Genomic DNA, 54,112 nt, shown 5'->3' with positions numbered 1-54,112 from the left:
GAAATAGCGGACGGCCGTGGCGAGGCCGAGAAACAGCGCATTCACCGCCAGCACCATGAACCACAGGTTCAGCTGCGCTCCGCCGTTCTCGAAACCGTTGTCGATCGCCCCGCGCGCGGTCACCGTCAGGGCCAGCGAGGCGGCCGTGGACAGGATCAGCCAGACCCCCGCCATGGCCATATGCCCCTTGTGCCGCAGGGCGTAGGGCAGCAGCCGGCCCAGGGGGCGGATGTCCCGCCGCTTCGCCCGCCGGGCGCCCGCCTCGCTCATCTGCTCGACCAGGAGCGCGCCCGCGCCGGGCCGCCCGTGAAGGTCGGCGACGTCGGGAGCAGGGGCGGTCGTGTCTGTCATGGCGCGCGCCTCTTGCCCCGGAACGGCCCCCGGTGTAAACGCCGCCGCTCATTCCCGCCCTCCTTGGCGGGATTTCTCATTTTCGCGCACCGACGGTCGGCATCGTCATCGCGCAGAGACCGGACAACGACCATGAAGGCCGATACGCACCCCGACTACCACTTCATCACCGTGACGATGACGGATGGTACGACCTACAAGACGCGCTCCACCTACCAGAAGGAAGGCGCCGTCCTGAACCTGGACATCGACCCGCTGACGCACCCGGCCTGGACCGGCGGCAACCAGCAGCTGATGGACCGCGGCGGCCGCGTCTCGCGCTTCAACAACAAGTTCGGCGGCTTCATCAAGAAGTAGGTCTGGTTTTCGGGTCACAGTCCCCGCCAGGACGTTCACGAAGGCGTCGGTCCCCGGACCGGCGCCTTTTTGTTTCCCCGGAACGCCGATAACATGGCCGCGTTGGACCATCGGGGCGTGGACGCAGGGTCCTGCGTGGAATCGGGCGAAGAGCAGCAGTGATGAATCGACGGCAACTGGGTCTGGGCGCGGCGGCGGCGGCCATCGCGTCGGCAAGCGGGTTCGCCGTGAGGGCGCAGACCCGTGATCCGGCGTCGGTCGCCTTTTACGACAGCTTCAATGACCAGCTGGCCCGGCTGCCGGCGACGGTCCAGCCCGACGTCCGCGCCTTCTACGAGCTGAACGGCTGGCGGCCGGTGTGGACTCCGGAACGCCTGCAGGCCCTCCGGGGCGCCGCCGGACGCGCCGAGCGCCACGGCCTGTCGCAGGGCGACTTCTTCGACTTCGACGCCCTGGCCGCCGTCCCTGCGGCGGCCGAGATGCGCACCACGGCGGCGGCCCTGGGCTACGGCCGTGTGCTGGCCGAAGGCCGGGTGCGGCCCGAGACGGTCGAAGATCTGTGGGAGATGCAGAAGAACCGCGTCGACCTGCCCGTCGGGCTCAACGACGCCCTCGCCCAGAATCGTCTGGTGGACTGGTTCGAGGCGCTGGCCCCGACCGACATCGGTTATTCGAACCTTTCGGCCGGCTATGTGCGCTATCGCCGGATGATCCGCGACGGCCGCGGCTGGCCGACCTTCCAGGTTGGGCCGACCATCGAACCGGGGACCAGCGACGCCCGCATCCCCATTCTGATCCAGCGCCTCGTCGCCGAGGGCGATCTGTCCGCGACCGACGGCGCCCGGCTGGCGTCGATGGGCACGCTCTACGGTCCCGAGCTCGAGGAAGCGGTAAAGGGTTTCCAGGTCCGGCACGGACTGGGTTCCGACGGCCGCATCGGCACGGGCACCCAGCGCTCCCTGTCAGCCTCGGCCGAGGATCGCGCCCGCCAGATCGCGCTCAACCTGGAACGCCGTCGCTGGCTGAAGCGCGACCTTGCGCCCGAGCGGATCGAGGTCAACACCGCTGCAGCGATCATGGTCTACTGGAAGGACGGCAAGCCGGTTCACTCGAACCGCGTCGTCTGCGGCTCGCCGACCAACCAGACGCCCAGCCTCGAAAAGCAGTTCGCCTCGGTCGTGGCCAACCCGCCCTGGTACGTGCCCGCCTCGATCGCCCGCAACGAGATCCTGCCGCGCGGCCCGGGCTATCTGGCCAGCCAGAACATGTTCATCACCGAGTCCGGAACCGTCGTGCAGCGCGCCGGGCCCACGGCGGCGCTCGGCTATGTGAAGTTCGAGCTGCGCGACAGCTACGCCATCTTCCTGCACGACACGCCGTCCAAGGCCGCCTTCAACCTGTCCATGCGCCAGCGCAGCCACGGCTGCGTGCGGGTCCAGGACGCGGTCGAGTTCGCCCGTCTGCTGCTGTCGCCCGATCCTGCCCTGCTGGCCCAGTTCGACGAAGCCCAGGACAGCCGCGAAACCAAGCGTATCCAGACCGGCCGCGAGATCACCGTCCGCCTGCTGTACTGGACCGCCTTCGTCGACGGTCAGGGCCGCGTCGCCTTCCGCGAGGACGTCTACGGGCGTGACGACAAGCTGGCCGAGGCCCTCGGCATCGCCGTCAGTCTGCCCAAGCCGGTCGACGACGGCCGCAACGTGGCGAACGACGTCGGGCCGTAGTCCCTACTGCCGGAACGCCGCCGTCAGCCGGTCCAGCTGGCTCTGCACCGGGTTGACGGCCTCTTCCTCCGGCGCATCCAGATACATGCGCCGGTCGAGATGGAGCACGCGGTCGTACAGTTTCTCGGCCCGGACCACGTATTCGATCAGCGCGATCGGCAGGTCGGGGTGCGTCGGGTCCGTTTCGATCTTGCGCTCGGCCAGCCGATAGCGGGGCTCGCACGCCGCGCTGGCGGTCATGTCGCCCTCTCGCACCGCCCGCTGGACCAGCAGCCATGAGGCGATCTGCATCAGCCGGGTGGTCAGCTTCATGCTCTCGCCAGCATAGGCCAGGGCCGTAGCCCGGGACAGCAGCTTGGATTCTCGCCGGCCATCCCCGTCCAGATAGGCCGCGGTCTCCTCGACCAGCTCCATCCCCTCCCGGAATGTGCGGTCGAACAACTCCGACCGGGCGAAGTCGTCGACGACGGCCGCGCGGTTGCGTCCGGCGGGCGTAGGGATGATCAGGTCGTCGCTGGGCATCAACTCGGTCAGACTCATGGGGCAGGCGCATCCGTATCACGACCGGCACGGTTTCGCGCGGTAGCCGAGGCGCTTGCAACGGCCATGCCAGCAGACCGGGTCAGGGGCGGAAATTGAACATGGCGTCGGCCGCGTTCCGCTGTGAGGACTTGCCTTCTATGGCCGCGTTCGAGCGGGCGATCTCCGCCTCGAGCCCGGCGATACGCTGCTTGAGGTCCTCGACCGAATAGCCGTCCAGATCCTCGCGCGTCAGGGCGATCAGGGGCGCTCCCCGCGCCGGACGGGGCTCCAGATCCTCGAACATCGCCGCCTCCTTCTTGGCCAACCGGCAACCAGACGCCTATCTGAACGCCCGGACACGGACGATTGCAAGAACGGGGAGCCGATGCGGGCTATCGAAATTACTGGCGGATCGGGTCCCGCGGAGGCGCTGGCGCTCGTCGGGAGGCCCGATCCGGTCGCCGGTCCCGGCCAGATTCGCATTCGGGTGCGCGCCGCCGGCGTGAACCGACCGGACCTCCTTCAGCGGCAGGGCCGTTACCCCGCTCCGCCCGGCGCCTCCGACATACTCGGCCTCGAAGTGGCCGGAGAGGTGGACCAGGTCGGCGAAGGCGTCAGCCGCTGGAGCGCAGGCGACCGCGTCTGCGCCCTGCTGGGCGGGGGCGGCTATGCGGAATACGCGGTCGTCGACGCCCGCCACGTCCTGCCCGTCCCCGACGGCCTCAATATGGTGCAGGCCGCGGCCCTTCCCGAGACGGTCTGCACCGTCTTCGCCAATGTTTTCGAGGCGGGGACGCTGAAGGCCGGCGAAACCCTGCTCATCCACGGGGCGACCAGCGGTATCGGCGTCACCGCCATCCAGATGGCCAGGGCGGCGGGCGCCCGGGTCGTCGCCACCTCGCGTGGCGCGGACAAGGCGAGGGCCGCCAGGGCGCTCGGCGCCGAGCTCAGCCTTGATGCCCGTACGGACGACCTCGAGGCCGCGATCACAGCCTTCGGCGGCGTCGACGTGGTGCTGGATATGGTCGGCGCGGACTACGCGGCGTTGAACCAGACCGTGCTGAAGCCCTTCGGCCGCTGGGTGGTCATCGCCACCCTGTCAGGTTCGCTGGCGCAGGTGGACCTGGCCCGGCTGATGATGAAGCGGATCGTGCTGACCGGTTCGACGCTTCGCGCCCGGCCAGCCGACGAGAAGGCCCGGCTGATCGCAGCGGTGGAGGCGGGCGCCTGGCCGTGGATCGCGGCGGGGGCGGTGCGACCGCCCGTCGAGGCGACCTTTCCGCTGGAACAGGCGTCGGCCGCCCACCTGAGGCTCGAGGCGGGCGACCACGTCGGCAAGATCGTGCTGACGGCCTGACTACCAGCGTCCGCCGCCGCGACCGGCGGGACGGAGCGACGAGATGCGGTCGTTCATGCCCCACCGCTGCAGGTTCGCCACGTCGTCGCGGAACGTCTGGCACTGACCGCGGAAATAGGCGTCGGTGCAGGCCACCCACTCGCCGCGGAACTCCATTGAGCTGATCACGTCGTTGAAACCGCTGTTCCGCAGGTTCGGCATCGCGCCGGTGAAGCGGGTGCTGGCGCCGCGGAAATTGGAATCGCGGTACACGGTGATCGAGTTGCGCCCGCCGCCCCAGCCGCCGTCGTCGTCGGGACGTCCGCCGCCCGGCCGGTCCTCATAGGTCCCGCGGAACGGCCCGCAGGCCAGCAAGCCGTTGTCATTGCGAATCTCATAGTCCGAGCAGCGGTTCAGCTCGATCGACGTGCCGCGGATGTTTCCGCGACGGTCGCGGCAATCGGCGTAAAGCCGCCCACGATTGACGTACTCGCCGCTGCAGGTGTCACGATAGTCGCCGCGCGGCGCGACGCGCTCCTGACCGCCCCCGTTCGGAGCGGCTTCCTGGCCGGCGCCGGACAACAGGGCCACGGCGGCAAGGGTTTCGATCAACATGGGTCCCTCCATCGGGTTTCATGGACGCACAACGCGTCTGTGGAACCACTGTTCAGCCGCCCGGATGAACCGTGGCTGTATGCGGATGTCGGCTTTCGTTTTCTTTTGTCGCGAATGAGCCTATATCGGTGGCTTCCGCGCCCGGCCGAAAGGTCGGGCGCCGTCGTATCCGGAACCCGCCGCGGCGGGCCAAAAACAGAAGCAAAGACGCTCATGACCGACATCCTGATGCCCAAGGCCACCGCGGTCTGGCTGGTCGACAACACCTCCCTCACCTTCGAGCAGATCGCCGATTTCTGCGGCCTGCACCCGCTGGAAGTACGCGGGATCGCCGACGGCGACGTGGCCCGCGACATCCGCGGCGCTGACCCGCTGGTCAACGGCCAGCTGACCCGCGAGGAGCTGGACAAGGCCCAGAACGACGAAAACTACCGCATGCAGGCCGTAGTCAGCCGCCACGCCGAGCTGATGAAGAGCCACAAGCCGGCGCCGAAATACACGCCGGTGTCACGCCGCCAGGACCGCCCGGACGCCATCGCCTGGTTCGTGCGCAACCATCCCGAGGTCACCGACGCCCAGATCGCCAAGCTGCTGGGCACGACCAAGTCGACCATCGAGAGCGTGCGCAACCGCACCCACTGGAACAGCCCCAACATCAAGCCGGTCGATCCGGTGACGCTGGGCCTCGTCGGCCAGCTTGCCCTGGACGAACTGGTTCGCAAGGCCGCCGACAAGAAGGCGAAGGACGACGCCAAGAAGGGCGGCGCCACCCTGCAGCCCGCCGACGCCGCCGAGCCCGCCGAGCCGGAATTCGTTCCGGAAGCCCGCGAACGCCGCGGCGCCGAACCGACCGCCGAATCGGTCTTCGGCAAGAAGGACTGACAAAAACGGCCCCGGATCGCTCCGGGGCCGTCTTTCCTTGTGCGGGAGACCGTCGCTAGTGCGCTCGGGCCTCCAGACTGGTGATCTCTTCCTTGAGCCGGAGCTTCTGTTGCTTGAGCTCCCTTACGCGAAGCGAGTCCGTGGCCGGGTGGATCATCTCCCGCCGGATGGTCTCATCCAGGTTGCGGTGACGGTTTCCCAGTTCGCGGATACGAGCTTCGATGGTCATGGCTTGCGCCTCCATGTCTAAGGGACCACTAGATTGAGCGCCCGGCTTGACCGGCTGTGGAATCACTTTCCGGTGAGGCCGCCGGCCGTCCGGACCCGACGCCCTGGACCCGAATATGGCCGATGATTTGAACGGAGCCGTACGGACCTCGCCTCCCCGCCTCGTCGTCGGAATTTCCGGAGCGTCCGGCGCGGCCTACGGCATACGGACGCTCGACGCGCTGCGTGAGATGGGGGTCGAGAGCCATCTCGTCGTCACCCGCGCCGCGCTGCTGACCCTGTCGCAGGAAACCGATCTGTCGGCCGACGATCTGATGGGCCGCGCCGACGTGACGCACCGGCTCAATGACGTCGGCGCCTCGATCGCCTCGGGTTCGTTCCGGACCATGGGCATGATCGTCGCCCCCTGTTCGGTGCGGACCATGAGCGAGATCGCCACCGGCGTGACCTCGACCCTGCTGACCCGCGCCGCCGATGTCGTGCTCAAGGAGCGGCGGCCGCTGGTGCTGATGGTGCGCGAGACGCCGCTGCACCTGGGTCACCTGCGCACCATGACGGCTCTGGCGGAGATGGGCGCGATCATCGCCCCGCCCCTGCCCGCCCTGTACGCCCGGCCGGCGTCGATCGAGGAGATGGTCGACCAGTCCGTCGGCCGGGCGCTGGACCTGTTCGGCCTCGAGTGGTCGGGCGTCAGGCGTTGGGCCGGCCTGAAGAGCGCGACAGCGGAATGAGTTCGGACGGCTCGCTGTGGGACTGGGCGGTGCGGGCCTATGCCTCCGAGGGCGTGGGCGAGGCCTGCCTGCATCTGCAGGATGCCGCCGGCCAGAACGTGCCCCTGCTGTTGTGGGCCGCCTGGGCCGCGCGTACGGGCCGGCGACCGGACGCCGACACGCTGGAGGCCGCCTGCGACGTCGCCCGGGCCTGGCAGGAGGCGGCCATCGCGCCACTGCGAGCCATCCGGCGCACGCTCAAGGGCCGAAATCCGGATCTGGAGGACGGCGACCGGGAGGTGGTGCGGGCTCAGGTCAAGGCCGTCGAACTGGAGGCGGAGCGCCGCCTTCTGGCCGCCCTGGAAGCCCTGTCTCCGCCGTCCGGAGGTGCGCCGGGGCCGGTGCTGGAAGCCTTGGTCGCGGCGGCCCGGCAGTGGTCGCCGATGACGCCGCGGGCGGGGCTGGTCCAACTCGCCGAACGACTTCCGGCCTGAGCCGACGCACGCTATAAGCCCGCCTCCGGGGCCGACCATGAACGACGACGATCCGTTTCTGAGCGAGGAAGAGCTGGCGCTTCACGCCCGGCTCAAGGAACTGCGTCAGGAGCATTCCGACCTCGACGTCTCCATAGACGCGCTGTCGCGGATGCCTCTGCCGGATCAGCTGACCATCGCCCGGCTCAAGCGCAAGAAACTGACCCTGCGCGACGAGATCGTGAAGATCGAGGCCATCGTCCTGCCCGACATCATCGCCTGAGGCTTACCGGCCCTTCTTCCTGACCCACATGGCCGCGTCGGCTTCGGCGAGCCAGACCTCGGGGTCGGTGTGGCCGGCGAAGGCGCGGACGCCGAACGAGCCGCCAAGGCCGGCGGAACGGCCCTCCCATACGAACGGCGCCTTCTCCAGCGTCTCGGCGAGGCGGCGGGCCTTCTCGCGGCCTTCGTCGAGACCGGCGTTGAGCATCAGCAGGCCGAACTCGTCGCCGCCCAGCCGCCCGACGGCGTCCGACTCGCGCAGATTGGCCCGCATCATCTCGGCCACGTGGACCAGGGCGGCGTCCCCGGCGGCGTGGCCGAGGGTGTCGTTGACGCCCTTGAAGCCGTCGAGATCGAGGTAGAGCAGGACGGCGGGGACCTCATGGCGCTGGCAGAAGGCCATGGCGCTCTTCATCGCCGCCACGAAACCGCGGCGGTTCAGGGCGGGCGTCAGCACGTCGTGATCGGCCGCCGCCTCGGCCGCCTCGGCGCGGCGGCGCAGAGCCTCGACCTCGGCGCGGAGCCGCTCGATCTCGGCGATGGGGTTGATGACGGCCGCGTCGGTCACAAGCGAAAGAGCTCCCCGGCCGGCGACTCACCACGCCCCGGCCAGGAATGAGCCTAACGCCGTCGGTTGCGGGCGCAACGCGAGTCCTGTATCGCGCCGCTTTCCCGCGAAAGGCGTCCAGCATGGCGACTCAGACACCGCCGGTGGCGATCATCATGGGCAGCCGCTCGGACTGGCCGACGATGAAACACGCCGCCGACGCGCTGGACCGGCTGGGCGTGGCCTGGGACGCGAAGGTCGTCAGCGCCCACCGCACCCCGCAACGCCTGTTCGACTTCGCCACGGGAGCCCGGGCCGCGGGCTACAAGGTGATCATCGCCGGGGCCGGCGGCGCGGCTCATCTGCCGGGCATGGCCGCCTCGATGACCGAACTGCCGGTGCTGGGCGTGCCGGTCGAGTCGAAGGCGCTGAAGGGCATGGACAGCCTTCTCTCCATCGCCCAGATGCCGGGCGGCGTGCCGGTGGCGACCCTGGCGATCGGCGAGCCGGGCGCCAAGAACGCCGGCATTCTGGCGGCCCAGATCCTGGCGTTGTCCGACCCGGTGCTGGCCGGACGGCTGACCGCCTTCCGCGAGGCCCAGACCGAAGCGGTCCACGAGACGGTCGAGGACTGAGTGACCACGCTTCCGCTGCCTCCCGGATCGACCCTCGGCATTCTCGGCGGCGGCCAGCTGGGCCGGATGCTCAGCCAGGCCGCGTCGCGGCTCGGCTTCAACGTCGTCATTCTCGATCCGGAGGAGAACAGCCCCGCCGGGCGCGTCTCCCAGGGCCAGATCGTCGCCGCCTATGACAACGCCACGGCGCTGGGCGTGCTGGGCCAGACCTGCGCCGCCGTGACTTTCGAGTTCGAGAACGTGCCCGCCGCCTCGGTGGCGCGGCTGGCCGAGGGCGGCGCCGTCGTCTCGCCGGGGCCAAAGGCGCTGGCGGTGGCCCAGGACCGGGTCGACGAGAAGACCTTCCTGAACGGCGCCGGCGCGACCACGGTCGATTTCGTCGCGGTCGACAGCCTCGACGACCTGCTGGCCGGGCTGGAGCGGCTGGGCGCGCCCGCCCTGCTGAAGACCCGGCGTGAAGGCTACGACGGCAAGGGCCAGGTCTGGATCCATTCGGCGAAGATGGCGGCGGACGCCTGGCACGCCATCGGCGAGCGGCCGGCCATCCTCGAGGCGAAGGCCGATTTCACACGCGAGCTGTCGGTGATCGCCGCGCGCGGCCGCGACGGGGCCATCGCCGTCTATCCGCTGGGCGAGAACATCCACAAGGGCGGGGTGCTGAAGACCACGCTCGCCCCCGCCGCCGTCGACGCGAAGACGGAGAAGCGGGCCAGGGCCATCGCGAAGGCTGTTCTCGAGGGCCTGGACTATGTCGGCGTGCTGGGCGTCGAGCTGTTCGATCTCGGAGACGGCAAGCTGCTGGTCAACGAGATCGCGCCGCGGGTCCACAACACCGGCCACTGGACCCAGGACGGCTGCGTCTGCGACCAGTTCGAACAGCACGTCCGCGCCATCGCCGGCTGGCCGCTGGGCCCGACCGCGGCCCACGCCCGGGTCGAGATGACCAATCTGCTCGGCGACGAGGTCGAGCAGTGGAAGGCCTTGTCCGGCAAGGCCGACGCCCGCCTGCACCTCTACGGCAAGGCCGAGGCCCGGCCGGGCCGCAAGATGGGCCATGTGAACCGGGTGAAGCCGCTGGCCTGAGGAGGCCCGGGGGTGCGGGATGACAGGGTTCCCGCTGAAAAATGCGGGCTGTCACTTCATGAACAATCGCACGTAGGGTTCCGATTGCGGGATCACCGCGCCTGGACGGCGGCGGCGGGGTGATGGGTGCTGTCAAAGACCACGCCCGGCGGGCATTTGGACCATTATGCACGGGCCTGCGTCAGAAGCGGACGTGGGGGTCTTAGAGCCGCCGGCGCGCTTCGCCTGGGCGTGACCGGGAGTGTCGGAATGACGCCCGAAGTGTCGGGATGACAGGGTACGGGATGACAGGGTTTTGCCTTCTCCCCTCCGGGGGAGAAGGTGGGCGGCGGAGCCGCCCGGATGAGGGGGATGGTTGGGGCAAGCTGGCTGACAGCCGGTATGGAGCCGCCCGACCCCTCATCCGCCCCTCCGGGGCACCTTCTCCCCCAAGGGGAGAAGGATTCTAGCTTTTCGCCCCGTACCGCATCCGGCTCAGCGCATCCGCCAATTTGCGCAGCGGGGCGTCGAAGTCCTTGCCGGCCTTCCACTTCTCGAAGGCCATGACGTTCTCGATCCGGGCGGCCACGAAGGCCTCGGCGGCGTCCCTGCCGTCGAACCAGCGCATGGTCAGGGCCGGGATCAGGATGCCCGACAGGATGACGCGCTTGGAGTAGTGGTTCCAGTCGGTGGCGGTATCCCCGGCCCAGCGCCACAGCTCGTCAGCGGTCTCCCAGGCCAGCTTGAGGCCAAGATCGGCGTTGGTCGGCAGGGCCAGGAAGGCGGCGCAGCGGCGGGTCGCCTCAAGATCGGCGGCGCCGGCCTCCATCCGGGCGGAGACGGCGCGGGCGATTCGCTCGCGCATCTTCAGGGATTTGGGATCGACGTCGGCCAGCGACGCCAGCGCCCGCGCGTCGTGACGGCGCGACAGCAGTGCGGCGAGGTCGCGGGGCCCGTTGGGCAACAGCAACTCCTCGTCCCCGAGGGACAGGCCGTTGGCCTCGCAGGCCGCCCGCACCATGCGGCTGTTCCAGCCCAGCGCCGGCGCGCGCTCGACGCCGGCGTCCAGCACCGCCTGCTCCATACGGTCGGCCCAATCTCCTCCAGGACTGGCCCCTTCGGGCCGGCTGTTCGACAGGTGTGGCGCCTCGGTCATGGACGCAGCATATGCCCGTCCGGCGGGCGTTTCGAGCCTTCACATCTTGCCGCGACGATCTGGACAGGGCGGGGCCGCTCGTGTATCAGCCCGCCTTCACTCGCGGACCCCCGTCTGGCGAGGATGAGATTTATTTGTCTGCCCGTCTCCCTCACAGGACGCGGCGGGCGGCCAAAGGAGAGTTCAACCTGGTACAGATTTTCGTTCGCGATAATAACGTCGATCAAGCGCTGAAGGCCCTCAAGAAGAAGATGCAGCGCGAAGGCAGCTTCCGCGAGATGAAGCGCCACGTGCACTACGAGAAGCCCTCGGAGAAGCGCGCCCGCCAGAAGGCCGAGGCCGTGCGCCGCGCCCGCAAACTGGCCCGCAAGCGCGCCCAGCGCGAAGGCCTGCTGCCGCCGCCGAAGCCCCGGGTTCCCGGCGTGGGCGGCCCGGGCCGCGGCTGAGCCGACGTTACGAACTGAAGATCAGGGGCCGCTCCGGGAAACCGGGGCGGCCTTTTTCGTTCCGGAACCTGCCGACTGACCGCTCTTTCCGTCGTCATCCTCGGGCTTGACCCGAGGATCAGAGGCTGGGCCGGGCGTCCGTGGCGGCCCTCGGAACGTGAAATACACCCTGCACCGCGCACCGGACGATCTGATCCTCGGGTCAAGCCCGAGGATGACGACAAGGGGTGAAGTTCGGTCCTAGCCCGACGCAGATGGCGTGCATTGTCATCTCCCCCGCCCGATCGCCGCCCCGAACGCCTTCCAGCTCAGCTTCACGTCCGATAGCGCCCCGGCCCGGAAGGCGCGTCCCGCGACCCAGACCATCAGCAGGGCGAAGGCGAACATGCCGGCCATGGTGCCGACGATCTCGATCATCGGCGGGTCCGAAGGCGCGCGGGCGCTCATCAGGAAGGGCGTGAAGAACGGGATCCACGACATGATCTGGACCACTGGAGCGTCGGGCGTGCGGATCGCCATCTGCATGACCAGCAGCGGCACGACCAGGATCATCATGATCGGGCCCATCAGGGTCTGGGCGTCGCGCGGCGTCTCGCAAAAGGCCCCGATGGCCGCGAACAGCACGGCGTACATCAGGTAGCCGCCGACGGCGTAGATCGCGAAATAGCCGAGCAGGCCGCCCTCCAGCAGAACCTCGCCGATCATCCCCGCATATTGCGGCAGGCCGGCGATCAGGCCGGCCGCGCCGATGCCGCCCCAGACGAGCAGCACGGTCATGGTCAGGAAGGCCACGCCCAGCACTTTGCCGGCGAGAATTTCCGTGGCGGAAGCCGACGACAGCAGCACCTCAAGGATCTTGTTCGACTTCTCCTCCATCACGCTGTTCAGCAGGATCGAGGCGCCCGTGATGATCAGCGACCAGAGGATGAAGCCCGAGACCAGGCCGATGATGCCCGGCAACTGGTCGCGGAAGGACACCTCGCCACCGCTGGCCGACTTCGGCGACAGGGTCGTCACCTCGGGCTGGAAGGCTTCGGTCGTCGAAACGACCGTTGCGTCTATACCCGCCTCACGGAAGACCTCGCGACGCCATTCGTCCTTGAGCGCCGTGCGCACGAAGCGTTCCACCGAGGTGTCGGTGGCGCGCCGGCTCCAGACGCGGGCGGTCGGCTGTCCGTCCGCGCGGTTCAGCAGCACGACGGCGTCGAGCCGGTCAGGCCCGGCGACCTCGTCGCCGAGATAGCGTCGGGCGATCTCCTCCCGCGCCTCGCCCGGCGCCGCGGCGGTCAGATCGGCGGGGGGAGCGACGAAGGTCATTCGCGGGCCGTCGAGGCCGCTGAGCGCGCCCTTGGCCGCCTGCCCGCCGGCGGTCCCTCCCGCGGCGGCCTGAATCTTCGCCTCCGCCTCCTGACGCCGCTTTTCGCGCCGGGCCTGATCCTCCCGCAAGGCGTTCTGGACGGCGGCGGCGAGGCCGGAGGCCTGCGGCCCCTCTTCCACGACGACCACCTGCCGGATCGGCTCGCTGGTTTTCATCAGGACCGGTATGGCGCCCCCCAGCACGCCAAAGATCGGAAATGCCAGCAGCGACAGCCAGAAGCCCACCGTCTTCGCATAGGCCGCGAACTCGCGCCGGGCGATCAGCAGGGTGCGTTTCATCGGGCGATCTCCGCGGCTTTGACGGACTGGTCCTGATCCGGGTTGTCGCCTGTCAGGCCGATGAAGGCGTCGTGCAGGCTGGGCTCGCGCAGTTCGAAGCGGCGCACGTCCAGGCCGCCGAGGAAGGCGGCCTTGAGCGCGTCCTGGCCCCGGCCCCCGGCGGTCAGCGCCGCCTTGAGCACGCGCACGCCGTCGGCCTCGGAAACCACCTCGACGCCGCTGACGCCGGGCAGGCCGGCGGCCTGATCAGGGGCGATGACGCCTTCCAGCTCCAGGAAACGGGGCGTTGTGGCGCGGGCCTCGGCGACCGTGCCCTCGAAAGCCTTCTTGCCGCGCGCCAGCAGCACGACCTTGTCGCACAGCCGCTCGGCGTGCTGCATCACATGGGTCGAAAACAGCACCGTGGCGCCGTCGGCGGCCAGCTGGCGGATCACCGTCTCCAACCCCTGCTGGTTGACCGGGTCGAGGCCGCTGAAGGGTTCGTCGAGTATCACGAACTCGGGCCGGTGCACCACCGAGGCGATCAGCTGGACCTTCTGGGCCATCCCCTTGGACAGCGCCTTCATCTTCTTGCGCTTCGCGTCGCCGAGGCCCTGGGCGTCGAGCATCTCGCGGGCGCGGCGGCGCCCCTCGCCGGTCGGCAGGCCCTTGAGCGCGCCGAAGAAGGCGATGGCGTCGACGGGCGTCATCTTCTTGTAGAGGCCGCGCTCCTCCGGGAGGAAGCCGATCCGGTCGCGCACCTTGCGGCCGTCGTCGGCGCCGAGGATGGTGATGTGGCCCGAGGTCGCCGGCTGAAGCCCGAGGATCATGCGGATGGTGGAGGTCTTGCCCGCGCCGTTGGGGCCGAGGAAGCCGCAGATCGTGCCCTTCTCGACCTGGAAGCTGAGGTCGCGCACGGCCTGGAAATCGCCGTAGCGCTTGCTGACCCCGTCGAGCGTCAATGCCGCCGTCATATGCCCTCCACCGGATTCCGGTCTGTGAGGGCATTGGTAGGATTGTAAAGGACGTTTGACAACGACGATGACGCCCGCCGCCGTGCCCTTGTCATGAATTCCGTGTCATGTTCGGTGGATAGAGTCGGCGAGCCGGCCGGAATCCTGAATGCCCCACGAATACCCGCCCTCGCCTGTCGCGCCGCCGTCCGGCTCTCGCCTGTGGACAGCGGGGGCCACCGCCGGCGTGGCCGTCGCGGTGCTGGTAGGGCTGGCGGCGCTGCATCGGGAGATCGCCGGGCCCCTGCTGGCGGGAGCGGCGCTAGTGGCGCTGACCGCCTGGGCGGCGAACCGGCGGCCGGGACGAACTCCGGCGCCCGGCGCGGTAGAGACCGCACGCGCGGCGGACCCGGACCAGCCGGCCGCGGACCGGGTCTTGCTCGACGGGCTGTTCGAGGCGCTGGCCGACCCCGTGCTGGTGGTCTCCGGGGGCGAGGCGGACGACATAGCCGGCCGCCGGGTGGTGCTGGCCAACGCCGCCGCGCGCGACCTGCTGAGGATTTCGCGGGAGGGGGCGCTGCTGGTCTCGGCCCTGCGCGATCCGGCGGTGCTGGAGGCGGTGGACGAGGCGCTGTTCGGCGGGGTGGCGCGGACCACGGACTACGCCGGGGTCGGGGCCCAGACCCGGCACTGGCGGGCGCAGACCCGACCCCTGCCCTCGACCGATGGACGGGCGCTGGCCCTGGTGGTTCTGCGCGACGAAACCGACGTGCGGCGCATGGAGCTGATGCGCGTCGACTTCCTGGCCAATGCGAGCCACGAGCTGAGGACGCCGCTGGCCTCGCTGTCGGGCTTCATCGAGACGCTCAAGGGCCACGCCCGGGACGATCCGAAGGCGCGGGACAAATTCCTCGACATCATGGCGGCGCAGGCGGACCGGATGAGCCGGCTGGTCGCCGACCTGCTGTCGCTGAGCCGGATCGAGCTGAACGAACACGTCCCGCCCGCCGGCCGGGTCGATCTGGCGCGGACCGCTTCGGACGTGGTCGACGCGGTCAGCGTGCTGTCGGCGGAGCGGAATGTGCGGGTCGTGCTGCAGGACCGGACCATCAGCGCGCCGGTCCACGGCGACCGCGACGAGATCGTTCAGGTGGTCCAGAACCTGGTCGACAACGCCATCAAATATTCGGCCGCCGGCGACGCCGTCGAGATCGTCATCCAGCCGGAGGTGACGCTGGAGCAGGCCTCGGCGCCGTGGTCCGGCGGCAACCGGGGCGAAGGGGCGACGCGGCTGCCGCTGGTGACGCCCGACCGCGAACCGGGGCTGCGCTACGCCGCCGTCGTCGTGCGCGATCACGGCCCCGGCATGGCGCGCGAGCACCTGCCGCGGCTGACCGAGCGATTCTACCGCGTCGAGGGCCAGAAGAGCGGCGAGCGTTCGGGCACCGGGCTGGGGCTCGCCATCGTCAAACACATCGTCAACCGTCACCGGGGCGGGCTGACGGTGGAGAGCGCGCCCGGGCAGGGCGCGGTGTTCACCGCCTATTTCCCGGTGGCGGCCCCCAAGGGATCTCCGGACGGACTGTGACGACCGTGTCTCGGACGGCCGAACGCCGTAACAGAACTGTCACGCGCCCGTCTTAATCCGCTGACCATTCACAGGCAGGTTCCGGCCTCGGGACGGCCGGGCGACCGGCGCGTCCGATTCCCCCTGTCCGGACCCGCATGACCTGGTTTTTCCTGCCGATCCTGATCGTCGCAGCCGTCGCCGCCTACGTCGGCGGGCGCGCGCTGGCGCGTCGGCGTCAGCAGGGGGAGCGGGCCCATTCGCGGCCGGGCCAGCACGGCGCCTATGCGCTGATCTGGACCGTGGTTCCGGCGCTGGTCGTGTTGATCGGCGCCACGATCCTGGGCCCCTCCATCGAAGGCGAGCTGACCGCCGCCGGCGCGCCCGAGGCGGTCGGCGAGCTCGAACCGTTCCGCCGGGCGGCCTTCTTCGCCGACGCCCGCGCGGTCGGAGCCGGACAGCAGGCGGCGCAGATCTGGCCCGCGCCCTACGCCGAACTGCTTCCGGCCGAGGGCCAGCGCGTGGCGCGGATCGGTCTGGCGCTGGACCTCGCGGGGATCGCCGGAGCGGCGCTGGCGGCCTTGCTGGGGGCGTGGTTCGTGTTCAGCCGCATCCGGCCGGGCCTGCGCGCCCGCAACCGGGTCGAGGGCTGGATCGTCGGCCTGCTGTTCGCCAGCTCGGCGGTCGCGGTGCTGACCACCGTCGGGATCATCGCCTCGCTGGTGTTCGACTCCATCCGCTTCTTCTCCTCGGTGCCGATCGCGGAGTTCCTGTTCGGAACCCAGTGGAGCCCGCAGACGGCGATCCGCGCCGACCAGGTCGGATCGACCGGCGCCTTCGGGGCCCTGCCGCTGTTCGCCGGCACCTTCCTGATCATGCTGATCGCCATGGCCGTCGCCGCCCCGGTCGGGCTGTTCGCCGCCATCTATCTGTCCGAGTACGCCGGGCCGGTGTTCCGCGCGACGGTCAAGCCCGTGCTGGAAATCCTCGCCGGGGTGCCGACCGTGGTCTACGGCTTCTTCGCCGCCCTGACCGTCGGGCCGGCGTTCCGCGAGTTCTTCAACGGGCTTGGCGCCTTGCTGGTCGGCGGGCCGCTGGACGGCGTCGGCCAGTATCTGATGCTGGTGCAGAACCAGATGGCGCTGGTCGCCGGGGCGGTGATGGGGATCATGCTGATCCCGTTCGTGAGCTCGCTGTCCGACGACATCATCAATGCGGTGCCGCAGAGCCTGCGCGACGGTTCCTACGCCATGGGCGCGACCAAGTCCGAGACCGTGAAGCGGGTGCTGCTGCCGGCCGCCCTGCCCGGCGTGGCCGGCGCCATGCTGCTGGCCATGTCGCGGGCCATCGGCGAGACCATGATCGTCACCATGGCGGCCGGTCTGGCCGCCCGCCTGACCCTCAATCCGCTGGACACCGTCACCACGGTGACCGTCCAGATCGTGACCCTGCTGACCGGCGACCAGGAGTTCGACAGCCCCAAGACGCTCGCGGCCTTCGGCCTCGGCCTGACCCTGTTCCTGATGACCCTGGTGCTCAACATCGTCGCCCAGCGCATCGTCCAGACCTACCGGCAGCAGTATGACTGACGCGACCGTATCCCAGTCGGGCGAGATGACCGCGGAAGAGGCCGTCCGGGTCGACCGGCTGCGCGCCGGGCTGAAGCGGCGCTACGCCCGCGAGAAGCGCTTCAAACTGTATGGCCTGCTGGCCATCGGCGTGGCCGTGGGCTTCCTGCTGCTGCTGCTCGGCCGGATCGTCGAACAGGGCCACACGGCCTTCTACGCCCACACCATGACCGTGCCGGTCTACATGGACCCCGCCCGGATCGACCGCGCCTATCCGCAAGGGACCAACTTCGAGCTGCTGGTCGCCGAACAGCAACTGGCCCGACTGGGCGTCCAGGATGATGCGCAGGGGACGAAGGCGACGGCCATGCGCGGCCTGTTCTCGTCCGAGCTCAAATTCATCGCCGCCGGGCGGCTTCAGAGGCAGCCGGGCCTGCTGGGCCAGACCGTGCCGATCGCCGCGCCGCTGTCGGATGACGCGGACCTCTATTTCAAGGGCGAGATCTCGCGCGACACCCCGGCCGACCAGCGCCGCCTGTCCGACGAACAGATCGGCTGGCTGGACCGGATGCAGGCCGACGGCCAGGTCGCGAGCCGCTTCAACAGCGCCCTGTTCACCAAGGGCGATTCGACCGAGCCGGAGCTGGCGGGCGTGCTGGGGGCCGTGATCGGCTCGGCCCTGATGCTGCTGGTGACGGCGGTCATCGCCATTCCGCTGGGGGTGGGGGCGGCCCTGTACCTGGAGGAGTTCGCCCCCCGCGGCCGGCTGACCAACCTGATCGAGGTCAACATCAACAACCTCGCGGCGGTGCCGTCGATCATCTACGGCCTGCTGGGCCTGGCGCTATTCATCAACTGGATGCACCTGCCGCGAGCCAGCCCGCTGGTCGGGGGGCTGGTTCTGGCCCTGATGGCCCTGCCGACCATTATCATCGCCACCCGCTCCTCGCTGAAGGCGGTGCCGCCGTCGATCCGCGAGGCGGCGCTGGCCATGGGAGCGTCGAAGACCCAGACGGTGTTCCAGCACACCCTGCCGCTGGCCATGCCGGGCGTGATGACCGGGGCCATCATCTCGATGGCCCACGCCCTGGGCGAGACCGCGCCGCTGCTGCTGATCGGCATGGTCAGTTTCGTGCCGGGCGTGCCGCACGCCCTGACCGAGGCCGGCGGCGCCCTGCCCTCGCTGGTCTACATCTGGGAAAACGCCTCGGAGCGCGCGTTCCACGAACGTACGGCCGCGGCCATCCTCGTCCTCCTCGCCTTCATGATCGTCATGAACGCCGCCGCCATCTTCCTGCGGCGACGCTTTGAACGCCGGTGGTAGTCGTATGAAGTTCAAGCTCTTTCGCGCACCGGACGGCTCGCAGGGCGGCCCCGGGACGACCGCGCCCGTGATCGCCGCGCCGCCGGTCACCCACGGTTCCGGCCCGCAAGGCCCGACCAAGATCGCCGCGCGCGACGTCTCCGTCTTCTACGGCGACAAGCAGGCGCTCTACGACGTGTCGCTGGATATTCCGGACAAGACCGTCACCGCCCTGATCGGCCCGTCGGGCTGCGGCAAGTCGACCTTCCTGCGGACCATGAACCGCATGAACGACACCATCCCGGGCGCCAGGGTCGCCGGCCGCATCGAGATGGACGGCGAGGATATCAACGCCCGCTCGGTCGACCCCGTCCTGCTCCGGGCCCGCGTCGGCATGGTGTTCCAGAAGCCGAACCCCTTCCCCAAGACCATCTATGAGAACGTCGCCTACGGTCCGCGCATCCATGGCCTGGCCAGCAGCAAGGGCGAACTGGACGAGATCGTACAGGCGTCGCTGAAGCGGGCCGGCCTGTGGGAAGAGGTCGCCGACCGGCTGCACTCGGCCGGCACCGGACTGTCCGGCGGACAGCAGCAACGGCTGGTCATCGCCCGCGCCATCGCGGTCGAACCTGAGGTGATCCTGATGGACGAGCCCTGCTCGGCGCTGGATCCGATCGCCACGGCCAGGATCGAGGAGCTGATCGACGAGCTGCGCGAGCGCTACTGCATCGTGATCGTCACCCACTCCATGGCCCAGGCGGCGCGGGTCAGCCAGCGCACCGCCTTCTTCCACCTGGGCCGGCTGGTCGAGACCGGCGACACCGAGGACATCTTCACCAATCCCCGTGAGCGCCGCACGCTCGACTACATCACCGGCCGCTTCGGCTAGGATAGACCGTCATGCCCGAGCACACCGTCAAGGCCTACGGCGACGAGCTGAACCAGCTCACGGCCGAGGTCGCGCGCATGGGCGGCCTGGCCGAGGCGCAGGTCGCCGACGCCATCGACTCGGTGGCCCGCCGCGACGTGGCCCTGGGCCGCGCCGTGGTCGAGCGGGACGGCCGGCTGGACGCGATGCACCACGACATCGAGAAGAAGGCCATTCGCCTCATCGCGCTGCGTCAGCCGGTCGCCTCGGACCTGCGCCGGACCCTCGCCTCGATGAAGCTGGCGGTCGACCTCGAGCGGACCGGCGACCTCGCCAAGAACATCGCCAAGCGGGGCCTGATCCTCGCCGAGGGCGAGCCGATGCAGCCGCTGACGCGGTCGATCGAGCGGATGGGCAAGCTGGTCTCCATGCGTCTGCGCGACGTGCTGGACGCCTACGCCGCCGGCGAGGTCGATCGCGCCATCGCCGTCTGGAGCACCGACGACGAGGTCGACGAGCACTACAACAGCCTGTTCCGCGAGCTGCTGACCTACATGATGGGCGACGCCCGCACGATCACGGCCTGCACCCACCTGCTGTTCATGGCCAAGAACCTGGAGCGGATCGGCGATCACGCCACCAACATCGCCGAGACCATCTACTACGAGATCACCGGACTGGAGTTCGCGGGCGAACGCCCGCGCTGGGCTCCCGCGCCGGACGACGGCGGCCCCGCCGCCCCCTGAGTGACGACCGACTAGCCGGGAGAGTACGACGTGCAGCCCTATGTTCTGGTGATGGAAGACGAGGACGCGTTGGCGACGCTCCTCCAGTACAATCTCGAAAAGGAAGGCTATCGCGTCGTCGTCGCCCCCGACGGCGAGGAGGGCATGCTGCAGATCGACGAGCGGCTGCCCGACCTGGTGCTGCTGGACTGGATGCTGCCCAAGCTGTCGGGCATCGAGGTGTGCCGCCGCATCCGCGGCAAGGCCGAGACCCGCAACCTGCCGATCATCATGCTGACCGCCCGGGGGGAAGAAACTGACCGGGTGCGCGGACTGGACACCGGCGCCGACGACTACATGACCAAGCCGTTCTCGATGACCGAGCTGATCGCCCGCATCCGCGCGGTGCTGCGCCGCATCCGTCCGGGCCTGGCCGACGACCGCATCAACCACGGCGACATCGTCATCGACCGGGTCGCCCACCGGGTGAGGCGCGCCGGGTCCGAAATCCACCTCGGCCCCACCGAGTTCCGCCTGCTCGACCACCTGATGCAGCACCCCGGCCGGGTGTTCAGCCGCGAACAGCTGCTGGACGCGGTCTGGGGCTCGGACGTCTATGTCGAGGCGCGCACGGTCGACGTCCACGTCGGCCGGTTGCGCAAGGCGCTCAGCGTCGAGGGCACGATCAACCCGATCCGCACGGTGCGCTCGGCGGGGTATTCGCTGGATCTGGGGGGGTGAGCGCAGAGGCGGACCTCTCGGGCACTTGGACCGGGGTCTATTTCTACCCGGAGGACACGGCCTGGAACGCCAATGACACCTATCCTCCGACGCCATTCACGGCCGAACTCGTCGACGACCAGGGCCTGGTCAGCGGAACCACGCTCGAGCCGGACCTGACCGGACCTGTCCGAAACCTTGAGGTCAGGGCTTCCATCGAGGGCCGGCGCGCGGGCGCCGAGCTCCGCTTCACCAAATACCCTGACAGCCCGAGGCAGGACCCGATCCACTACACCGGGGAGATTTCCGCCGACGGGAACAGCATCGACGGACACTGGGTCATTCCTGGCGACTGGTCAGGGACGTTCCGGATGCAGCGAAGGGCGCCGCCGGTGACAGCCGGGCTGGAGGCGACGGCGAGTGTCCGGAACTGACGCCGAGCCGCTTCCGACCCGCTGCAGTCCTTCACCGTATCTGTTCCAAGCATTTTTCAGGCCCCAATCTCACCACCGCCGTCATCCTCGGACTTGATCCGAGGATCAGGGGCGAGAGACGGGCTGTGCGGCGGTGACGGCCCTGCGTGCCCGACCGTGGTGTGCTCGACGGAGCACCGGACGGTCTGATCCCCGGGTCAAGCCCGAGGGTGACGGGGAGAGGGATGGCGGATAAGGCGGCTCTTTGCGGTGGAGACATTCGCCGCATCGACCCGTGGCGGCCCTGCCTCGCTTCTGCTTAGCTGCAGCATGGCCCACATCCGCGCGACACGCGGCCCCTTTTCCCCCAGAGGATCGCTGGCGCATGCGCGGCGGCGGCCGTTCCTGATCGTCGACTCAGGTTGGCCGACTGTCGAGGATGAACTCAACATCGACAGCTCTTTGCTGCTCCCGTTTGCGGAAGGGAGGATGGTTTGTCGGCTCGAGCTTATGATCCACAGCACGCATTGGGCGGGTGAGCGCCTGTTTGAGCCGTTTCCGACAGATGCGACACCCGGAAGCCTTGTGTTGGATGCAGGCGCCGTCGCCCAGCGTTGTTTCGACGGCCCCGTCACTGTCCTCGCCGCGGAGTCAAAGTCTCGGGTCAGGATCGTGCTGGACGATCGTCCAGCATCGGATCTTGTGGCGCTGTCGCCCAATTGCGTTGCCCGGTTGGGTGAGGGCGTTCTGCTCGGGTTCGACATCCGGCGCTTCACCCGGAAGTGAGGTCCGCCATCCACCCCTAACGGACATCGCCTTCACCCCGCGACGATGTCCTCCGGCTCCAGTTCGTAGACCGTGGCGCAGTATTCGCAGGTGACCCGGATCTTGCCGTCGGCCTCAACCATGTCGGCGCGTTCCTCCGGCCCGAACGAGGCCAGCACAGCGCCGATGCGGTCCTTCGAACAGCGGCAGACGGCGCTAAGGGCGCGCGGGTCCTCCAGCCGCACGCCGTCCTCGTGGAACAGGCGGAACAGCAGGGTCTCCGGCGAAATGGTCGGATCGATCAACTCGTCGTCGCCGAGGGTCTGGAACAGGGCCCGGCTGCGGTCCCAGGTCTCGAGCGTCTCGCCACGGGCGTCGTCGGCGGCGATGACCTGGATCATGGCCCCGCCGGCGCGCCACGCCGTGCCCGCGTCCGTGGTGATGGCCCCCACGGCCAGCCGCACCTTGGTCGGGATTTGCTCGGACTGCTGGAAATAATGTTCGGCGGCCAGCGACAGGCTCTCGCCCTCGATCGGGGTGATGCCCTGGGTGCGCTCGAAATCGGGGCCGCGGTCGAGCGTCATCACGAACACCCCCTCGCCCAGCAGCGTCTTCGCGCCGGGGCGGGCGAAGCCCTGCGAGGCGGCGGCGACCTCGGCCTCGTCGAAACGGCAGTAGCCGCGCAGATGGCCTTGGGTGTCGTAGTCGGCGACGACGTAGCGGACCGGGCCGTCGCCCTGGGCCTGGACGATCAGCCGGCCCTCGAACTTCAGGGCGGAGCCGATCAGGGCGGCCAGGGCGCAGGCCTCGCCCAGCAGGGCGGCGACCGGCTCGGGATAGGCGTGGGCCGACAGGATGGCATCGATGGCGTCGCCCAGCCGGACCAGACGGCCGCGCACCGGCCAACCCTCGATCTGGAAGGCGGCGGCGATGTTGTCGGCCAGGGGCGCGGCGGGGGGCGCGGCGGCGGCGGGCGCGTGATCGGTCACGGCGGTCCTCAAAGGGGGCGATTGTGCGGAAGCGCCGCAAGATAGGCGCCCGTATCGCGATTGGTAAGGGCGTCATGCTAGAGCAGGAACCGGCGGGGCCGCGGCCCCGTTCCAGAAGGCCCCTGTCGAACCCATCCAGCCGGCGATTTCATGACCAAAGCGACGCTCAAGCCCCTGAAGCAGCAGGCCATCGTGATCACCGGCGCGACGTCGGGGATCGGTCTGGCGGTGGCGCGGCGGGCGGCGCGGGCCGGGGCCTGCGTATTCCTGATCGCCCGGGGGGAAGGCGATCTGAAGGCCCTCACCGAGGAGCTTCAGGCCACCGGCGCGCGGGCGGCCTGGGCCGTCGCCGACGTGGCCGATTACGACGCCCTGGCCGAGGCGGCGGACAAGTGCCGGCGGCTGTTCGGCGGCTTCGACACATGGATCAACAACGCCGGCGTTTCGATCTTCGGGGCGATCCGGGAGACGGCGCTGGAGGACCAGCGGCGGCTGTTCGAGACCAACTACTGGGGCGTGGTCAACGGCTCGCTGGTGGCCTCGGAACACCTGCGCGAACGGCCCGGCGGCGGGGCGATCATCAATGTCGGCTCGATCCTGTCCGACGCGCCGATCCCGGTGCAGGGCGTCTATTCGGCCTCCAAACACGCGGTGAAGGGCTTCACCAACGCCCTGCGCATGGAGCTGATGCGCGAGCAGGCCCCGATCGCGGTCAGCCTGGTCAAGCCGGGGGCGATCGACACCCCCTATAACAAACACGCGCGGAACCTGACCGGGCAGGCGATGCAGAACCCGCAACCGGTCTATGCAACCCATGTGGTGGCCGACACCATCCTGTACTGCGCCGAGCATCCGATCCGCGAAATCACCGTCGGCGGCGGCAGCCGGCTGATCGCCAGTTTCTATTCGGCCCTGCCCGGCGTGGCGGAACCTCTTTTCGCGCGGTTCGCTCCTTCCCTGATGCGGGACAGGCGTTCCGCGTGGCAACCGGACGAGGACGGGCTCTACGACCCGACCGAGGACGGTCTCGACGAAGAGGTCTACTATCCGATGGTTCGACAATTCTCCGCTCTTGCCGAAGTCAGGAAGCATCCGGGCATCACCGCCGGCGTCGTCGCCATCCTCGCCGGCGTCGGCCTGGCGACCCTGCTGCTGAACCAGCGCACCGGCCCGACGCGGCTTGAAAACCTGCGCGGGCGGTTCGATCCGCGCGGCTGGATCGATACAGGCGGGCTGCGCACCCGGTTCGACGATCTGACCGAAACGGTGCGGCAAGGCCTGGCCGGCGCCGGCGAACGCGCCGCGGAGTTCGGCGACGACGCCGGCCACCGCTCGCGGCGCTTCTTCGACGACACCCGCCGCTCCTCGCGCAAGGCCTTGAAGAAGCACGGCAAGCGTGCGCGCCACTACGCCGCCGAGGCCGGTGGCTATGCGCGCGACCATGCGAAGGAAGGCGGCGCCATCCTGGCGTTGGCCACCATAGCGGCGGCGATCGGCGCGGCGGCGCTGGACGCACGGCGGCCCGACAGCAAGCTGCGCAGCCTCGGAAAATTCTGACCGGCCAGGTCGCTTTCGGGCATTGCTGCAAGTGCGAAGGTCGGCCAAGGTCTGCGCATGGCTGACGCGACCTTCGTTTTCGACTTCGACTCCACGCTCGTCCGTATCGAGACGCTGGAGGCGCTCGCCGACATCGCCCTGGCGGGTTCGCCGGACGCGGAGGCCGTCCGGGGCGAGATCGCGCGGCTGACCGACCAGGCCATGGCCGGCGAGGTCGACTTCGGGGAGGCGCTGCGCCGCCGCCTCGCCCTGCTGCCGCTCACCCGCGAGCACGTCGCCGAACTGGCCGGCCGCATTCTCGACGAGGGCACGCCTTCGGTGCGCAAGAACCTCGCCTTCTTCCGCGACAGGCCCGGGCGGATCGTCATCGTCTCAGGCGGCTTCCGCGAAATCATCGCCCCGATCGCCGAGCGGCTGGGCGTCGCGCCGGAGCGGATCCTCTGCAACGACCTGGTCTATGACGCCGACGGCCGGGTCAGCGGGGTCGACGACGCCAATCCCCTGTCCCGCGCGGGCGGCAAGGCCGAGGCGCTGAAGGCGCTGAAGCTGGCGCGTCCGGTGGTCATGGTCGGCGACGGCTGGACCGACGCCGAGGTCAAGCAGGCCGGGGCCGCCGACCGCTTCTACGCCTTCACCGAGATCGTGCGCCGCCCGCCGGTGGTCGCCGCCGCCGACGCCGAGGTCCGGTCACTGGACGAACTGCTGCATCTCGAGGGCCTGACCGGCCGCTGGTCGTATCCGCGCAGCCGGATGAGGATGCTGCTGCTTGAGAACATCCATCCCGCCGCCGTCAAACGGCTGGAGGATGCGGGCTACCAGGTCGAGACGGTCAAGGGGGCGCTGGGCGAGGACGCCCTGATCGCGCGCATCAAGGGCGTGCACGTGCTGGGCGTCCGCTCCAAGACCCAGGTCAGCGCCGCCGTGCTGGACGCCGCCGACAAGCTGATGGCGGTCGCGGCCTTCTGCATCGGGACCAACCAGATCGACCTGGACGCCGCCGCCGGGCGCGGCGTGGCGGTGTTCAACGCCCCCTACTCCAACACCCGCTCCGTGGTGGAGCTGGCGGTGGGCCTGACCATCGCCCTGCTGCGCGACGTGGCCGACAAGTCGGCGGCCATGCACCGGGGCGAGTGGAACAAGTCGGCGACCGGCTCGCGCGAGCTGCGCGGCAAGACGCTGGGCATCGTCGGCTACGGGGCCATCGGCTCGCAGCTGTCGGTGCTGGCCGAGGCGCTGGGCATGCGGGTGATCTTCCATGACCTGACCGAGCGGCTGGCCCTGGGCAACGCCCGGCGCATGCCGTCGCTGGACGCCCTGCTGGCCGAGAGCGACGTGGTCAGCCTGCATGTCGACGGGCGCAGCGACAACACCACCCTGATCGGCGCGGCCCAGCTGTCGCGGATGAAGCCGGGCGCCCTGCTGCTCAACCTGTCGCGCGGTCATGTGGTCGATGTCGGCGCGCTGGCGCAGGCGCTGGGGTCGGGCCGCATCGGCGGCGCGGCGGTGGACGTGTTCCCGGAAGAGCCGGCGACCAACGCCGATCCGTTCGACAGCCCCTTGCGCGGCCTGCCCAACGTCATCCTGACGCCGCACATCGGCGGCTCGACCGAGGAGGCCCAGGAAGCCATCGCCGAGTTCGCGGCCGAGCGGCTGCTGGGCTATCTGAATCGCGGCGACACCACCTTCTGCGTCAACTTGCCGAACGTGCAACTGGCCGAGGTGTCGGGGGCGCACCGCATCCTGCACATCCACCGCAACCAGCCGGGCGTTCTGGCGGAGTTGAACCGGGCCCTGGCGGCGGCCGGGCTCAATATCCTTGGCCAGCACCTGAAGACCGACGAGCGCACCGGCTACGTCATCACTGACGTCGACCGCGACTACGATCCCGCCTCGCTGACGGCGCTCAGAAGTGTGGCCGGGACGCTGCGCTTCCGGATGCTGCACTGAAAGCTTCCCCGACGGTATCTTGCGCGCCGCGAAAACCCGCGCAGAGTGCTCGCAACGGTCGCATGATGACGGCCGAGGGAGGATCATCGATGTCTCGTTTCCTGCGCAACGCGGCCGCCGCCGCGCTGGCCGTCGCCGCTGTCGGCGCGTTCGCGTCCACCGCCAGCGCCCAGACCTACAGCCGCCTGGTCGTATTCGGCGACAGCCTGAGCGACAACGGCAACCTGTATGCCGCCTCCGGCAACACCCAGCCGGCCTCGCCGCCCTACTATCAGGGCCGATTCTCGAACGGGCCGGTCTTCACCGAACTGCTGGGCTTCAACGCAGGCCGCTACACCGCCGGCGCGCCGGTGACCGGCAGCGTCAACTACGCCTTCGGCGGGGCCCGCACGGACAACGCGGCCTTCCCCCCCGGCATGCGCAACCAGTTGCTGGCCTACATCGGCGCCGGCGGCACCTTCGGCGCCAATGACCTGGTCAGCGTCCTCGGCGGCGCCAACAACATCTTCCAGGCCTTCCCGGGCGCGGCGGCCAACCCGCTGACCGCCCAGGCGACCATGCAGGCGGTGGCGACCGGGGCGGCCAACGACATCAACTTCATCGTCAACTCCGTCGCCGGCGCCGGCGCCGGGACGGTCCTCGTCACCAACCTGCCGCGGCTGGGGCTCACACCGCAGTTTTCGGCGAGCAACCCCCTCGTGGGACCCGCCGGTTCGGCGCTGGCGGACTTCACGACCACGACGTTCAACTCGGCGCTGTTGACCGGCCTGTTCGGGGTCGCCGCCGCGAACCCGAACTCCAACATCATCATGATGGACCTGTACAAGATCAGCGGTCCGCTGGCGGCCGATCCCGGCGCCTTCGGCCTGACCAACGTCACCACCGCCTGCTTCAACCCCATCGCCATGACGGTGTGCGCCAATCCCGACAGCTACCTGTACTGGGACAGCGTGCACCCGACCGCCGCCGGGCACCGTCTGATCGCGGCGCTGGCCAACGACTATCTGTACTACGGCGACCTCGGCGCCCAGTCGACCGTCCAGGCCGAGACCGGCTTCCGCCAGCGCGAAGACCTGCTGGATCTCGCCGGCGAGGGCCTGTCGGCGCGGGGATCGTGGGAACCCGGCACCCGTCTGACCTTCGGCGCCATCGCCGACAGCGTCGAGACGGACGCCCGCGGCGTCGTGGCCGAGGCCGAGGCCACCGGTTGGGGCGGTCGGGTCGGGCTGGACCACGTGGTGTCCGACACGACCCGCTTCGGCATGGCCGGGACCTTCCGCACCGCCGAGGTCGAGGCCGGGCCGATGGCCTTCGACGTCGAGACCTACGCCTTCGACATCTTCGCCGGCTGGCGTTCTGGCAATACCTTCGTCAACGCCACGGTCGGCGGCTCGATCGACCAGTATGACGAGATCACCCGCATCACATCCCTGACTCCCATCGTCCACACCGGCACGACGGACGGCGGCAGCCTCGGCGCCCGCCTGCAGGGCGGGATGTGGTTCGACATGGGCGGCATCGCCCTGTCCCCCCGCGCCGCGGTCAGCTTCGTCTCCACCGACGTCAACGGCTACGTCGAGCAGGGGGCGGCCGCGCAGTACCAGTACGAGGACCGCAGCGTGCAGGCGGCAAGCGGCGAGATCTCGCTGCGGGCCGAAGGCGGCGGCGAAGGCCTGAATTTCTGGATCGAAGGCGGCTATCGCGACACGTTCGGCGACAGCAGCGACGCGGTGCGGGTCGGCATCGCCGGCAATCCGGCCCACGTCCTCGAGCGGGACATCGAGGATCCGTTCGGCGGCTCGATGATCGCCTCGGCCGGGCTTGAGGCGGCCGTCGGCCCGGGCACGGTGTCGATCGGCTATCGCGGCCGCTTCGGCGACGCCGCGGACAGCCACGTCGGGGCCGTGACCTTCAGCCTGCCCCTGCAGTAACAACCCGCCGATATACGGATCAGGCGCGTCGCTTTCGGGTGGCGCGCCTTTTTCGTGGGCGCGATTTCATTGTTTTCTCACAGATTTTTACCGCCCCGCTGCGACCTCCTGTCACCCTGGGGGAACCTTTTCGGCCCCAAAGTCGCCCCGCCCTGCCCGTAGAAAGACAGCTCTCCCGGTCGCCGGCCGAGAGTGTCGCCAGCTTGCGGCCCACCGGCGCCTTCACCGCTCAGATTGAGCCGAAAAGACGGAGCCGACGCCGCCATGCGACGCCTGTTGCCGACCGCCCGGTCGTTCCTGTTCCATTCCGGTCAAGCCGCCGCGCTGGTCTCGGTCGCCGTGCTCGCCATGGCCGCCGCCCCCGCTCCGGAGCCCTATTATCCTCCGGCCGACGCCGAACTGGCCGTGCCGGAAGCGCCGCCCGTGACCGCCGTCGCCTCGCCTGCCGGCCCGATGACCCGGCTGATCGCCTTCGTCGCTCCGCTGAAAGGCTACGCCATCAACTCGGCCTTCGGCCTGCGCCGCCTCGCCGGCGAGGCCCGGGCGCGCCAGCACAAGGGCGTCGACATGGCCGCGCCGCAGGGCACCAGTGTCTTCGTCGCCTGTGAGGGCGAGGTTCTGCGCACCGGCTACGACGCCGACGGCTATGGCCGCTTCATCGAAGTGCGCCACCCGAACGGCATGAGCACCCTCTATGCCCACCTGAGCCGCGTCGACGTCTCCACCGGCGATCGCGTGACCGCCCAGGAGCGTATCGGCCTCGTCGGCTCAACCGGCCATTCGACCGGTCCGCACCTGCATTTCGAGGTCCGCCGCGATCACGCCCAGGTCAATCCGACCACGGTTCTGGGTCGGGAATTCGAGATACCGGTGACAGAAATCAGCGCTTAAGCGGCGCCATACCTACGGTTTGTTCACCCATTCTCTGGATAGTGTCCGGTTGAGAATGGGGGCGACTTGGACCGGATACTCTACTGCCTGACGATCGAGCACGACTGGCGTTGGACGCTGGCGGCCGGAGTCCTGTGCGTCTTCGGGCTCGGGACCGCCTTTCGTCTTCTGGTTGAGGCCCGGGGCCTGCAGCGCGCGCGCCGGCGCGAAGTCGGCCTGATGGGCGCCGTCGTCGGCGGCGTGGCGGCCTTCTCCACCCATTTCGCGGCGATGCAAGGCTACAACGCCGGCGGCGAGGTCCGATACGGCCTGTCTCTGACCCTTGTCTCCCTGGCCCTCGGGGTCGGCGGCGTGGCGCTCGGCTCCATGATCTTGATGATCAGGGGCAACCGCCTGTTTCGCGGGCTCGGCGGCATGGTCGGCCTGTCCGGCGTGGCCGCCATGCATTTCGTCGGCATCGCCGCGCTTGAGCTTCCGGGGCGCGCCATCGGCTGGGATCCCGTCCTTGCGGGGGCCGCGGTCGCCGGCGGTCTCTCCATGGCGCTGCTCACCGGGGCAGTCGTCTACGGCAAGGGCGCCGCCCGCTTCGTGGCGACCTGCCTGTCAGGGGCGTTGTCGATCATCGTCCTTCATTTCACGGCCATGAGCGCCATGGCCGTTACCCCCGTGACCGAGGCGATGGCCGCGACGGGCGGCCTTGGTCCGAGCTTTTCGGCCTCGACCATGCTGATGGTGCTGACCGCCATGGTCATGGCCATTGTCGCCGTCGCGGGCGCCGTCGTCTGGATGGGCTATTTCTCGCGCGCCAGCGCCCTGAACCAGATTCGCGAGGCCATCGACGCCATGCCCGACGGCCTGGCCTTTTTCGACGCCGACGATCGGCTGGTGTTGTGGAACAACCGCTACGACGAGGTGAACCCGGAGCTGTCGTCGAACCTCCAGGCCGGCATGACCTTCCGGGAGATCATCCAGATCGGGCTGGACGAGGGCCTGTACGCCGAAGCCCGGGGGCGTGAGACAGAGTGGATCACCGAGCGCATGAACTCGCGCCGCGCCCTCTCGGCCATGATGGAGCAACGCATCGCCGGCGACCGCTGGCTGCGCGTGGCCGACCGCCGCACGGCGGCCGGCGGCATCGTCACCGTCTGCACCGACATCACCGACCTGAAGAACGACGCCAGGGCCCTGGCCGAGGCCCGCGACGCCGCCCAGGCGGCCAACGCCGCCAAGAGCCAGTTCCTGGCCAATATGAGCCATGAGATCCGCACGCCCCTGAACGGCGTCATCGGCGTGGCCCAGGCGCTGGCCAGCACCGACCTGTCGCCGCAGCAGACGGAGATGCTGGAGCTGATCCAGTCGTCGGGGCGAACGCTCCAGGTCCTGCTCAGCGACATCCTCGACCTCGCGCGGGTCGAGTCCGGGCGGCTGGAGCTGTCGGAGGAGGCGTTCGACCTCGGCCGCGCGGTCCGCGAGGCCGCCCAGCTCTATGAGGCCTCGGCGCGGGAGAAGGGGCTGCAGTTCTTCGTCGAGATCGCGCCCGAGGCCGACCGCTGGATCGCCGGCGACGTGGTGAGGCTGAAGCAAATCCTGACCAACCTGGTCTCCAACGCGGTCAAGTTCACCACCGAGGGCTTCGTCAGTCTGACGGCCGCCGCGGGCCCCGATCGGGACGGCGCGCCGACCCTGCGCTTCTCGGTCGAGGACACCGGCATTGGCTTCGACTGCCAGACGCGGGAGCGGCTGTTCAGCCGGTTCGAACAGGCCGACGGGGCGATCACCCGAAAATTCGGCGGCTCGGGGCTGGGCCTGGCCATCTCGCGCCAGCTGGCCGAAATGATGGGCGGCGACCTGGACTGCGAGAGCGAGCCGGCCGGCGGCTCGGCCTTCATCCTCACGGTCCCGTTCAAGGCGGCCGAGGCGCCGGCGATGTCCGGCGAGGCGCTGGTGGAGGACGCGGCGGAGGAGCGCCGGACCGTCCGTGTGCTGATGGCCGATGACCACCCGGTGAACCGCCGCGTGGTCGAAATGATCCTGGGCCAGGCCGACGTGGCCCTGACCTCCGTCGAGGACGGCGCCCAGGCGGTCCAGGCGGTCCGTGACGCCGACTACGACCTGATCCTGATGGATATGCAGATGCCGGTCATGGACGGGCTGACGGCGACCCGGGAGATCCGGCTGCACGAGGCGGCCATGGGGCTGGGGCGGACGCCGATCGTCATGCTCACCGCCAACGCCCTGGCGGAGCACATCGCCGCGGCCGAGGCCGCCGGTGCGGACCTGCACCTGGCCAAGCCGTTCGACGCGGCCGAGCTGCTGAACCTGCTGGTCACCCTGCCCCGGGCGGCCGCCCGGGCGCTGGCCGCCGCCTGACGAGACACCCTATTCGTAGCCGTGCGCGGCCTCGTTGATGACCTGCGAGGGCATGGACGAGAAGTCTACCGCGACCGGCCGGGCGGCCTTGGCCCGGAAGGTCTTGATGACGTGCTCGAGCCGGCGGCGCACCTCACGCTCGGCCTCCGAGCCGGTCTCGAGCTTCAGGGGCGCGAGGCAGAAATCGATGATCGCCTGCGGGCTGGACATGGGTTCCATGGGGCTTCTCCTGCTCATTCCGCCGCGACGAACTGGGCGGTTTCGGTGGATTCTTTCATGGCCGTGGTCGAGGATCGGCCGTTCGAGATGACGGTCGCCACCTCGTCGAAATAGCCGGTGCCCACCTCGCGCTGATGGCGTGTGGCGGTGTAGCCGCGCGGCTCGTTGGCGAACTCGCGCTGCTGCAGCTCGGAATAGGCGGCCATGCCCCGGTCGCGGTAGCCGTCGGCCAGTTCGAACATCGAGTTGTTCAGGGCGTGGAAACCGGCCAGCGTCACGAACTGGAATTTGTAGCCCATGGCCCCCAGCTCACGCTGGAATCTGGCGATGGTGGCGTCGTCCAGCCGGGCCTTCCAGTTGAACGACGGCGAGCAGTTGTAGGCCATGAGCTTGCCGGGGTGTTCGCGCTGGACCGCCTCGGCGAAGCGGCGCGCGTCCTCCAGGTCGGGGTGCGAGGTCTCCCACCACAGCACGTCGGCGTATCGGGCGTAGGCGAGACCGCGCGCAATGCAGTGATCGAGGCCCGTCCCCTCCTTCAGCCGGAAAAAGCCTTCGGGCGTGCGGTCGTCGCGGCGGATGAAGGGATGGTCGCGGGGATCGACGTCGGAGGTGATCAGCTGCGCGCTCTCGGCGTCGGTGCGGGCCACGACCAGGGTCGGGGCGCCCATGACGTCGGCGGCGAGGCGCGCCGCGATCAGGTTTCGCTCGTGCGCCTGGGTCGGGATCAGCACCTTGCCGCCCAGGTGGCCGCATTTTTTCTCGGAGGCCAGCTGGTCCTCGAAATGGACGCCGGCGGCGCCCGCCTCGATGAAGGCCTTCATGATCTCGAAGCTGTTCAGCGGCCCGCCGAAGCCGGCCTCGGCGTCGGCGACGATCGGGGCGAACCAGTCGCGTTTGACGCCGCCCTCGGCGTGTTCGATCTGGTCGGCGCGCTGCAGGGTGCGGTTGATGCGCCGGCACAGCTCCGGCGCAGCGTTGGCCGGATACAGCGACTGGTCGGGATACATGGCCCCGGCGGTGTTGGCGTCGGCGGCGACCTGCCAGCCCGACAGGTAGATGGCCTTGAGGCCGGCGCGGACCATCTGCATGGCCTGGTTGCCGGTGACGGCGCCCAGGGCGTTCACGAACGGCTCGTCGTGCAGCAGCTGCCACAGCCGGTTGGCGCCGCGCTCGGCCAGGGTATGGGTGATCGGCAGCGAGCCGCGCAGGCGCAGAACGTCCTCCGGCGTGTACGGGCGCTCGACGCCGTCGAAGCGGCCGGCGGGCGAAGGGACGAGGTCGGCGAAGGTGGTCATGGTCGATCTCTGCGCGATCACGGCGTCAGGCCGCGGATGACACGAAGGGAACCACGTCGCAGTCATGAATTATACAGTGCAAGCGGCACATTTCGCGTCATTCAGTCATGATATGACACCTGCTGTTAAGTCATTTTGTGACATCGTGCGGTGATGGAAGCGAACGCCGACCGCAAGCTGTTCCTGGGAGGCCGCCTCAAGCGGCTCAGGCGCGATCTGGCGCTGACCCAGACCGCCATGGCCGCCGACCTGGGCGTTTCCCCCAGCTATCTCAATCACATAGAGCGCAACCAAAGACCGGTGTCAGCCCAGCTTCTGCTGCGTCTGGCCGACACCTATGACGTCGATCTGCGCACCCTTGGCCAGTCCGGCGGGCCGGCGACCGAGTCGGAACTGGCCGAGGCCTTCGCCGACCCGCTGTTCCAGGGCCTGACGGTGCCGCGGCACGAGATCGTCCAGTTGGCCGAGGACCAGCCCGCCGCCGCCGACGCCCTGCTGAGGCTCTACCGCGCCTTCGCCGACCGCCGCGCCCGCGACCGGGCCGAGGCGGACGTCACCGGCGGCGCGGGCGACGACAGTCCCGCGGACTGGGTCCGGGATTACGTTCAGGGCCGCCGCAACCACTTTCCGGAGCTGGATGCCCTGGGCGAGGCTCTGGCGGACACGCTCGAGGCCGGGACGCCGGGGGAATCGTTTGAAGCCCGGGCCCGGGCCCGGCTGCAGTCGCGCCATGACCTGACCGTCCGCACCCTGCCCGCCGACGTCATGGTCGAATGGACCCGCCGCTACGATCCGCACCGCAAGCGGCTCCTGCTGTCCGAAACCCTGGGCCCGTCGTCGCGCGCCTTCGCCGTGGCCTTCCAGCTGGCCCTGTCCGAGCACGACGCCGAGCTGACCGCCCTCGCCGACGCGGCCTCGGCGCCCGACGAACCCACGCGCCGCCTGCTCAAGGTGTCGCTGACCAACACCCTCGCCGCCGCCCTGCTGATGCCCTACCCCGCGTTCCAGCGGACGGCCGAGGAGACCGGTTACGACCTGGCGCGGCTGCAGGCCCGCTTCGGGGTGTCGTTCGAACAGGCGGCGCACCGGCTGACCACCCTGTCGCGGCCCACGGCGCGGGGCGTGCCCTTCTTCCTGATGCGGGTCGATCAGGCCGGCAACATCTCCAAGCGGTTCGCCTCGGGCGCCTTTCCCTTCTCGCGCTTCGGCGGGGCCTGTCCGCGCTGGCGACTGCACAGCGCCTTTCGCACGCCCGGCCGCATCGTCACCCAGATCATCGAGACGCCGGACGGCCAGCGCTGGTTCACCCTGGCCCGAACCGTCGACCGTCAGGGCCATGACGCCTTCACCGAGGGCCACGACCTCGCCATCGGCCTCGGCTGCGAGCTGAAGCATGCGCATCGCCTGATCCACGCCCGCGGCCTCGACCTCGTCGCCCCCGAGGTCACCCCGATCGGCCCCGCCTGTCGCCTGTGCCACCGCCACCCCTGCGCCGAGCGCGCGGCCCCGCCGGTGGACCGGCCGCTGGTGGTCGACGACTGGTCCAAGTCCGTCAGCCCCTGGCCGTTCGCCGACGCCGTCGCGCGCGGCTGAGTCAGGCGGCGGGGATGGCTCTCTCGATCGCCTCGTTGACACAGGCGGCCAGGTCGCTCTGCCCGAACGGCTTGGCCAGTCGCGGCAGGTCGGCGCCGGCCTGCTCGGGCGCGAGGTCGGCATAGCCAGAGGTGATGATGACCGGCAGGTCCGGATGGCTGCGCCGAACGGCCCGGGCGAACTGGGAGCCGCTCATGTTCGGCATGACCTCGTCGCTGATGACCAGGTCGACGTCAGGCCGGCTGCGCAACGCCTCGAGACCCTCCTTGCCCGATGAGGCGACGATCACCTCGTGACCGAGGTCGTCGAGCATGGCGGCGGTGTTGGTCAGGACCAGGCTGTCGTCGTCCACCGCCAGGATCAGCAGCCGACGGACGGCCCCGGAGGCCTGATCCGCCCCGTCGTTGGCCGGGACGTGGGAGGGTTCAGCCCTGACGACGGGCAGCCAGAGCTCCACCTGGGTACCGCGCCCCGGATGGCTCGTCATCGTCAGCCAGCCCCCGGACTGGGCGGCGAGGCCGTGGACCATGGACAGGCCGAGTCCCGTGCCCTTGCCGACGCCCTTGGTGGTGAAGAAGGGCTCGGTCGCACGGGCGAGCGTCGCCTCGTCCATGCCCTCGCCGGTGTCCGCAACGACAAGCCGGACGTAGTCTCCGGGGGCGAGCGTGGCGTGGCCGCGGATCCGTTCGGGCCTGGCGCTGATGGTGATGGAGCCGCCGCGCGGCATCGCATCCCGCGCGTTGACGGCCAGATTCATCAGCGCCGCCTCCAGCTGGTAAGGGTCGGTGTGCACCCGGGGCAGCTCGCTGGGGAAGCGCATGTTGACCTCGATGCTCGGGCCGATGGTCCGGTCGAGAAAATTCATCAGGCCGCGGACTAGCGACGGCACGTCGACCGCCTCCATCTTCAGCTCCTGCTTGCGCGCGAAGGCCAGCATCCGCTGGGTCAGGATCGCCCCCCGCTGCGCGCCCTGCACGGCGTTGTCGATCAGCGGGGTGATGCGCGGATCATAGGGCACCCGCTTCCTGACCAGCTCCAGGCTGCCGAGAACCGCCATCAGCAGGTTGTTGAAGTCGTGGGCGATGCCGCCGGTGAGCTGGCCGATCGCCTCCATTTTCTGGGACTGGAACAGGGCCTCCCGGGCCTCCTCCAGCGCCCGCTGCGTCTGCATCCGTTCGGTGATGTCGCGGGTCACCTTGGCGAAGCCGATCACCTGACCGTCGTCATCGCGGATGGCGTCGATCACCACATGGGCCCAGAAGCGGCTGCCGTCCTTGCGGACCCGCCAGGCCTCCTTTTCGAACCGGCCCGTTCGGAAGGCGGTTTCGAGGGCCTTGGCCGGCTCGCCGGCGGCCCGGTCCTCGTCGGTATAGAACCGCGAGAAATGCTGGCCGATGATCTCGTCGGGGGCATAGCCCTTGATGCGGGCGGCCCCGGCGTTCCAGCTGCTCACCTGGCCGGACGGATCCAGCATGTAGATCGCGTAGTCGGTCACGCCCTGGACCAGCAGCCGGAACTGTTCCTGGCTGCGGCGCAGCGATTCCTCCGCCGCCCTCCGTTCGGTCAGATCGCGCGTGATCTTGGCGAATCCGACCAGTTCTCCCGACGGCGTGCGCACCGGATCGATGACGACGTGGGCCCAGAACTCCACGCCGTCCTTGCGGACCCTCCAGCCCTCCTGTTCGAAACGGCCTTCCTCGGCGGCGATCCGCAACGCCCGCGCCGGCGTGCCGGCCGCGCGGTCCCGTTCGGTATAGAAGCGGGAGAAATGTTCCCCCAGAATCTCGGACGGCTCATAGCCCTTGAACCGCTGCGCGCCCGCGTTCCAGCTGGTGACATGTCCCTGGGGATCCAGCATGTAGATCGCATAGTCGGTGATGGCGTCGACCAGCAGCCGATAGCGATCATCGACGGCGGGAACAGACCCCGACACTTCAGAGACACTCATGCATCCGCCCCCGGGCTCCGTCTGTCACGGAACTGGCGATAACGCCAACTGACGGGAGCGGTTCCAGCAATATCCCCAAGCCCGGTCAGGGGCGCGTGACGTCCAGCGCCCTTGCGGCGGCCGCCAGCTCCCCCGCCATCACCGCCTTCAGCCGTTCCGGCGCGACGATCTTGACCTGCTCGCCCCAGGTGAACAGATGCCAGGCCAGTTCTCGCATGCCCGAGGCGCGGAAGCGGACGACGACGCCGCCGTCCGGCTGGTCCTCGAGGCTCTGGGTCGGGTGCCAGCGCCAGGCCCGGGCCTCCGACGCGCCGTCCGGCGACACCTTCAGCACCACGTCCTCGATCTCGTCCTGATAGATGCCGAACGACTGGCTGGCGAAGGCCTGCAGATCGAAGTCCGCCGGCGGAGAGGCCACCCCCTCCTCGGCCCGGACCCCGCTCATCCGGTCGAGGCGGAAGGTCTGGACGCGACCGCTCTCGCGGTCGGCGGCCACGAGGTAGTTGGCGCGGCCGAACATCACCCCGCACGGGGCGACGCTGCGGCGGCGCGCCTCGGCCCCCGGCCGGCTGTAGATGAAACCCAGCGGCCGTCCCGCCAGAATGGCCTGACGGATCTCTGCCAGCACCGCCTCGTCCGCCGACGGCCGGGGGCCGGCCTGCACGGCGATGGTCTCGGCCCGCACCAGCGCCTCCAGATCGGGGGCCAGCCGGTTCAGCGTGGTCGAGCGCATGGCCGACTTCAGTTTGCGCTCCAGACCTTCCAGCGCGGCGGCCCGTCCCGGCTCGCCGGTCGCCCGCAACCCTTGCGCGGCCTTGGTCAGCTCGACCAGTTCCCCGGTGGTCGGGGCCTGTTCGAAAGCCGACAGGCCCCCGCGGATGCGCCAGCGCTTGTTCGGCGGGTCCGAAACCTCCTCCGTCTGCGGGAACAGCATGATCACGGCGTCGCGCAGGCGCTCGGCCGTGCGTCGCCCCACGTCCAGGTCGCGCTCGATCTCGCCCAGCGTCAGGCCCTCGGCGCTCGCCGCCATGCGCCGGGCGAGGTCGATGACCATGGCCGCCTTGTCGTGTCTCATGCCTCCACAGAAGCATACGTCCGATTTTGACGCAACGCTGTCTCATAGTCGAACCATCGACAGACACACCGCTTCAGGAGTTCTCTCATGGCCCGCGCTTTCACCCCCCAAACCGCCGTCGCCGCCTCCCGCTATCTGATCGTGCCGTGCGAGGCCGACGGCTGCGGCGATCTGGCCGTGATCTGGGACCGGCTCGAGGAACAGGTGATCGACGTCATCGACGCCCGCCTGTCCGCCCGTTACGCCGACGAGGACGCCCTGTGGGACGAGGCCAGGCCCGCCTTCGATCCGGCCGAGGATTTCCGTATCGCCGCCTGAACGTCCCGTCCGGCTTGCGGCGGCGGCCGGGGGCGGCTAGCCCTCCACTGCCTCGGGAGGACGATTGAGCATGGCGACGCAGACGGTGGACGGAGCGCGGCTGGTCAACGGCGCGCTGGCCGCATTCCAGGCCCGCGAACGCGACGACGCCGCCTATCTGCTGGCCAAGGCCGTGCAGGCCGACCCGCCGCTGGGCGCGCGCTGGGCTTCGGTGTCGCGGCTGGCCGCCACCATCGGGGAGATCACCCTGGCCCTGGCGGCGGCGCGCAAGCATGTCGCCGCGACCCCGACCGCCGAGGCGCGGCTGGCCTACGCCCAGTTGCTGATCCAGAGCGGACGGACGCAGGACGCCCTGCGCGAGGGCGCCGCCCTCGCCCGCGAACGGCCCAACGATCCGGCGGCGCTGCACTTCCTGGCCACCTGCCAGGTCCAGCTCGGCGACCACGACGCCGCCATCGTCAACCTGCGCCGGATCATCGCCCTGCCGACGGTGCACCTCGGCGCAGAGAACGCCTGGCATGTGCTGGCGGACATCAAGAAGTTCACGCCCGACGATCCCGACATCGCGCAGATGGAGGCGATGCTGGAGCGGATCGGCACATCGGAGGCCAACCGTCAGAGCCGCATCGTTCTGCTCTATGCGCTCGGCAAGGCGCTGGACGACGCCGGCCAGACCGACCGCGCCTTTGCCTGTTTCGATGAGGCGGCCAGGCTCCAGAAGCTCGACAGCACCTTCAACGCCGACAACGCCGACGCCTTCGTCGACGCGGTGGTCAAGGGCTACGACCACGTCTTCAGGGACAGCCTGCCGAAGAGCACAGTGGACAGCGACCGGCCGATCTTCGTGCTGGGCCTGCCGCGCTCGGGCACCACCCTGGTCGAGCAAATTCTGGTCAGCCACTCGCAGGTGGTCGACGGGGCCGAGGCCAATCTGTTCCGGCCCGCGGCCATGGCCATCAAGGGCTATACGCCGGACGAGATCCGCGCCTCCTTTGACCGCCCCGACGCGGAAACCCTGCCCGGCCGGATCGGCCGGGCGTATCTGCACCTGGTCGACGAGCGGTTCGGCAAGACCGGCAAGGTGGTCGACAAGACCCTGAACCAGACCCGTTACCTCGGCCTGATCCATCAGGTGCTGCCGAAGGCGAAGCTGATCTGGCTGCGCCGTGATCCCGCCGGCATCGCCTGGTCCTGCTACCGCACCCGCTTCGCCAGGGGTGTCGACTGGACGCGGTCGCTGACCGACATCGCCGCCTATTTCAAGGGCGAGGACCGGCTGCACGCCCACTGGTCGGCTGTGCTGGGCGACAGCCTGCTGACGGTGCCCTACGAGGCGCTGGTGGATGATCCGGACACCTGGATGCGGCGGATCATCGAACACGTCGGACTGGAGTGGGAAGAGGGCGTCCGCGACTTCCACAAGATCGAACGGGCCGTCACCACCGCCAGCTTCGCCCAGGTCCGCAAGCCTGTGTACGCCTCGTCCAAGGAGGCGTGGAAGCGGTATGAGAGGCACCTGAAGCCGTTCTTCGACGCCTACGGCCGTTAGCCGGGATAGAGCGCCCGCAGGTGCTCGACCGACGAGACCGCCATCTGCTTCAGCACCGCCGGGTCCACATCCGCCAACCGGTTGACGTAGACGCAGCCCTTGCCGGCCTTGTGCCTGCCCAGCCGCGCGAGCTGATCGCTCCGCCCTTCGTCGCAACCGGACAGGTAGAAGACCAGATTGCCCTTGCGCGGCGAGAAGCCGACCAGCGGCGCATCGCCCTCGTGCCCGCTGGCGTAGCGGTAGTGATACGCGCCGAAGCCGACGATCGACGGCCCCCACATCACCGGCGGCTCGCCGGTCGCCTCGCTCAGCAGCGCGCAGGCGGCCTCCGCGTCGGCGCGGCGTTTGGGGTCCTCGACGGCGGCGATGAAGTCGGCTGCGGAAACCTCGGTGGGCCTGGTTTTGGCTTCATAGGCCATCGTCTGACTTCCGTTTGAAGGCCTCGTGCGGCTCGGCATAGTATCGGCTGAGGTCCCTGCCGCTGATGCCGAGCATGCGGCGCGCACTGCTAAACGCGGGCTCGCCCAACTCGGCCCGTAACGCCCGGACGCACGAAATCGAATGGGCGGGGGCCCTCGGACCATGAGGGATGGACGCGAGAGATTGCTCGTCCAGTTTGTTCACCGCCTCAAACCACCGACGAGCGCCGGCCTGGCCGCCTGAACGGGCGTCCTGCAGATGCACGACCTCGCCCCTTGGAAAATACACGGCATAGCTCAACGTCGCGATATCTGACCGCCGACGGTAGTTGATCAGGGCGCAGCCCACCTCGATCTGCGTGGCGGTCTCAAATCGCAGAACTTCCTCGCCCGGCGCGCCATCCACACCGGAGGCGACGATCCGGTCGGGATATATCCTGACGTGGCTGCCCAATGAGAGGGCGACTGCGGCCGCTGCCGCCAAAGCCAGGAACAGCCAGGGCCACCTCACCACGGGCCACCAGGGCCGGGAACCACGGACGCAGATGACAATCGCGAGGACTGCTCCGAGGACACAACCGGCGGCCGCCCACGGGGCTAGCGGGACGTTGGTCACCGGCCACGACAGAATCGCTGCCTCATCGGTGAAATTAAGCCGACGGCGAAGCCAGTCAGCGCCGACCACAATCCCCAGCGGGATTCCGACGCTGATGCACAGCACCAGCATGGCGTCGTCGAAGCGCTTTTTCAGGGCGTCGTAGGGGAACGGTTTCATAGGGAGGCGAAGGGACGGATCACAGCGCCTTCACGATCCCCTCGACCATCTTCTTGGCATCGGCGAACAGCATCATGGTGTTATCGCGGAAGAACAGCTCGTTCTCGACGCCCGCATAGCCGCTGCCCATGCCGCGCTTGATGAACAGCACCGTCCCCGCCTTCTCCACGTCCAGCACCGGCATGCCGTAGATCGGGCTCTGCGGGTCGGTCTTGGCGGCCGGGTTGGTGACGTCGTTGGCGCCGATGACGAAGGCCACGTCGCAGCTCGAGAACTCGCTGTTGATGTCCTCCAGCTCGAACACCTCGTCATACGGCACATTGGCCTCGGCCAGCAGGACGTTCATGTGGCCGGGCATGCGGCCGGCGACGGGGTGGATGGCGTATTTCACCTCGACCCCCTCCTCCTTCAGCGCATCGGCCATCTCGCGCAGGGCGTGCTGGGCCTGGGCCACCGCCATGCCGTAGCCGGGCACGATGATGACCTTGGAGGCGTTCTTCATGATGAAGGCCGCGTCCTCGGCCGAGCCCTGTTTGACCGGGCGCGTCTCGACCGCGCCGCCGGCGCCCGCCGCCGCGTCCCCGCCGCCGAAGCCGCCCAGGATGACCGAGATGAAGCTGCGGTTCATGCCCTTGCACATGATGTAGCTCAGGATCGCGCCCGAGCTGCCGACCAGCGCCCCGGTGATGATCAGGGCGATGTTCTCCAGCGTGAAGCCCAGCGCCGCCGCGGCCCAGCCCGAGTAGGAGTTGAGCATCGACACCACCACCGGCATGTCCGCCCCGCCGATGGGGATGATCAGGGTGGCGCCGAGGATCAGGGCGATCAGGAACACGCCCCAGAAGGCCCAGGTCGCGGTCCCGCCCGAACCGATCATGACCCCGATCAGCAGCACCAGTCCGAGGGCCAGGGCGATGTTGATCAGGTGCCGCGCCGGCAGCAGGATCGGCGCCCCGCTCATATTGCCGTTCAGCTTGGCGAAGGCGATCACCGAGCCGGTGAAGGTCACCGCCCCGATGGCCACGCCGAGGCTCAGCTCGATGATCGACAGGGTCTTGATGCCGACGGCGCCCGAACTGGCGACCGTGGCGATGCCGAAGCTGTCCGGCGCATAGACGGCGCCCACGGCCACCAGACAGGCGGCCATGCCGACCAGCGAGTGGAAGGCGGCGACCAGCTGGGGCATCTGGGTCATCTGCACCCGCGCGGCGATCAGCGCCCCCGCCCCGCCGCCGATCACCACGCCGCCGCCGATCAGGGCCAGCGTCAGCGGGTCCAGCGTCCCGCTCGACCACAGGGTCGCCAGCGTCACGCCCACGGCCAGCGCCATGCCGACCATGCCCAGTGTATTGCCGCGCCGGCTCGTCTCCGGGCTCGACAGCCCCCTCAGGCTGAGGACGAACAGGACGCCGGACACCAGATAGGCCAGGGCCGCGATCGATGCGTTCATGAAATCTCTCCGGCGGAAATCGAGGTCGGCGTCTTCCGGCGTTCCCGGGCCCGGACGATCCGGCCGGCGATCACGACCAGCACGAAGGCGGCGAGGGCGACCGATCCGAATATGAGGCCTGCGCGGAGCAGTCCGGCCCAGCCGCCATCGTTGTAGCGGCTCAATATGAAGGTGACGGCGACGGTCGCCATCATCGCCCCGCCCAGCGGCGCCTGCACCGCCGGCCGCCAGGCGGCGGACACCATCATCACAAGCAACAGGATGATCGAAATCAGCAGGAGTCCGCCCTCAAGCTCTTCCAGGCTGCCTCTCACCACCCAGAGGATAGCGACGACTCCGATCATGACGAGAGCGGCCACGACCCGGCCGGCGATAATCAGCGGACGCGCGTCTTTCCCCGCCCGCCGGCTGTCCATGCCCGCCATCGCAAGCGCCGCGAGCAAGCCGGCGAGGAGGGGCACGGCGATGATGAGGATCATCATGGCCATCTCTATTTCCCCGGCGGCGGGCAGGCCGTGCGCGCCAGCCGCCACAGGGCGGCGGCGATGAACAGCGGGCCGACGAAGACGACGGCCCAGTCCCAGATGCCCATCTGTTTTTCCTGCGCCACGATGCGCAGCAGGACCGACGAAAACAGCAGCACGACGCCGCAGTCGAGAAAGCGCAGCTTGCGGATAGCGTTCTTCTCGCCGAGCCAGCTCCACAGCCACAGGCCCCCGCCGATCGCCGTGGCGATCCAGGACGCGCTCACCGCGAACTGCTGGATGTCGAAGGTCATCCGGCCTCTGCGGCCTTCGCCGGCGCAGGCGGTCGCTCCTTCTTGCGGTACATGGCCAGCATGCGCCGGGTGACCATGAAGCCGCCGAAAATGTTGACGCTGGCCAGGGTCACGGCCGCAACGCCGGCGCCCTTGGCGATCCAGCTGTCGCCGCTGTCGGCGGACAGGGCGGCCGCCGCGATCAGCCCGCCGACCACGATCACCGACGAGATGGCGTTGGTCACGGCCATCAGCGGCGTGTGCAGCGCCGGCGTCACCGACCAGACGACGTAGTAGCCGACGAAGATCGCCAGCACGAAGATGGCGAGGCGAAAGACGGTGGGGTCGACGTGTTCCATGCCTAGACCTTCCGCTCCAGCCGTTCGTCGATAGAGGCCAGAAGCCAGAGGCCGCCACCCGCGACGATAGTGGGGATGATACCGTCGAACATCCGGTCCAGGATCGCGCCGAAGGCCGCCGCCGACGCCGGCGCTCCGCCGGCGACAAACACGGTCACCATCGCGACCACGCCCCAAGCTGGAGCGGCAATGACAAGGAACAGTCCCAAACCCTTCAAAAAGCGTCGCATCATCCCCTCACCCCCTCATGCACCACGGCCCCGCCGTGGGTCACCGCCGCCGCCTTGAGGATCTCGTCCTCCAGATCGACCGCCAGCGCGCCGTCCTTGACCATCAGCCCGACGAAGGCGCTGAGGTTCCGCGCGTACAGCGCCGAGGCGTCCGCCGCGATCCGGCCCGCCATATTGGTCCAGCCGACGATCTGCACGCCGTTGGCCGTGGTCACCACCTCGCCCGCCCTTGCCCCCTCGACATTGCCGCCGTTGTCGATGGCGAGGTCGACCAGCACGCTGCCCGGCTTCATCGAGGCCACATGCGCCGCCGTGATCAGCCGCGGCGCGGCGCGGCCGGGGATCAAGGCGGTGGTGATGACGATGTCCTGCTTGACAATGTGCGAGGCGGTCAGTTCGGCCTGTTTGGCCTGATACTCGGCCGACATCGGTTTGGCGTAGCCGGCGGCGGTTTCGGCGGCCTTGAACTCCTCGTCCTCGACGGCGACGAACTTGGCCCCGAGGCTCTCGACCTGTTCCTTGGAGGCCGGGCGCACGTCGGTGGCGGTGACCACCGCCCCCAGCCGCCGCGCCGTGGCCACGGCCTGCAGCCCGGCCACGCCCGCGCCCATGACGAAGACCTTGGCCGGGGCGACCGTGCCCGCCGCCGTCATCATCATCGGAAAGCCCTTGCCGAAGGCGTAGGCCGCCTCGATCACCGCCCGGTAACCCGCCAGATTGGCCTGCGAGGACAGGGCGTCCATCACCTGCGCCCGGCTGATGCGGGGCACGAATTCCATGGCGAAGGCGGTGACGCCGGCGCCGGCCAGCGCCGTCACCGTCTCCTTGTCGCGATACGCGTCGAGCAGGGCCACGACCACCGCGCCGGGCTTCAGCGCGCTGCTCTCCTGCGCCGTCGGCCCGCGCACCTTGAGCAGGATGTCCGCCCCGGCCAGCACGGCCTTGATGTCCGGCTTCACCGCCGCGCCCGCGGCGGCATAATCCGCGTCGGGAATGGACGAGCCCGCGCCGGTTCCGGCCTCGACGGTCACGGCCGCGCCGAGCGCGATAAGCTTCTTCACCGTTTCCGGGGTGACGGCGCAGCGCGTCTCGCCATCTCGGCGTTCGCGGGTCACGGCGATGGCGACAGCCAAGCGAATCCCTCCGTCAGAACTGGACGCGGGACGTTAGGCTGATCGGGGACGGCGCGTCAAAGCGGCTGAGGGCCGGGCTTTCAATACCCCGCTCATCCCGGCGAAAGCCGGGACCCAGTTCTTTGGGTGATGGGCGGTGGGCGTGGACGGACTCAACACCAGTCCTGATGCGCCGGCGTCAAGCTGGACAGAACTGGGTCCCGGCTTTCGCCGGGATGAGCGGCCAGACGTCAGTGAGACTTCTTGCCCGACTTCAGATACAGGAAGCCGGCGACCAGCAGCACCGCCGCCGCGGCCGCGCCGCCGATGAGGCTGCCGCCCGGCTGGAACCACAGCACCAGGAAGGTCAGCGTCGCCGCGATCAGCAGCGAGCCCCACTTGGCCAGGTTGATGAACAGCGTGAACGTCGCCGCCTGCTCGTCGATCTTCTGTGAGCCGCGAACATAGTCGTCATGCTCGGCGTCGGAGGCGTGGTGCGGGTCGGCCATGATCGGGTCCGGGAATCTGCAAGAGGCGTTGGCGCCCTTATAGCGGCGCGGCCCGCGCGCTCAAGCGGGCGGCGACAATTCGCGCCGGCGGCTCAGTCGAGCGCCGCCAGCACATCGCGGGTGAAGGCGATGAAGTCGAACCGCTTTCCCGCGGGGTCCTCGCCCCGCCGCACGATGACGATGTTCCGACTGGGCACGATGACCACGTACTGACCGCGGTTGCCGTTGGCCGAGATCGCATCCGCCGGGATGCCTTCGGACTTGTCGAACAGCCAGAAAGTCGCGCCATAACCCTGTTCGCCGTTCGGCTGCGGTCCGGACGGGCGCGAGACGTAGTCCCGCCAGTCCTCGGGCAGGATCCGCTCGCCATCCACCACGCCATCATCGACATACAGCTGTCCGAAGCGGGCCAGGTCGCGGGCGGTCGACCACACCTGGCTCGACAGCACATAGTTCCCGCGCCAGTCCGTCTCCGCGACCGTGTCGAGCATGCCCAGCGTCCGGAACAGTTCGGCCGGCGGATGCTCCCCGAACGTCGGGGCGATGCCCAGGATGGCCAGCAGGATGTCGTTGTTGGCGTAGCGGAAGCGCGATCCCGGAGCCGCGATCAGCGGCCAGGTGGTGGCCTGCTCGTCCACTCCGACCCCGCCAAAATACAACGCATCGGTCCGGTTGCCGGCGAAGTCGCTGGTCAGGCCCGAGGCCATCCGCATCAGGTTGTCGAGCGTGATCGCCCCTCGCGGATCACGCTCCCGGCTCCAGTCGGCGATAGCGGCGGGCGCGTTGACGTCGACCTCGCCGCGCTGGACCGCGGCCCCGATGACCGTCCCCGCCAAGCTTTTGGCCACCGACCATGTCCGCTGAGGCACATCGGGGCCAAAGTCGGGAGCATAGTGTTCCGCGACGAGGCGGCCGTCCTGAAGGATCACGACGCCCGTGGTGTTCGTCCCGCTGCCATAGCCCTCGTCGAGCGCGCGCGCCACGACCGCCCCAAGAGCGGCTGCATCGCCCCGGGGAGCCGCTTCGATCAGCGGTCGGGGTCGAGCGGGAGGGCGACCATGCGCCCGCTCGGGCCCGCGTCCGGTCCAGCCCACTGGCATGATGCTGCAGCCGTGGCCACGCTCGAACAGCGCCGTGCGTGGCGGCAGGGTCTCGTCCCACCGGACGGAGACGCTGTGGCTGCCCACCTCCGCAGGCATCTCCCGCACCAGCGCATCCAGCTCCGGATAGATTCCGACCAGCTCATTGGCCTCGACGCTTTCGACCGTCCGTGATCCGCCCGCGGCCTCGGCGTTCTTCAGCGCCCCGCAGACCATCAGCGCCTTGTAGCCCGCCGCCATCGCGCGGGTCGCCGGCGTAGGCTCCGCGGGCGGCGCCTGGGCGAACGAGGGCCCGGCGAGAACGGCGACGGCCGCGAGGATCAGAATGCGCATGGCCGGACGCTCCCCCGCCGCCACCGCTCCGTCAACTCACACCAGCGCCTCGAACCGGTCGATCAGCCCCTCCAGCCGCTTCGTGCCGATGGTCCAGAAGGCCGGGTCGCGCGGGTTCAGGCCGAACGGCGCCAGCGCCTCGACATAGCCCCGGGAGCCCCCGCCCGCGAGCAGCTCGCGATACAGCGGCGTGAAGCCCTCCGGATCCTTCGCGCGCGTCTCCATGAGCGCCGCCACCAGCAGATCCCCGAAGGCGTAGGCGTAGACGTAGAAGGGCGAGTGCACGAAGTGACTGACGTACGACCACCAGTGCTCATAGCCGGGATTCAGCGTCACCGCCGGCCCCAGCGAGCCGCCCAGCTCCTCGAGCCACAGCTCGCCGATGCGCTCGACCGGAACCTCGCCCCCGGCCCGTTCGTCGTGGAACCGCGTCTCGAAGCGGTGGAAGGCGATCTGGCGGATGACGGTGTTCAGTCCGTCCTCGATCCGCCCTGCCAGCAGGCCCCGCTGCTCGGCCTTCGGCGCGGTCTTCAGCAGCCGGTCGAAGGTCAGGCCCTCGGCGAAGATCGACGCCGTCTCGGCCAGGGTCAGCGGCGTGTCGGCCAGCAGGCTCCCCTGCCCCGCCGCCAGCGTCTGGTGCACCCCGTGGCCCAGCTCGTGCGCCAGGGTCAGCACGTCGCGCCGCTCGCCCATCCAGTTCAGGAACACATAGGGATGGCGGTCCGAGGTCACCGGGTGGGCGTAGGCGCCGGACTGTTTGCCCGGCCGCGCCCTGCCGTCGATCCACGGCCGCTCGAAGAAGCCCCGCGCCCGGTCGGCGAACTCGCCGCCCAGATCGCCGAAGCTCTCCAGCACCAGTTCGCGCCCTTGCGCCCAGTCGTAGCCGCGCGGCGCGCTGGTCTCGATCGGCGCGTTGCGGTCCCACTGATCCAGTTTCGCCTTGCCCATGGCCCGGGCCTTCAGGGCGTAATAGCGGTGCGACAGGCGCGGATAGGCCGCCGCGACCGCCTCGGCCATGGCGTCCACCGCGTCGCCGTCCACCTCATTGGCCAGGTGGCGGCTGTCGGCCGGCCGCCTGAAGCCGCGCCATCTGTCCTCCAGAGCCTTGTCGGCGGCGACGGTGTTGAGCACCAGCGCCATCGTCTTCGTCCGCGCGCCCAGCGCCTCGTTCAACCCCTCGGCGGCCGCCTTGCGCCGCGCGGCCTTCGGATCGGACAACCGGTTCAGCGCCTCGGACAGGGTCAGGTCGTCCTTGCCGGCCTTCACCTTCATCGCCCCCAGCGTCTCGTCGAACAGGCGCGGCCACTGGGCGTTGATCGGCCCGCGCTCGGCCAGGAAGGTCTCCAGCTCGTGCGACAGCTCGTGCGGCTTCATCGCCCGCACCCGCCGCAGCCATGGCCGCCAGCGCGCCGCCGCCGGCCAGGCCGACAACGCCGCCTCGATCTCCGCCTCTTCCAGCTGGTTGATCTCCAGCGTGACCCAGACCGTCGGCGTGGCGATGGCGGTGATCTTCTCGCGCACCGTCGCCTCGAACCCCTGCGCCGCCGCGTCGCTGCGGTCGGTCGAGGCCGCGAGGAAGGCGTAGGCGCCCAGGCCGCCGAGCAGGTCCGAGGCCCGTTCGTACAGCGTCACCGCCCGGTCCAGCCGCTCGCCGAGCAGAGCGGCCTCCGCCCGCGCTCCGACCAGCCGGCCCTGCAGGGCGTTGAGCTCGCCGACCAGCGCCCGGGCGCGGTCGAGATCGGCCTCGATGCGAGTGTCCTCCCGCGAGGCGTACAGGTCGGTCAGGTCCCAGACGGGAGCTTCGGCGGGATCGGCGGGGGTCTTGAAGGGCGCGTTCATGCCCCCGTTGTGGGGACGCCGGGCCTTCGACGCAACGGCCGAAAGCCGCCAGACCTCCGGCGCGGCGCCGGCCATATCGACGGCGAAGGAGACATCGCATGAGCTTTCGCATCCACGGCCTGACCCTGGCGCCGTTCCGGCCGCTGTTCGACATGGACGACGCGGCCCTCACCGCCATGGGCGCGCGCCGCATGATCGCCGACGCCCCGAACGCCGCGCCATGCCGGGTCAGCCTGGCTGACGCGGAGCCCGGCGAACGGCTGATCCTGCTCAACCACCGCCACCTCGACGACCCGCGAAGCCCCTACCGCGCGGAAGGGCCCATCTTCGTGCGGGAGGCCGCCGCAGAGACGACGCCCGTCGTCGGCGAGGTTCCGGACATGCTGGGACGACGGCTGCTGTCGGCGCGGGTCTATGACGCCGGCTGGATGATGACCGACGCCGACGTCGTCGAAGGGCGCGATCTGGCCGGGCGGCTGGAGGCGTGGTTCGCCGATCCCGTCGTGTCGCGCATCCATCTGCACACGGCCCGGCGGGGCTGCTTTATGGCCGCGGCCGAACGGGCCTGAGCGCCAGCCCCTACTTGGAGCGGGCGGTCGGTTCCGCGAACGCGCCCTGCATCTCCTCGCGCATATTCCGCAACTCGTCGGCGGTGCATCCGTAATGCTGGCACATGCGCGACGCCATCTTCTCCAGCATCTGCGGCATCACCGTCATCGCCGCCGCCGTGGCGTCGGGCATGGAGGCATAGGTCTTGTTGATGATCGAGCGTCCCATCTCGCTGTCGTAGAAGGCGATCAGCGCCTCCAGCTCGGCCTCGGAGAAGGTGCGGGCGTAGACCGGCACCATTTCGTCCAGCATCTGCGGGATCATGTCGGTGACGAGCTCCGACGCCAGGTCGGTCATGAATCGCCGATCCTCCTCGGGCATGCCACGGGCCTCGGGATCCATGGACGCCTCCATGTCGATCATCTGGCGGATCATGGTTTCGAACTGGTCGGACATCATCAGGTCGACATACCGCCGGGTCAGCTCCAGCTGGCGCGCCGACGGTTGCCCTTCGACCGCCGCCGCCGGCGGTTGCGGCGGCTTGCTCTGCGCCGCGGCGCCCGAGGCGAGCGTCAGCCCCGCCACCACGATCATCCAGAAACGCATCTCGGTCTCCCCCTGTATATCGCCACACTCAGGGGTTGCTTCGCTCTCCGCTAGGGCGCGGCGGACACAGGCGTGCGAAAATAACATCGCCACGGCGGCGCCTTTCTGAGGCTGAAGCCCGGCCTCAGGGATCGAAGGCGGCGATCAGGGCCTTCAGGTCAGGTTCGTCCACCCGGCGCGCCGCCTCGTCGCGGGGCAGCCAGACGCGCTCGCGCTCGATCCGTTCCTGCCAGTCGAGGTGTTCGGCGGTCACCTCCAGCCCGTACAGGGCCACCACGCACCAGCGCGGCGCGCGGCGCTTCAGCACCTTCAGATAGCGGAACGTCCCCAGCGGCTTTTCGCCGACCACGCCCTCGACCCCCGCCTCCTCCAGCGCCTCCTGCGCCGCGGCCTCGGCGTCGGTCCTGCCGGGCATGCGGCCGCCCTTGGGCGTGACCCAGCGCCGCGTCTCGCGCGAGGTGACCAGCAGGATCTCGATCCCGTCCCGTCCGCGACGCCAAGGCAGGGCGGCGACCTGACGCCGCTCGGCCCGTTCGTCGCGTGCGAGGTCCCCGGTCATCAGCTCAGGAAGGCTCCGCCGATCCAGAAGAACAGGGCCCCGATGGCGGCGGCGGCGGGCATGGTGATGAACCAGGCGGTGACGATGCTGCGCGCCACGCCCCAGCGCACCGCCGAGGCCCGCCGGGCCGCACCCACGCCGACGATCGCTCCGGTGATGGTGTGCGTGGTCGAGACCGGGATGCCCATGCCGGTGGCCATGAACAGGGTGATGGCCCCGCCGGTCTCGGCGCAGAAGCCCTGTTGCGGGCTCAGCCGGGTGATCCGCGACCCCATGGTGTGCACGATGCGCCAGCCGCCGAACAGCGTGCCCAGGGCGATGGCCGCCTGGCAGGTGATGACGACCCAGAAGGGCACGACGAACTCCGAGCCGGCCGGCGCGCGAGAGAACAGCAGCACGGCGATGATGCCCATGGTCTTCTGCGCGTCATTGCCGCCGTGTCCGAGCGAATAGGCCGAGGCCGAGACGAACTGCATGCGCCGGAACACCTTGTCCGCCGTCGACGGGTTCACCTTCACGAACGCCCACGACACGATCAGGACCAGCACCAGGGCGAGCGTGAAGCCGACGGCGGGCGACAGGAAGATGGCGCTGACGGTCTTGGTCACGCCGGCGACGACGATGGCGCCCGTCCCCGCCTTGGCCACGCCCGCCCCCAGCAGGCCGCCGATCAGGGCGTGCGAACTCGACGACGGTATCCCGGCCAGCCAGGTGATCACGTTCCAGCTGATCGCTCCCATCAGGGCGCCGAAGATCACCTGGTCCGAGATGATCGCCGGGTCGATGATCCCCTTGCCGATGGTGTTGGCCACGTGCAGGCCGAAGAACAGGAAGGCGATGAAGTTGAAGAAGGCCGCCCAGCCGACGGCGTAGATCGGCGGCAGCACCCGTGTCGCCACGATGGTGGCGATGGAGTTGGCGGCGTCGTGCAGGCCGTTCAGGAAGTCGAACAGCAGGGCGACGGCGATCAGGAAGATCAGGATCAGCAGGGCGCCGTCCATGGGCCGCGCTCCTACAGATGCTCGACCAGGATGCCGCTGATGCGGTTGGCCACGTCCTCGAACCGGTCGACGACCTTCTCGAGGTGGTCATAGACCTCGCCGCCGATCATGAAGGCCATGGCGTCGCCGCCCCGGTGCGCCTGGTACAGGGCCTTCATGCCGTCGTCGTACAGGGCGTCGCTGTCGCTCTCCAGCCGCGCGATCTGCTCGGTCAGTTCGTTCAGCCGGCCCCGGTGCTTGCGCATGTCCGGCAGCAGCGACACCGCCTCGACCGTCAGCACCGCCGCCTCGACCGCGACATTGCCCAGCTGACGCATGTGCGGGGCGAAATCGCGCATTTCGTACAGGGTGATGACCTTGGCCGTCTTCTGCATCTGGTCGATGGAGTCGTCGAGCGAGTTGGTCAGGCCGCGGATATCCGACCGGTCGAACGGGGTGATGAAGCTGCGCCGCACCGCGAACAGCACCTCGCGGGCGACGGCGTCGGCCTCATGCTCGTGATCGACGATCCGCTGGCACCAGCGCGGCACCTCGTCGCCGCCCTCCAGCACCTTGCTCAGCGCCTCGGCGCCCTTGATCAGGGTCGCCGCATGGGCGTCGAACAGGCGGAAGAAGTTGTCTTCCCTGGGCAGCAGCGCCTGAAACCATCCCAGCATCGGCGAATCTCCCGCACAATCCGTGTGCGGTCAGTCTCGCGTTCACGCGAAGGCGTCAACCCGTCCGGCCACGGAAGGATCGCCCATGTCCGGCACGCCGCGCGGCGCGAATGAAGGCGCATCGGCCTCGGGGTCGCTCCATCGCGACAGCGCTCAGGAGAGCGGCCGCGCGTCGTAGGTCTCCCGCGCCGCCCGGACTTCGGTCATCCGGATCTCCGCCCAGTCGATCATGGGTCTCAGGGCGCTCACCAGGGTTCCACCCAACGGGGTCAGGGCATAGGTCACCGCCACCGGCATCGTCGTCGCCTCGACCGTCCGGGTGACCAGCCCGTCGCGCTCCAGTTGGCGCAGCGTCTGGCTGAGCATCTTCTGCGACACCCCGCCTATCCGTCGCTTCAGCGCGTTGAAGCGCGTCGGTCCGCCGTCCAGCGTGGTGAGCAACAGCACCGTCCACTTGTCGGCGATGCGGTCCAGCAGGTCCCGGGTTGGGCAGAGCGGTTCGAAGACGTCCCCGCGCGAGGCCACTCCGGAGTAACCTGATGACGGGTCGGTGCCTTCTTGCATGAATGGTTTCCTCTGAGCACTTGGTATCCGTTGTATACCACCGGAGACCCATCATGAACATCACCATCCTCGGCGCCAGCGGCCGCGCCGGTTCCGAAATCGCGAAGGAACTGGCCCGCCGGGGCCATGCCGTCACCGGCGTGGCGCGCCATCCCGGACGAATTCCCGCGGGCGAGCGGATCACCGCGGTCGAGGGGGACGTCAATCGCCCTGAAACCCTGACCCCGGCGCTTGCGGGCGCCGAGGTCGTGATCAGTGCGGTCATGTTCGCCGACAGCGACCCCGACCTGCTGATCGGCGCCGTGAAGGACTCGGGCGTGGCCCGCTATCTCGTCGTCGGCGGCGCAGGGAGCCTCGAGGTCGCTCCGGGCGTCCGTCTGATCGACACCCCCGAATTCCCGGAGGTCTACAAGGCCGAGGCCGCCGCCGGCGCCCGCTTCCTCGACAAGCTTCGGCTCGAACGCGGGCTGAATTGGACCTTCCTGTCGCCGTCGATCGTGTTCGAGGGCGTCGAGCGGCGGGGGGCCTTCCGGCTGGGCGGCGACCAGGTGCTGTTCGACGCCGGCGGGAACAGCGCCATCTCCTTCCCCGACTACGCCGTGGCCATGGCCGACGAGGTCGAGGCGCCGCGCCACCCCCGGGCGCGATTCACCGTCGGCTACTGACGGAAACGAAAACGGCGGCGGAGATCACTCTCCGCCGCCGCCTCGTTCGGTTCAGATCAGGTCGATCAGGCGCCCAGCGAGGCCGGATCGATCTTGAAGCCCGGGCCCATGGTCGAGGACACGGTGATGCGCTTGATGTAGGTGCCCTTGGCGCCGGCCGGGCGGGCGCGGCTGAGCGCCTCCACATAGGCCTTCACGTTGGCTTCGAGGGCTTCCTGGGTGAAGGAGGCCTTGCCGATGCCGCCGTGGGCGATGCCGGCCTTCTCGACGCGGAACTCGACCGCGCCGCCCTTGGCGTCCTTGACCGCCTGCGCGACGTTGGGGGTCACGGTGCCGACCTTGGGGTTCGGCATCAGGCCGCGCGGGCCCAGCACCTTACCGAGGCGGCCGACCAGGGCCATCATGTCCGGGGACGCGATGACGCGGTCGAAGTCCATGAAGCCGCCGTTGATCTTCTCGTACAGATCCTCGGCGCCCACGATGTCGGCGCCGGCCGCCAGGGCCTCGGCCGCCTTGGCGTCCTTGGCGAAGACGGCGACGCGCACGTCGCGGCCGGTGCCGGACGGCAGGTTGACCACGCCGCGGACCTGCTGGTCGGCGTGGCGCGGGTCGACGCCCAGGTTGACGGCGATCTCGACGGTCTCGTCGAACTTGGCCTTGGCGTTGTCCTTCACCTGCTTGATGGCGTCCGCGAAGGGCAGGACCGCCTCGCGTTCCCCGGTGAAGGTCTTCTGGCGCTTGGATTGCTTTGCCATGTCTATCAAGCCCCAATCACTTCAAGGCCCATCGACCGGGCGGAGCCGGCGATGATCTTCGTCGCCTGGTCCAGGTCGTTGGCGTTGAGGTCCTTCATCTTCTTCTCGGCGATGTCGCGCAGCTGGGTGCGGGTGATCTTGCCGATGGTCTCGCGGCCGGTCTGGCCGGAGCCCTTCTGAAGCTTGGCCGCCTGCTTGATGTAGTAGCTGGCCGGCGGGGTCTTGGTGACGAAGGTGAACGACTTGTCCTGGTAGACGGTGATCACCGTCGGCAGGGGCGTGCCCTTCTGCTCCTTCTCGGTGCGGGCGTTGAACTCCTTGCAGAAGCCCATGATGTTGACGCCGCGCT

The 54,112-nt window shown here is 69.3% G+C and carries 60 protein-coding genes (1 of these 60 cut by a window edge); 28 read left to right on the top strand and 32 right to left on the bottom strand.

All coding sequences use genetic code 11. The features are described from left to right. Window positions 1–351, bottom strand: the start of a protein-coding gene (locus VEB62_RS00305; RefSeq protein WP_324794344.1) for an ABC transporter transmembrane domain-containing protein. It extends 1,500 nt beyond the left edge of the window; only the first 351 of its 1,851 coding nucleotides appear in the window; the start codon lies at window positions 349–351; its stop codon lies beyond the left edge, outside the window. Between the two features lie 132 nt (window positions 352–483). On the opposite strand from VEB62_RS00305, the gene rpmE reads away from it, so the two are divergent. Both rpmE and VEB62_RS00295 read left to right on the top strand, forming a co-directional pair. Then, entirely contained in the window at window positions 484–708 is a 225-nt protein-coding gene (gene rpmE / locus VEB62_RS00300) for a 50S ribosomal protein L31 (RefSeq protein ID WP_324775138.1), read from the top strand. Between the two features lie 161 nt (window positions 709–869). Beyond that, window positions 870–2,432: a L,D-transpeptidase family protein gene (locus tag VEB62_RS00295; protein ID WP_324794343.1), complete on the top strand. Its 1,563-nt coding sequence runs from the start codon at window positions 870–872 to the stop codon at window positions 2,430–2,432. Between the two features lie 3 nt (window positions 2,433–2,435). Here the strand turns inward: VEB62_RS00295 and rcdA are convergent, their stop codons facing one another. After that, window positions 2,436–2,954, bottom strand: a complete 519-nt coding sequence (gene rcdA, locus VEB62_RS00290) for a protease adaptor protein RcdA (RefSeq protein ID WP_324794372.1) — start codon at window positions 2,952–2,954, stop codon at window positions 2,436–2,438. 100 nt (window positions 2,955–3,054) lie between these two features. After that, window positions 3,055–3,258 carry a DUF1192 domain-containing protein gene (locus tag VEB62_RS00285; protein WP_300291115.1) on the bottom strand — a complete coding sequence of 68 codons (204 nt, stop codon included), beginning with the start codon at window positions 3,256–3,258 and terminating at the stop codon, window positions 3,055–3,057. Between the two features lie 81 nt (window positions 3,259–3,339). On the opposite strand from VEB62_RS00285, the gene VEB62_RS00280 reads away from it, so the two are divergent. After that, window positions 3,340–4,311, top strand: coding sequence for an NAD(P)H-quinone oxidoreductase (locus VEB62_RS00280; protein WP_324794339.1), 972 nt, complete (start codon window positions 3,340–3,342; stop codon window positions 4,309–4,311). On the opposite strand, the gene VEB62_RS00275 is transcribed toward VEB62_RS00280, so the two are convergent. Further along, window positions 4,312–4,905 carry a beta/gamma crystallin-related protein gene (locus VEB62_RS00275; protein WP_324794337.1) on the bottom strand — a complete coding sequence of 198 codons (594 nt, stop codon included), beginning with the start codon at window positions 4,903–4,905 and terminating at the stop codon, window positions 4,312–4,314. Window positions 4,906–5,118: 213 nt separating this feature from the next. Here VEB62_RS00275 and VEB62_RS00270 point away from each other — a divergent pair, with 213 nt between their 5' ends. Then, entirely contained in the window at window positions 5,119–5,787 is a 669-nt protein-coding gene (locus tag VEB62_RS00270) for a DUF1013 domain-containing protein (RefSeq protein WP_324794335.1), read from the top strand. Window positions 5,788–5,842: 55 nt separating this feature from the next. Here the strand turns inward: VEB62_RS00270 and VEB62_RS00265 are convergent, their stop codons facing one another. Next, window positions 5,843–6,016 (bottom strand): YdcH family protein, encoded by a 174-nt coding sequence (locus VEB62_RS00265; RefSeq protein WP_324794333.1) that lies wholly within the window; start codon window positions 6,014–6,016, stop codon window positions 5,843–5,845. 115 nt (window positions 6,017–6,131) lie between these two features. Between VEB62_RS00265 and VEB62_RS00260 the strand changes: the two genes are divergently transcribed. Genes VEB62_RS00260 through VEB62_RS00250 form a run of 3 tightly spaced genes read left to right on the top strand, consistent with a single transcriptional unit; the run spans window position 6,132 to window position 7,481 of the window. Then, window positions 6,132–6,746: a UbiX family flavin prenyltransferase gene (locus VEB62_RS00260; RefSeq protein WP_324794331.1), complete on the top strand. Its 615-nt coding sequence runs from the start codon at window positions 6,132–6,134 to the stop codon at window positions 6,744–6,746. Continuing rightward, window positions 6,743–7,219, top strand: a complete 477-nt coding sequence (locus tag VEB62_RS00255; RefSeq protein WP_324794330.1) for a TIGR02444 family protein — start codon at window positions 6,743–6,745, stop codon at window positions 7,217–7,219. Before VEB62_RS00260 ends, VEB62_RS00255 begins: the two co-directional genes overlap by 4 nt. A gap of 37 nt (window positions 7,220–7,256) precedes the next feature. Beyond that, window positions 7,257–7,481: a YdcH family protein gene (locus tag VEB62_RS00250; RefSeq protein WP_324794329.1), complete on the top strand. Its 225-nt coding sequence runs from the start codon at window positions 7,257–7,259 to the stop codon at window positions 7,479–7,481. A 3-nt stretch (window positions 7,482–7,484) separates the two neighbouring features. Here VEB62_RS00250 and VEB62_RS00245 read toward each other — a convergent pair whose 3' ends face one another. Further along, window positions 7,485–8,048, bottom strand: a complete 564-nt coding sequence (locus VEB62_RS00245) for a GGDEF domain-containing protein (RefSeq protein ID WP_324794327.1) — start codon at window positions 8,046–8,048, stop codon at window positions 7,485–7,487. A 122-nt stretch (window positions 8,049–8,170) separates the two neighbouring features. Between VEB62_RS00245 and purE the strand changes: the two genes are divergently transcribed. Both purE and VEB62_RS00235 read left to right on the top strand, forming a co-directional pair. Next, window positions 8,171–8,662 carry a 5-(carboxyamino)imidazole ribonucleotide mutase gene (gene purE / locus VEB62_RS00240; protein WP_324794325.1) on the top strand — a complete coding sequence of 164 codons (492 nt, stop codon included), beginning with the start codon at window positions 8,171–8,173 and terminating at the stop codon, window positions 8,660–8,662. Then, a complete protein-coding gene (locus VEB62_RS00235; protein WP_324794324.1) occupies window positions 8,663–9,745 on the top strand; it encodes a 5-(carboxyamino)imidazole ribonucleotide synthase in 1,083 nt (360 codons plus the stop codon). A gap of 445 nt (window positions 9,746–10,190) precedes the next feature. Here the strand turns inward: VEB62_RS00235 and VEB62_RS00230 are convergent, their stop codons facing one another. Next, complete coding sequence (locus VEB62_RS00230; protein ID WP_324794322.1) at window positions 10,191–10,880, bottom strand: COQ9 family protein; 690 nt, start codon at window positions 10,878–10,880, stop codon at window positions 10,191–10,193. Window positions 10,881–11,068: 188 nt separating this feature from the next. Between VEB62_RS00230 and rpsU the strand changes: the two genes are divergently transcribed. After that, a complete protein-coding gene (gene rpsU / locus VEB62_RS00225; protein WP_298127997.1) occupies window positions 11,069–11,326 on the top strand; it encodes a 30S ribosomal protein S21 in 258 nt (85 codons plus the stop codon). Window positions 11,327–11,593: 267 nt separating this feature from the next. Here the strand turns inward: rpsU and VEB62_RS00220 are convergent, their stop codons facing one another. Both VEB62_RS00220 and VEB62_RS00215 read right to left on the bottom strand, forming a co-directional pair. After that, window positions 11,594–12,982: an ABC transporter permease gene (locus VEB62_RS00220; protein WP_324794320.1), complete on the bottom strand. Its 1,389-nt coding sequence runs from the start codon at window positions 12,980–12,982 to the stop codon at window positions 11,594–11,596. Continuing rightward, window positions 12,979–13,935, bottom strand: a complete 957-nt coding sequence (locus tag VEB62_RS00215) for an ABC transporter ATP-binding protein (RefSeq protein ID WP_324794319.1) — start codon at window positions 13,933–13,935, stop codon at window positions 12,979–12,981. The genes VEB62_RS00220 and VEB62_RS00215 overlap by 4 nt, the downstream gene beginning before the upstream one ends. A gap of 148 nt (window positions 13,936–14,083) precedes the next feature. Between VEB62_RS00215 and VEB62_RS00210 the strand changes: the two genes are divergently transcribed. The 8 genes from VEB62_RS00210 to VEB62_RS00175 all read left to right on the top strand — a co-directional run bounded on the left by VEB62_RS00210 (window position 14,084) and on the right by VEB62_RS00175 (window position 21,864). Continuing rightward, a complete protein-coding gene (locus VEB62_RS00210; RefSeq protein WP_324794318.1) occupies window positions 14,084–15,502 on the top strand; it encodes a sensor histidine kinase in 1,419 nt (472 codons plus the stop codon). A 137-nt stretch (window positions 15,503–15,639) separates the two neighbouring features. After that, window positions 15,640–17,070 carry a phosphate ABC transporter permease subunit PstC gene (pstC, locus tag VEB62_RS00205; RefSeq protein WP_324794317.1) on the top strand — a complete coding sequence of 477 codons (1,431 nt, stop codon included), beginning with the start codon at window positions 15,640–15,642 and terminating at the stop codon, window positions 17,068–17,070. Next, on the top strand, window positions 17,063–18,373 hold the full coding sequence (pstA, locus tag VEB62_RS00200) for a phosphate ABC transporter permease PstA (RefSeq protein ID WP_324794315.1): 1,311 nt from the start codon (window positions 17,063–17,065) through the stop codon (window positions 18,371–18,373). The genes pstC and pstA overlap by 8 nt, the downstream gene beginning before the upstream one ends. Before the next feature lie 4 nt (window positions 18,374–18,377). Next, the gene (gene pstB, locus VEB62_RS00195) at window positions 18,378–19,241 is read left to right on the top strand and encodes a phosphate ABC transporter ATP-binding protein PstB (protein WP_324794313.1); all 864 of its coding nucleotides are present in this window, start codon (window positions 18,378–18,380) and stop codon (window positions 19,239–19,241) included. An 11-nt stretch (window positions 19,242–19,252) separates the two neighbouring features. Then, window positions 19,253–19,966, top strand: a complete 714-nt coding sequence (gene phoU, locus VEB62_RS00190; RefSeq protein ID WP_324794311.1) for a phosphate signaling complex protein PhoU — start codon at window positions 19,253–19,255, stop codon at window positions 19,964–19,966. Window positions 19,967–19,996: 30 nt separating this feature from the next. Next, window positions 19,997–20,686, top strand: coding sequence for a phosphate regulon transcriptional regulator PhoB (gene phoB, locus VEB62_RS00185; RefSeq protein WP_324794308.1), 690 nt, complete (start codon window positions 19,997–19,999; stop codon window positions 20,684–20,686). After that, window positions 20,683–21,099 carry a hypothetical protein gene (locus tag VEB62_RS00180; protein WP_324794306.1) on the top strand — a complete coding sequence of 139 codons (417 nt, stop codon included), beginning with the start codon at window positions 20,683–20,685 and terminating at the stop codon, window positions 21,097–21,099. Before phoB ends, VEB62_RS00180 begins: the two co-directional genes overlap by 4 nt. Window positions 21,100–21,408: 309 nt before the next feature. After that, the gene (locus VEB62_RS00175; protein ID WP_324794305.1) at window positions 21,409–21,864 is read left to right on the top strand and encodes a hypothetical protein; all 456 of its coding nucleotides are present in this window, start codon (window positions 21,409–21,411) and stop codon (window positions 21,862–21,864) included. Window positions 21,865–21,896: 32 nt separating this feature from the next. Here VEB62_RS00175 and VEB62_RS00170 read toward each other — a convergent pair whose 3' ends face one another. Next, the gene (locus tag VEB62_RS00170; RefSeq protein ID WP_324794303.1) at window positions 21,897–22,832 is read right to left on the bottom strand and encodes an Hsp33 family molecular chaperone; all 936 of its coding nucleotides are present in this window, start codon (window positions 22,830–22,832) and stop codon (window positions 21,897–21,899) included. 150 nt (window positions 22,833–22,982) lie between these two features. Here VEB62_RS00170 and VEB62_RS00165 point away from each other — a divergent pair, with 150 nt between their 5' ends. The 5 genes from VEB62_RS00165 to VEB62_RS00140 all read left to right on the top strand — a co-directional run bounded on the left by VEB62_RS00165 (window position 22,983) and on the right by VEB62_RS00140 (window position 31,528). Then, the gene (locus VEB62_RS00165) at window positions 22,983–24,389 is read left to right on the top strand and encodes an SDR family oxidoreductase (RefSeq protein WP_324794302.1); all 1,407 of its coding nucleotides are present in this window, start codon (window positions 22,983–22,985) and stop codon (window positions 24,387–24,389) included. A 57-nt stretch (window positions 24,390–24,446) separates the two neighbouring features. Then, window positions 24,447–26,336, top strand: coding sequence for a phosphoglycerate dehydrogenase (gene serA, locus VEB62_RS00155; RefSeq protein WP_524536807.1), 1,890 nt, complete (start codon window positions 24,447–24,449; stop codon window positions 26,334–26,336). 89 nt (window positions 26,337–26,425) lie between these two features. After that, window positions 26,426–28,267, top strand: coding sequence for an autotransporter domain-containing protein (locus VEB62_RS00150; RefSeq protein WP_324794300.1), 1,842 nt, complete (start codon window positions 26,426–26,428; stop codon window positions 28,265–28,267). Window positions 28,268–28,531: 264 nt separating this feature from the next. Continuing rightward, window positions 28,532–29,158 (top strand): M23 family metallopeptidase, encoded by a 627-nt coding sequence (locus VEB62_RS00145; RefSeq protein WP_324794298.1) that lies wholly within the window; start codon window positions 28,532–28,534, stop codon window positions 29,156–29,158. A 66-nt stretch (window positions 29,159–29,224) separates the two neighbouring features. After that, window positions 29,225–31,528, top strand: a complete 2,304-nt coding sequence (locus VEB62_RS00140) for an ATP-binding protein (RefSeq protein ID WP_324794296.1) — start codon at window positions 29,225–29,227, stop codon at window positions 31,526–31,528. A gap of 9 nt (window positions 31,529–31,537) precedes the next feature. Here VEB62_RS00140 and VEB62_RS00135 read toward each other — a convergent pair whose 3' ends face one another. Continuing rightward, window positions 31,538–31,747: a hypothetical protein gene (locus VEB62_RS00135; RefSeq protein WP_324794294.1), complete on the bottom strand. Its 210-nt coding sequence runs from the start codon at window positions 31,745–31,747 to the stop codon at window positions 31,538–31,540. A 14-nt stretch (window positions 31,748–31,761) separates the two neighbouring features. Further along, window positions 31,762–33,042, bottom strand: coding sequence for an isocitrate lyase (gene aceA, locus VEB62_RS00130; RefSeq protein ID WP_324794293.1), 1,281 nt, complete (start codon window positions 33,040–33,042; stop codon window positions 31,762–31,764). A 153-nt stretch (window positions 33,043–33,195) separates the two neighbouring features. On the opposite strand from aceA, the gene VEB62_RS00125 reads away from it, so the two are divergent. Next, entirely contained in the window at window positions 33,196–34,635 is a 1,440-nt protein-coding gene (locus tag VEB62_RS00125) for a helix-turn-helix domain-containing protein (protein ID WP_324794291.1), read from the top strand. Window position 34,636: 1 nt separating this feature from the next. Here VEB62_RS00125 and VEB62_RS00120 read toward each other — a convergent pair whose 3' ends face one another. Both VEB62_RS00120 and VEB62_RS00115 read right to left on the bottom strand, forming a co-directional pair. Continuing rightward, window positions 34,637–36,583: a hybrid sensor histidine kinase/response regulator gene (locus VEB62_RS00120; protein WP_324794289.1), complete on the bottom strand. Its 1,947-nt coding sequence runs from the start codon at window positions 36,581–36,583 to the stop codon at window positions 34,637–34,639. Between the two features lie 85 nt (window positions 36,584–36,668). After that, window positions 36,669–37,658 (bottom strand): helix-turn-helix transcriptional regulator, encoded by a 990-nt coding sequence (locus VEB62_RS00115; RefSeq protein WP_324794287.1) that lies wholly within the window; start codon window positions 37,656–37,658, stop codon window positions 36,669–36,671. 87 nt (window positions 37,659–37,745) lie between these two features. On the opposite strand from VEB62_RS00115, the gene VEB62_RS00110 reads away from it, so the two are divergent. Continuing rightward, window positions 37,746–37,976, top strand: coding sequence for a hypothetical protein (locus tag VEB62_RS00110; protein WP_324794285.1), 231 nt, complete (start codon window positions 37,746–37,748; stop codon window positions 37,974–37,976). 70 nt (window positions 37,977–38,046) lie between these two features. Then, window positions 38,047–39,525: a sulfotransferase gene (locus VEB62_RS00105; protein WP_324794283.1), complete on the top strand. Its 1,479-nt coding sequence runs from the start codon at window positions 38,047–38,049 to the stop codon at window positions 39,523–39,525. Here the strand turns inward: VEB62_RS00105 and VEB62_RS00100 are convergent. The 11 genes from VEB62_RS00100 to VEB62_RS00050 all read right to left on the bottom strand — a co-directional run bounded on the left by VEB62_RS00100 (window position 39,522) and on the right by VEB62_RS00050 (window position 48,408). After that, entirely contained in the window at window positions 39,522–39,944 is a 423-nt protein-coding gene (locus tag VEB62_RS00100) for a DUF1801 domain-containing protein (RefSeq protein ID WP_324794282.1), read from the bottom strand. The two genes, VEB62_RS00105 and VEB62_RS00100, sit on opposite strands and share 4 nt — an antisense overlap. Further along, window positions 39,934–40,719 carry a hypothetical protein gene (locus tag VEB62_RS00095; RefSeq protein WP_324794280.1) on the bottom strand — a complete coding sequence of 262 codons (786 nt, stop codon included), beginning with the start codon at window positions 40,717–40,719 and terminating at the stop codon, window positions 39,934–39,936. Before VEB62_RS00095 ends, VEB62_RS00100 begins: the two co-directional genes overlap by 11 nt. Before the next feature lie 19 nt (window positions 40,720–40,738). Continuing rightward, window positions 40,739–42,169 carry an NAD(P)(+) transhydrogenase (Re/Si-specific) subunit beta gene (locus VEB62_RS00090; protein ID WP_324794278.1) on the bottom strand — a complete coding sequence of 477 codons (1,431 nt, stop codon included), beginning with the start codon at window positions 42,167–42,169 and terminating at the stop codon, window positions 40,739–40,741. Then, window positions 42,166–42,657 (bottom strand): hypothetical protein, encoded by a 492-nt coding sequence (locus VEB62_RS00085; protein WP_324794276.1) that lies wholly within the window; start codon window positions 42,655–42,657, stop codon window positions 42,166–42,168. The genes VEB62_RS00090 and VEB62_RS00085 overlap by 4 nt, the downstream gene beginning before the upstream one ends. A gap of 2 nt (window positions 42,658–42,659) precedes the next feature. Then, window positions 42,660–42,947 carry a hypothetical protein gene (locus VEB62_RS00080; protein WP_324794274.1) on the bottom strand — a complete coding sequence of 96 codons (288 nt, stop codon included), beginning with the start codon at window positions 42,945–42,947 and terminating at the stop codon, window positions 42,660–42,662. After that, window positions 42,944–43,285 (bottom strand): NAD(P) transhydrogenase subunit alpha part 2, encoded by a 342-nt coding sequence (locus VEB62_RS00075; protein ID WP_324794272.1) that lies wholly within the window; start codon window positions 43,283–43,285, stop codon window positions 42,944–42,946. Before VEB62_RS00075 ends, VEB62_RS00080 begins: the two co-directional genes overlap by 4 nt. A 2-nt stretch (window positions 43,286–43,287) precedes the next feature. Continuing rightward, the gene (locus tag VEB62_RS00070; RefSeq protein WP_324794270.1) at window positions 43,288–43,515 is read right to left on the bottom strand and encodes a hypothetical protein; all 228 of its coding nucleotides are present in this window, start codon (window positions 43,513–43,515) and stop codon (window positions 43,288–43,290) included. After that, on the bottom strand, window positions 43,515–44,648 hold the full coding sequence (locus VEB62_RS00065; protein WP_324794268.1) for a Re/Si-specific NAD(P)(+) transhydrogenase subunit alpha: 1,134 nt from the start codon (window positions 44,646–44,648) through the stop codon (window positions 43,515–43,517). Before VEB62_RS00065 ends, VEB62_RS00070 begins: the two co-directional genes overlap by 1 nt. 230 nt (window positions 44,649–44,878) lie before the next feature. After that, complete coding sequence (locus tag VEB62_RS00060) at window positions 44,879–45,136, bottom strand: aa3-type cytochrome c oxidase subunit IV (protein ID WP_324794267.1); 258 nt, start codon at window positions 45,134–45,136, stop codon at window positions 44,879–44,881. A gap of 92 nt (window positions 45,137–45,228) precedes the next feature. Further along, a complete protein-coding gene (locus tag VEB62_RS00055; protein WP_324794265.1) occupies window positions 45,229–46,569 on the bottom strand; it encodes a serine hydrolase domain-containing protein in 1,341 nt (446 codons plus the stop codon). Between the two features lie 36 nt (window positions 46,570–46,605). Then, window positions 46,606–48,408: a M3 family oligoendopeptidase gene (locus tag VEB62_RS00050; RefSeq protein ID WP_324794263.1), complete on the bottom strand. Its 1,803-nt coding sequence runs from the start codon at window positions 48,406–48,408 to the stop codon at window positions 46,606–46,608. 98 nt (window positions 48,409–48,506) lie between these two features. Between VEB62_RS00050 and VEB62_RS00045 the strand changes: the two genes are divergently transcribed. Next, a complete protein-coding gene (locus VEB62_RS00045) occupies window positions 48,507–48,977 on the top strand; it encodes a DUF1203 domain-containing protein (RefSeq protein WP_324794261.1) in 471 nt (156 codons plus the stop codon). Between the two features lie 10 nt (window positions 48,978–48,987). Here the strand turns inward: VEB62_RS00045 and VEB62_RS00040 are convergent, their stop codons facing one another. The 5 genes from VEB62_RS00040 to VEB62_RS00020 form a co-directional block, all read right to left on the bottom strand. Then, window positions 48,988–49,563, bottom strand: coding sequence for a DUF2059 domain-containing protein (locus VEB62_RS00040; RefSeq protein ID WP_324794259.1), 576 nt, complete (start codon window positions 49,561–49,563; stop codon window positions 48,988–48,990). 124 nt (window positions 49,564–49,687) lie between these two features. Continuing rightward, window positions 49,688–50,122, bottom strand: a complete 435-nt coding sequence (locus VEB62_RS00035) for an NUDIX hydrolase (protein ID WP_324794257.1) — start codon at window positions 50,120–50,122, stop codon at window positions 49,688–49,690. Continuing rightward, complete coding sequence (locus VEB62_RS00030) at window positions 50,122–51,123, bottom strand: inorganic phosphate transporter (RefSeq protein WP_324794255.1); 1,002 nt, start codon at window positions 51,121–51,123, stop codon at window positions 50,122–50,124. Before VEB62_RS00030 ends, VEB62_RS00035 begins: the two co-directional genes overlap by 1 nt. Window positions 51,124–51,134: 11 nt before the next feature. Continuing rightward, the gene (locus VEB62_RS00025; RefSeq protein ID WP_324794253.1) at window positions 51,135–51,779 is read right to left on the bottom strand and encodes a DUF47 domain-containing protein; all 645 of its coding nucleotides are present in this window, start codon (window positions 51,777–51,779) and stop codon (window positions 51,135–51,137) included. 153 nt (window positions 51,780–51,932) lie between these two features. Beyond that, on the bottom strand, window positions 51,933–52,343 hold the full coding sequence (locus tag VEB62_RS00020) for a winged helix-turn-helix transcriptional regulator (RefSeq protein WP_324794251.1): 411 nt from the start codon (window positions 52,341–52,343) through the stop codon (window positions 51,933–51,935). 53 nt (window positions 52,344–52,396) lie between these two features. Here VEB62_RS00020 and VEB62_RS00015 point away from each other — a divergent pair, with 53 nt between their 5' ends. After that, complete coding sequence (locus tag VEB62_RS00015; protein ID WP_324794250.1) at window positions 52,397–53,008, top strand: NAD(P)-dependent oxidoreductase; 612 nt, start codon at window positions 52,397–52,399, stop codon at window positions 53,006–53,008. 65 nt (window positions 53,009–53,073) lie between these two features. Here the strand turns inward: VEB62_RS00015 and rplA are convergent, their stop codons facing one another. Together rplA and rplK are read right to left on the bottom strand one after the other, a co-directional pair. Continuing rightward, entirely contained in the window at window positions 53,074–53,763 is a 690-nt protein-coding gene (gene rplA, locus VEB62_RS00010) for a 50S ribosomal protein L1 (RefSeq protein WP_324794248.1), read from the bottom strand. 5 nt (window positions 53,764–53,768) lie between these two features. Next, on the bottom strand, window positions 53,769–54,112 hold a 344-nt coding region (gene rplK / locus VEB62_RS00005; RefSeq protein WP_324794246.1), incomplete at its 5' end, for a 50S ribosomal protein L11.

It is taken from the genome of Brevundimonas sp., from assembly GCF_035626975.1.
In the GTDB taxonomy this organism is placed as follows: domain Bacteria; phylum Pseudomonadota; class Alphaproteobacteria; order Caulobacterales; family Caulobacteraceae; genus Brevundimonas.
Note: the sequence above shows the minus strand (reverse complement) of the source record. Positions and strands in the feature narration are given on the sequence as shown.

Bases quoted from the DNA above. Each gene is read 5' to 3' on its own strand.
- rpmE (WP_324775138.1), top strand. From the start codon at position 484: ATGAAGGCCGATACGCACCCCGACTACCACTTCATCACCGTGACGATG.
- VEB62_RS00295 (WP_324794343.1), top strand. From the start codon at position 870: ATGAATCGACGGCAACTGGGTCTGGGCGCGGCGGCGGCGGCCATCGCG.
- rcdA (WP_324794372.1), bottom strand. From the start codon at position 2,954: ATGCCCAGCGACGACCTGATCATCCCTACGCCCGCCGGACGCAACCGC.
- VEB62_RS00285 (WP_300291115.1), bottom strand. From the start codon at position 3,258: ATGTTCGAGGATCTGGAGCCCCGTCCGGCGCGGGGAGCGCCCCTGATC.
- VEB62_RS00280 (WP_324794339.1), top strand. From the start codon at position 3,340: ATGCGGGCTATCGAAATTACTGGCGGATCGGGTCCCGCGGAGGCGCTG.
- VEB62_RS00275 (WP_324794337.1), bottom strand. From the start codon at position 4,905: ATGTTGATCGAAACCCTTGCCGCCGTGGCCCTGTTGTCCGGCGCCGGC.
- VEB62_RS00270 (WP_324794335.1), top strand. From the start codon at position 5,119: ATGACCGACATCCTGATGCCCAAGGCCACCGCGGTCTGGCTGGTCGAC.
- VEB62_RS00265 (WP_324794333.1), bottom strand. From the start codon at position 6,016: ATGACCATCGAAGCTCGTATCCGCGAACTGGGAAACCGTCACCGCAAC.
- VEB62_RS00260 (WP_324794331.1), top strand. From the start codon at position 6,132: ATGGCCGATGATTTGAACGGAGCCGTACGGACCTCGCCTCCCCGCCTC.
- VEB62_RS00255 (WP_324794330.1), top strand. From the start codon at position 6,743: ATGAGTTCGGACGGCTCGCTGTGGGACTGGGCGGTGCGGGCCTATGCC.
- VEB62_RS00250 (WP_324794329.1), top strand. From the start codon at position 7,257: ATGAACGACGACGATCCGTTTCTGAGCGAGGAAGAGCTGGCGCTTCAC.
- purE (WP_324794325.1), top strand. From the start codon at position 8,171: ATGGCGACTCAGACACCGCCGGTGGCGATCATCATGGGCAGCCGCTCG.
- VEB62_RS00230 (WP_324794322.1), bottom strand. From the start codon at position 10,880: ATGACCGAGGCGCCACACCTGTCGAACAGCCGGCCCGAAGGGGCCAGT.
- VEB62_RS00220 (WP_324794320.1), bottom strand. From the start codon at position 12,982: ATGAAACGCACCCTGCTGATCGCCCGGCGCGAGTTCGCGGCCTATGCG.
- VEB62_RS00215 (WP_324794319.1), bottom strand. From the start codon at position 13,935: ATGACGGCGGCATTGACGCTCGACGGGGTCAGCAAGCGCTACGGCGAT.
- VEB62_RS00210 (WP_324794318.1), top strand. From the start codon at position 14,084: ATGCCCCACGAATACCCGCCCTCGCCTGTCGCGCCGCCGTCCGGCTCT.
- pstC (WP_324794317.1), top strand. From the start codon at position 15,640: ATGACCTGGTTTTTCCTGCCGATCCTGATCGTCGCAGCCGTCGCCGCC.
- pstA (WP_324794315.1), top strand. From the start codon at position 17,063: ATGACTGACGCGACCGTATCCCAGTCGGGCGAGATGACCGCGGAAGAG.
- pstB (WP_324794313.1), top strand. From the start codon at position 18,378: ATGAAGTTCAAGCTCTTTCGCGCACCGGACGGCTCGCAGGGCGGCCCC.
- phoU (WP_324794311.1), top strand. From the start codon at position 19,253: ATGCCCGAGCACACCGTCAAGGCCTACGGCGACGAGCTGAACCAGCTC.
- VEB62_RS00175 (WP_324794305.1), top strand. From the start codon at position 21,409: ATGGCCCACATCCGCGCGACACGCGGCCCCTTTTCCCCCAGAGGATCG.
- VEB62_RS00165 (WP_324794302.1), top strand. From the start codon at position 22,983: ATGACCAAAGCGACGCTCAAGCCCCTGAAGCAGCAGGCCATCGTGATC.
- serA (WP_524536807.1), top strand. From the start codon at position 24,447: ATGGCTGACGCGACCTTCGTTTTCGACTTCGACTCCACGCTCGTCCGT.
- VEB62_RS00150 (WP_324794300.1), top strand. From the start codon at position 26,426: ATGTCTCGTTTCCTGCGCAACGCGGCCGCCGCCGCGCTGGCCGTCGCC.
- VEB62_RS00145 (WP_324794298.1), top strand. From the start codon at position 28,532: ATGCGACGCCTGTTGCCGACCGCCCGGTCGTTCCTGTTCCATTCCGGT.
- VEB62_RS00135 (WP_324794294.1), bottom strand. From the start codon at position 31,747: ATGGAACCCATGTCCAGCCCGCAGGCGATCATCGATTTCTGCCTCGCG.
- aceA (WP_324794293.1), bottom strand. From the start codon at position 33,042: ATGACCACCTTCGCCGACCTCGTCCCTTCGCCCGCCGGCCGCTTCGAC.
- VEB62_RS00125 (WP_324794291.1), top strand. From the start codon at position 33,196: ATGGAAGCGAACGCCGACCGCAAGCTGTTCCTGGGAGGCCGCCTCAAG.
- VEB62_RS00120 (WP_324794289.1), bottom strand. From the start codon at position 36,583: ATGAGTGTCTCTGAAGTGTCGGGGTCTGTTCCCGCCGTCGATGATCGC.
- VEB62_RS00115 (WP_324794287.1), bottom strand. From the start codon at position 37,658: ATGAGACACGACAAGGCGGCCATGGTCATCGACCTCGCCCGGCGCATG.
- VEB62_RS00110 (WP_324794285.1), top strand. From the start codon at position 37,746: ATGGCCCGCGCTTTCACCCCCCAAACCGCCGTCGCCGCCTCCCGCTAT.
- VEB62_RS00105 (WP_324794283.1), top strand. From the start codon at position 38,047: ATGGCGACGCAGACGGTGGACGGAGCGCGGCTGGTCAACGGCGCGCTG.
- VEB62_RS00100 (WP_324794282.1), bottom strand. From the start codon at position 39,944: ATGGCCTATGAAGCCAAAACCAGGCCCACCGAGGTTTCCGCAGCCGAC.
- VEB62_RS00095 (WP_324794280.1), bottom strand. From the start codon at position 40,719: ATGAAACCGTTCCCCTACGACGCCCTGAAAAAGCGCTTCGACGACGCC.
- VEB62_RS00090 (WP_324794278.1), bottom strand. From the start codon at position 42,169: ATGAACGCATCGATCGCGGCCCTGGCCTATCTGGTGTCCGGCGTCCTG.
- VEB62_RS00085 (WP_324794276.1), bottom strand. From the start codon at position 42,657: ATGGCCATGATGATCCTCATCATCGCCGTGCCCCTCCTCGCCGGCTTG.
- VEB62_RS00080 (WP_324794274.1), bottom strand. From the start codon at position 42,947: ATGACCTTCGACATCCAGCAGTTCGCGGTGAGCGCGTCCTGGATCGCC.
- VEB62_RS00075 (WP_324794272.1), bottom strand. From the start codon at position 43,285: ATGGAACACGTCGACCCCACCGTCTTTCGCCTCGCCATCTTCGTGCTG.
- VEB62_RS00070 (WP_324794270.1), bottom strand. From the start codon at position 43,515: ATGCGACGCTTTTTGAAGGGTTTGGGACTGTTCCTTGTCATTGCCGCT.
- VEB62_RS00060 (WP_324794267.1), bottom strand. From the start codon at position 45,136: ATGGCCGACCCGCACCACGCCTCCGACGCCGAGCATGACGACTATGTT.
- VEB62_RS00055 (WP_324794265.1), bottom strand. From the start codon at position 46,569: ATGCGCATTCTGATCCTCGCGGCCGTCGCCGTTCTCGCCGGGCCCTCG.
- VEB62_RS00050 (WP_324794263.1), bottom strand. From the start codon at position 48,408: ATGAACGCGCCCTTCAAGACCCCCGCCGATCCCGCCGAAGCTCCCGTC.
- VEB62_RS00045 (WP_324794261.1), top strand. From the start codon at position 48,507: ATGAGCTTTCGCATCCACGGCCTGACCCTGGCGCCGTTCCGGCCGCTG.
- VEB62_RS00040 (WP_324794259.1), bottom strand. From the start codon at position 49,563: ATGCGTTTCTGGATGATCGTGGTGGCGGGGCTGACGCTCGCCTCGGGC.
- VEB62_RS00035 (WP_324794257.1), bottom strand. From the start codon at position 50,122: ATGACCGGGGACCTCGCACGCGACGAACGGGCCGAGCGGCGTCAGGTC.
- VEB62_RS00030 (WP_324794255.1), bottom strand. From the start codon at position 51,123: ATGGACGGCGCCCTGCTGATCCTGATCTTCCTGATCGCCGTCGCCCTG.
- VEB62_RS00025 (WP_324794253.1), bottom strand. From the start codon at position 51,779: ATGCTGGGATGGTTTCAGGCGCTGCTGCCCAGGGAAGACAACTTCTTC.
- VEB62_RS00020 (WP_324794251.1), bottom strand. From the start codon at position 52,343: ATGCAAGAAGGCACCGACCCGTCATCAGGTTACTCCGGAGTGGCCTCG.
- VEB62_RS00015 (WP_324794250.1), top strand. From the start codon at position 52,397: ATGAACATCACCATCCTCGGCGCCAGCGGCCGCGCCGGTTCCGAAATC.
- rplA (WP_324794248.1), bottom strand. From the start codon at position 53,763: ATGGCAAAGCAATCCAAGCGCCAGAAGACCTTCACCGGGGAACGCGAG.